Origin of the sequence: Micromonospora sp. LOL_024, assembly GCF_048060415.1 — a bacterium.
Taxonomy (GTDB): Bacteria; Actinomycetota; Actinomycetes; order Mycobacteriales; family Micromonosporaceae; genus Micromonospora.
This window is the reverse complement of the sequence record NZ_JBHMIS010000020.1, coordinates 1-56,346: the sequence shown is the minus strand read 5'-3', so window position 1 is coordinate 56,346 and position 56,346 is coordinate 1. Positions and strand designations below refer to the sequence as shown.

The following is a 56,346-nucleotide window of genomic DNA, read 5'->3' as shown; positions in this document are numbered from 1 at the left end:
CCACACATTGCGCGGGGCCGGGTACCTGCTCAAGCCGGCGGAGTGAACGCCGTACGCCGGTGGCTGGCCGGACGGTCGCTGCGGACCCGCCTGGTGATCACCCTGGTCACCCTGCTCGCCGTGGTCAGCCTCGCCATCGGTGGGATCACCACCGCCGCGCTGCGGCAGTTCCTGACCTCGCGGGTGGACGAGCAACTGCTCTTCACGCCCAGCGGTCGGCCGAGCGTCCCGTGGGAGCCGGCGCCCGGCACGAGCGCCTGGAGCGACGTACGCGTGCCGCGCGGCTTCCCGCCCGGCACGATCACCGCCCAGGTGGTCGACGGGCAGGTGACCGAGGCGTGGACGCTGGTCGGCCGCCAGGAGCAGTCCGTGCCGGTCGACGAGGTCACCGCGCTGGCCGAGGTGCCCATCGACGGCCCGCCGCGCACCTTCGACCTCGACGACCGGGGTGGCTACCGGCTGGTGGCCCGGCGGACACCTGCCGGCCCGGTACGGGTGCTGGGCGTGCCGCTGTCCGAGGTCCAGGAGACCGTCTGGTGGATGGTGGTCGCGCAGGCCGGAGTCACCGCGGTCGGGCTGCTGGTCGCCGGTGCCGCCGGTGCGCTGATCGTCCGGGCCACGCTGCGTCCGCTGCGACGGGTCGCGGCGACCGCCGGCCGGGTCAGCGAACTGCCGCTGGACCGGGGCGAGGTGGCACTTTCCGAACGGGTGCCGGCCACCGACACCGACCCGCGGACCGAGGTCGGTCAGGTCGGGTCCGCGCTCAACCGGATGCTCGGGCACGTCGCCGCCGCGCTCGCCGCCCGGCAGGCCAGCGAGGTCCGGGTACGCCAGTTCGTCGCCGACGCCAGCCACGAACTGCGTACGCCCCTGGCGGCGATCCGCGGCTACGCCGAGGTGGCGCGTCGGGGCCGCGACCGGGTCCCGCCCGATGTGGCACACGCGCTGCGCCGGGTCGAGTCGGAGAGCGCCCGGATGACCAGTCTCGTGGACGACCTGCTGCTGCTGGCCCGGCTGGATTCGGGCCGGCCGCTGGCCGTCGAACCGGTCGACCTCAGCGCGCTGGTGGTGGACGCGGTCAGTGACGCGCACGTGGCCGGCCCGGAGCACCGCTGGCAACTCGACCTGCCCGACGAGGTCGTCAGGGTGCCCGGCGACCCGGCCCGGCTACACCAGGTGCTGACGAATCTGCTGACCAACGCGCGGGTGCACACCCCGCCCGGCAGCACCGTCACCACCAGCCTGCGGTTGGCTGGCGGGGCCGCCGAGCTCGGCGTCGCCGACGACGGCCCCGGTGTGCCCCCCGACCTGCGACCCGAGGTGTTCGAACGCTTCGCCCGTGGCGACAGCTCCCGGTCCCGCGCCCACGGCAGCACCGGCCTCGGCCTGGCCATCGTCGCCGCCGTGGTGGAGGCGCACCACGGCACCGTCTCGCTCGACACCCGGCCCGGCGCGACCGTGTTCACCGTCCGGCTGCCGAGCCCCACCGTCGGCGGGTAGTCGCCGTTCGGACCTCGACGGCTGGCCGACTTCGGCCAGCACAGCCCCGGTCCGTCGGGCGCCTGCGGATCGTGGCAGGCTGGCGGTGTGTACCGGGAGCGGCCGACCGGGTTGGCCGGCGCGACGCTGTGGACCAGCACCGCGCCGGCCCGTGCCACGTCCTCCCGGGTGCTCCCGGACGGCTGCCTCGACCTGCTCTGGTCCAGTCGGGCGGGGCTGTTGGTCGCCGGGCCGGACCGTACCGCGTTTCTCAGCGCGAGCGCGCCGCGTGAACGGTGGGTGGGGCTGCGGCTGCCGCCCGGAGTCGGCCCGGCGGTGCTCGGTGTGCCGGCGGTCGAGGTGCGTGATCGGCGCGTACCGTTGGGGGACCTGTGGGGTGACCGGGCCGTCGCGGCGCTGGCCGACCGGGCTGCGGCCGATGCGGAGGCCGTGCTGGTCGAGGTGGCGGCCTGCCGGCTGCGGGCCGCCGGCGGCCCGGACCCGCTCGGTGCCCGGGTGACCGCCGCGCTGGCCGCCGGCGCCACGGTGGCGGCGACCGCCGTCGAGGTCGGGCTCGACCCGCACGCGCTGCTGCGGCGCAGCCGGCACCTGTTCGGGTACGGCCCGAAGACCCTCGCCCGGATCCTGCGGCTTCGCCGGGCCCTGGCCCTGGCCCGTGGGGGCGTCGCGCTGGCCGAGGTGGCCTCCCGCGCCGGCTACGCCGACCAGGCCCACCTCACCCGCGACACCCGCGCCCTGACCGGCCTACCCCCCACAACCCTCCTGCGCCCCTGACCCCCACTCCCGATCGGGTGATCAGAGGCGGGCGCCGTCGGAGGTTCGTGAATTTCGGCGAAGGGACCACCAGGGGTGTGACCGTGAGCAGCGGGATGACTCACGTCGGTGGGAGTGCGCGAGGTGCTCGGGCACGAGGGAGCGGAGCAGTCGGCCCGACTGGCCGCCGCCGCGCCTGACCCGTCGAGGTGGGTGCTGGTCAGCCCTGGTCGTTCGGGGTGGGGGTGGGCAGGGCAGCGAAGAGGTCGACGGGGGTGCCGTCAGGGTCGTGCAGGACGGCGTAGCGCTGGCCCCAGGGGGCGTCCCAGGGTGGCAGGTGGCCGTGGTGGCCGTCGGCCGTCAGGTCGGCGTACCAGCGGTCGACCTCGGTTGGGTTCGCGCAGAGGAAGGCCAGTGCCGCCCGGTGGCCGCCGGTCGGTGGGCTCCAGCCCGGGTCGAGGGAGCGGATCGTCGCGAGGTCGTCCCAGGCGAGCCGGAGGCCGCCGGGCAGGGCCACCTCCACGTGTGGCTCCAGCTCCGCGCCGGCCGGGATGGCGAGTCCCAGGCGGCGGTAGAAGTCCAGGGTGCGGGTCATGTCGGTGGCGACCAGGCCGACCAGGTCGAAGCGCGGAAGCAGGGTCATGGTGGCGAGGTTACGGCCGGCGGCGGCCGGGCGTCTTGAACGAAACGGACGGGGTGAAGTGGGCGTTGTGCCCGACAGGTGACCGTGAGCGGCGTACGGTGGCGTAAGTCCGGCGTGTCGTCTAATTCCGAAATGTGAGTACGGATGCTGATGCCGGTCCTATCACGGCGAGGGAAGGAGCGGTCGGTGAACCACCTGGCCTACCTGGACGCGGGATCCGGCAGCCTGATCGTGCAGGCGGTGGTCGGCGGTATCGCCGGGGTCGCGGTGGCGGCCAAGCTCTACTGGCGCAGACTCGTCAGCCGGTTCCGCCGCCAGCCCACCGACCAGAGCTGACCCGGCCGAGATGGTGATTCCGGACCTGGGCCGGTCGCCGAAGCCGGTCCGGGTCGACACCGAGCTGCGGGCGGAGCCCGGCTCGTTCCGCGACCCGGCCAACCAGGTCTTCCACGCCGGCGACGAGGTGCTTCGCGCGCTCGACGAGACCGCCGCCACGCACTGGCGGGCGCTGGCCGGCAGCACCTTCTTCCCGCCGCTGGTCGCCGCTGGCAAGATCTGCGGCACCGAGGAGCTGCCGGCCGGACCGGAGCTGCTGGCGGGTTCGGAGCTGCTGGCGGGGTCGGCGCTAGCGGGCTGGGCGGCGGTCCTGCGACACGAGCGGATCCCGTTCATCTCCCACCCGTACGAGTGGTCCTTCGCGATGCTGCGTGACGCCGCACTGCTGCACCTGGAGATCCTCCGGGCCGCCCTGTCGGCGGGCTTCACCACCAAGGACGGTTCGGCGTACAACCTGCAGTGGCGCGGCACCGAGCCGGTCTTCATCGACGTGGGGTCGTTCGTCCCGCTACGCGACGGCGAACCGTGGGCCGGGTACCGGCAGTTCTGCCAGATGTTGCTCTACCCGCTGATGCTCGGCGCCCACCTGGGGCTGGCGTTCCAGCCCTGGCTGCGGGCCCAGGTCGACGGCATCTCCCCGGAGCAGATGGGACCGCTGTTCCGGGGTGCCCGGCGGCTGCTGCCCGGCGTGCCCACCCACGTCCACCTGCACGGCAGCGTGCAGCGGCGCAGCGCCGTCACCAGCACCTCCGACGTGCGCGCGCAGCTGCGGGCCGCCGGCTACACCCGCGAGTTGGCGCAGGCCACCGTACGCGGGATGGAGAAGCTCGTCCGGCGGCTGGACCACCAGCCGCCGCCCACGCACTGGGTGGACTACCAGCGCACCTGCGGCTACTCCGGCGACGACCGCAGCGGCAAGGAGCGGTTCGTCACCGCCGCGCTGAGCGTCGTCGGCCGGCGACGACTGGTACTCGACCTGGGCGCCAACGACGGACGGTACGCGCGGCTGGCCGCCCGGCACGCCGACTACGTGGTCGCCGTCGAGCAGGACCCGGCGGTGCTGGACCGGCTGTACCGCACCCTGAAGGGCGAGGGCGAGCGGCGGGTGCTGCCGCTGGTGATGGACCTGGCCGATCCGTCGCCCGGCGGCGGCTGGCGTGCCGTGGAGCGGGCCTCGTTCGCCGCTCGGGCCAGCGCGGACACCGTGCTCGCCCTGGCGCTGGTGCACCACCTGGCGATCGGCCGCAACGTGCCGCTGTCCGAGGTGCTGTCCTGCCTCGTCGGCTTCGTCGCGCCCGGTGGCCGGCTGGTGGTGGAGTTCGTCCACCCCGACGATCCGATGGCGGCCCGGCTGCTGGCCAACAAGCCCGACGGCATCTTCCCCGACTACCGGCGCGACGCCTTCGAGGCGCTGCTCGCCGCCCGGGGCACCGTCGAGGACCGGCTGGAGTTGCCCTCGGGCACCCGCACCCTGTACCGGCTGGCCCGTTCGTGACCGACCGCCCCGCGACCGGCTCAGCCCCCAGCAGCGAATCCGGCTGGCGGACGGAGGCCGGCCGGCTGCTGGAGATCACGGCGCTGGTCGGCCTGGTGATCACCCAGCCGCTGCTGGACATCCTCGGTCGCAGCCCCGACTTCTTCCTGTTCCACCGGGCCGACCGGGGCGAGATCCTGGCGCTGGTGGCCCTGGTCGTGGTGCTGCCGACGGTGGCGGTCGGGTCGGTCGGCCTGCTGTCCGGACTGGCCGGACGGACCGCGCGGACGGCCACCCACACGCTGCTGGTGGGCCTGCTGGTCGCGGCGCTGGTGGTGCAGATAGGCCGGCTCACGACGCCGCTTCGGGGCGTACCGCTGCTGCTGGTCGCCGTAGCGGTCGGTGCTGCCGGGGCCGCCGGGTACCGGCGCTGGCGGGCCCCGGGGCGGATGCTGCGGCTGGCCGCCGTCGGGCCGCTGATCTTCGTCGGGCTGTTCCTGTTCGCCTCACCGACCGGGCCGGTGGTGTTGCCGCGCGGCGGAGGCGGCGTGGCCGGTACGGCCACCGGCAACGTGCACCCGCCGGTGGTCCTGCTGGTCCTCGACGAGCTGCCGCTGGTCTCCCTGCTCGACGGCGAGCGGCGGGTGGACGCCGCCCGGTTCCCGTACTTCGCCGAGTTGGCCGCCGCCTCGACCTGGTACCGCAACGCCACCGGAGTCAGCGGCTGGACGCCGTACGCGCTGCCGGCGATGCTCACCGGCCGCTACCCGGCGCAGCCGTTCGCCCCGCACTACTCGCACTACCCGGACAACCTCTTCACCGCACTCGGCGGGCTGTACGACATCCGCGCCGAGGAGAGCATCACCCGGCTCTGCCCGCCGAGCCGCTGCGAGCAGCAGGTCGCCCCGGAGCAGGGGGTCGGTGTGCTGGCCCGGGAGACCGGCCGGCTGCTGCGCCAGGTGACCTCACCTAACGACAGCCGGATCGACCCGGAGGACTCCTACCGTGAGCGCACCGCCGAGGAGGCCGGCATCGACGCCGCCGAGCCGGTGCCGACCGACCCGAAGTTCCGTTGGGACAGCCTCGACGTCAACCAGCCGGCCCGGTTCACCAGCTTTCTGAACGGCCTGATCCGGTCGCAGCGGCCGACGCTGCATTTCCTGCACCTGCTGATGCCGCATTCGCCGTGGGTGTTCCTGCCGTCGGGGGCTCGCTACGAGGCGCCCGAGGACTTCTCCAACGAGGGCGACGGCTGGGTGGACCTGGCCCGCGCCCGTCACCTGGCGCAGCTCGGCTACACCGACCGGCTGATCGGTGAGACGATCCGTACGCTGCGCGCGGGCGGCCTGTGGGACGAGGCGCTGGTGGTGGTCACCGCCGACCACGGGGTCAGTTTCACCAAGGGCGCGCAGGGACGCGGCGCGGACGCCATCAGGGCGGCCGCCGACGAGGTGGCCTGGGTGCCGTTGTTCGTCAAGACGCCGGGCCAGCGCGCTGGTCAGGTGGACGACCGGAACTGGGAACACGTCGACCTGCTGCCGACCATCGCCGACGAGGCGGCCATCCGGCTGCCCTGGCGGGTCGACGGCCGATCAGCGCGGCAGGCCCCCCGCACCGAACCTGGCAAGGTCTTCTACGACCGTCCGTCGGAGCCGATGCCGGTTACCGGTGGCGTGCCCGCCGCGCCGCCACCGGCCGCCCCGCACCGACTCCTCGGCACCGCCGTGGACGCCGCGCCGGCTGGCGGCAGCGCCCGCGTGGGCGGGCTCGACGCGTTCCGCGCCGTCGACCCCGACGAGGGCCTGCTGCCCGGGATGGTCTGGGGCACCGTGCCTGACCGGGTCGCCGACGGCACCGAGCTGGTGGTGGCCGTCAACGGCACTGTTGCCGCGGTGGTGCCGGTGGTCGCCCCGGACCTCGGTGGCCGTCGGTTCGCCGCGTTGCTCGCCGACGACCGGCTCTTCCACGCCGGCGCCAATCGCCTCGATCTCTATCTCCTCGATGCTGGCGGCACTCTCCGCCAACTGACGATCTCCTGACGCCCGCCACCGGGTCGGTCCAGCCGCACCCGGGGGCCCGGCGTCCAGTCGTCCTCCTGAGCCGTCGGACAGTGGCACGGGCATGCGCGTGCTCGCCCACCCGGTGTGCCGTCTCTGCCTGTCTGTGCTGGTCGTCGGGGTTTCCCGGCCGCGCGGTCGGGAAACGGGTGACGCATGCCTCACCGCCGAACCACGGCGGGCGGTGTCGTCGCAACCGCAATTACGGTAGAAGCGAAGGCAATTCAACGTAGATCTGCCGGCGAAGCGAGGAACCACATGACGGAAGTCAAGCTCGATCACCCCGGCGGGCAGCTGTCGATGCCGGTACATTCCGCGGTCGAGGGCCCCGCCGGAGTCGGTGTGGGCAAGCTGCTGAAGGAAACCGGGATGACGACGTACGACCCCGGGTTCGTCAACACCGCCGCTTGTTCGTCCGCGATCACCTACATCGACGGCGACGCGGGAATTTTGCGTTACCGTGGCTACCCCATCGAGCAACTGGCCGGGAAGAGTTCCTTCCTGGAGGTCTCCTACCTGCTGATCTACGGCGAGTTGCCGACCGGTGACCAGCTGACCGAGTTCTCCGAGCGGATTCGCCGGCACTCGCTGCTGCACGAGGAGATGCGCCGGTTCTTCGACGGTTTTCCCCGTGAGGCGCACCCGATGGCGGTGCTCTCCTCGGCGGTCAGCGCCATCTCCACCTTCTACCAGGACAGCCTGGACCCGTTCGACGCCGAGCACGTGGAGATGTCCACGGTCCGGTTGATGGCGAAGGTCCCCACCATCGCCTCGTACGCCTACAAGAAGTCCATCGGGCAGCCGCTGCTGTACCCGGAGAACTCGCTGGGCTACGTGGAGAACTTCCTGCGGATGACGTTCGGTGTGCCGGCGGAGCCGTACGAGGTCGATCCGGTGGTGGCCCGTGTGCTGGACATGCTCCTCGTCCTGCACGCCGACCACGAGCAGAACTGCTCGACCTCGACCGTCCGGCTGGTGGGTTCCAGCAACGCCAACCTGTTCGCCTCGGTGTCGGCCGGGGTCAACGCGCTGTTCGGGCCGCTGCACGGCGGCGCGAACCAGTCGGTGCTGGAGATGCTGGAGCTGATCCAGGCCGAGGGCGGCGACGTGCAGTCCTTCGTCCGCAAGGTCAAGGACAAGCAGGACGGCGTCAAGCTGATGGGTTTCGGTCACCGGGTCTACAAGAACTACGACCCGCGGGCCGCGATCGTGAAGGAGGCGGCGCAGGACGTGCTGGGCCGGATGGCCAAGGCGGACCCGCTGCTGGACATCGCGATGCAGTTGGAGGAGATCGCCCTGGGCGACGACTTCTTCGTCTCCCGGCGGCTCTACCCGAACGTGGACTTCTACACCGGCCTGATCTACAAGGCGATGGGTTTTCCGACGAAGATGTTCACGGTGCTGTTCGCGCTGGGCCGGCTGCCGGGCTGGATCGCGCAGTGGCGGGAGATGATCAACGATCCGGAGACCAAGATCGGCCGCCCGCGGCAGATCTACACCGGCGCCACCGAACGGGACTACCTCCCCTACGAGAAGCGCTGACCGCAGTGAGGAAGGGCGCCCTGTCAACGCCTGCGGTATAGGACGGGCCCCTTCTCGACGGCGACACCGCCGCAGGCCGCCGACCTCGTGATCGAGGGCGGCGGCCTGCGACCGTGTCGCGGGGTGTCCGCGGTTCAGTGCGCCGGGTGGCCGTCGTCGTCCTGACCTGCTGTGGTGGGCAGGTCGCCGAGTACCTCGTCGATGACGTGGATGCGGGCGCCGGCCGCCTGGTAGTCGGCACACACCGTCTCAGCCAGGTCGTCGACGCGGGCGACCTGGCCCCGGCCGGTGACGGCGAGGCTGCTGCCCGAGACGGTGGTCACCGTGCCGGCGGCGACCAGGTCGGCCACCGGCAGCACGCCGCTGACCAGGTGGTCGCGCAGCAGGTCACGCAGCTCGCCGGTGTCCCGCAGGAGCAACTCGTCGAGGTTGGTCCGGGAGAACTTGGTGGCGAAGGCGTCGTCGGTGGGGGCCAGGATGGTGACGTCCCCGGTGAGCTCGTCGGCCAGGCCGGTGGCCCGTACCGCCGCCTCGAAGGTGGTGAGCACGGGAATCCACTGCAGGGCCTGCGCCGCGGGCTGGTCGGCGAGTGCGGCGGGGTGTCCCGGTTCGTCGCCCGTCGGCAGCAGGTCGCAGAGCGGCCCGGTCACGGTGACGGTGGCCGGCGCGGGGGCGGCCGTGCCGGCGTCGCCGTTCCCGCCGCCCGCGACAACCACGAGCAGCAGGGCGGCCAGGGTGGCGCCGGCGATCGGGAGCAGACGCCGGGACACCGGCGTCGCGGCCCGAGACTGGCTGTCGGTCACGGTGTTCTCCGCTCTTCGATGGGGTACCGGCAGGCCGGGCGCGGGATCCGGCCCGCCGGTACGAGGGGCGGGCTCAGCGCCTCACAGAAGCGCGCACTGGTTGAACCGCGGACCGCTGACCGAGTTGGCGACCTCCATGTTGACCGGCGCGGCACTGTTGCCGGCACAGCTCAGCGGGCCGTTGACGGTGTTGCCGGCCACCAGCGGGGCGCCGCCCGCGCTGTTGACCACGTTGACCGGGCCACTGATCTTGTTGCCGACCAGTAGGACCGGGCCGCTGGCGCCGGTGACGTTCACCGGGCCGTTGACGGTGCTGGCGGTCAGCACGAACCCGGCCGCCGCGCTGGCGTCCACCGGGCCGTTGATCGAGGCGCCGTTGACGATCAGCGTCGCGCCCCGCTGCACCCTGATCGGACCCCGGACGGTGGCGCCGGCGAGGCAGGCCACGCCGGAGACCGTCAGTGGGCCGTTGTGGGTGCCGGTCAGCGTGGGCGCGATGCGCTCGCCAGCGACCAGGCCGTCGGCGGCCTGCTCGTCGAGCAGCAGCGGCACCAGGCCGCGCTCCGGCTGGGACAGTGGTACGAGGTACCCTCCGGCCACCTTGATCACCTTCCAGCCGTGGGCGGCGAGCCGTTGGGCCACGGTGGTCTGCTGGCCGCTCGGGCCGTCGGTGCGCGCCCCGTGGTACTGCTCCTCGGTGAGCTTGTAGGCGCACGGCGGCTGGTCGAGGATCTGGTCCTCGCCCGGTGCGTTCAGCGGCGGCGGGGTGTCGCCCGGGTGCGGTGCGGGATAAGCCTCGATCGGGCGGGAGCCCCGGAAGACGATTCGGCCGCTGTTCGCGGACTGGAACTTGATCGCCTCGGCGCGGGCCGCGGTGATGTCGCCGACGGTCGCACCGTGGTACGCCAGGAACTGATGGAACGTCCACAGTGCCGAGTAGGTCTTGCGCCGCCGGTTGTTGGCGGTGTTGCCCTCGTCCGGTCGGGTCGGTCCGCCGGAGCTGCGCAGTTCCAGCAGGGAGTTGACCACGTTCTTCAGCCCGAGGGTGTTGCGCAGGATCGTCTCCTCGCCCAGTCCGACGTTGGCCCCGGTGCATCCGTACGGGCAGGCCCACCAGCCGTCCTTGGCGCCCTGGGTGTACATGTGGCCCTCGATCATGTCCTGGGACTGGTCGAAGATGCCCTGTGCCACGTTCTGGTGGCGGGGTGGCAGCATCGGCAGGTCACCGGTGTTGCTGTTGCCGTACTCGTGGCCGTCGTAGCTGGCGATCGGCCGGTAGTCGCGGACCATCTCCACGAACGCCTGGGTCTCCGGCTGGCGGACCAGCGAGTAGTCCCGGTTGAGGTCCTGACCGGCGGCGTTGCCCCGGCTGTTGGCCGCCCGGCCGTCGCCGTTGATCGTCGGCACGATCAGCATGGTGGTCTTCGACAGCAGGCCGAGGGTGGTGGCGTCGTCGGTGAACGCCAGCTGTCGGGCGATGATGAGGCATGCCTCGCGGTCGCCGGGCTCGTTGCCGTGCACGTTGCAGTTGACCACCAGCGGGTTCGTGGCGGCCACCGCCGCGGCGGTGGCCGGCGGGGTGGGGTAGCCGATGACGAACATGTTGAGCGGCCGGTCCTGCAGGGTGCGGCCGATCTCCACCACGCGCACCCGGTCGCTGAGTTCGTCGATCGCCTCGGTGTAGGCGTACTCGTTGACGTCGTTGGTGTACTGCGCGCCCAGCGTGGTCTCCCACTGGGTGCGCAGGCCCTGTCCGGGGACGGCCGGGTCGCCCCAGGGTGCCGTGGTGGTGTCGCTGACCGGGGCCGAGTACGGCTGGGCGGTGCCGTCGATGCGGGCGCGGACCCGCCACTGGAAGCGGTTGCCGGGGGCGAAGCCCGCGTCGGCGAAGGTCGGCTCGGAGTTGTTGATCTGACGGTTAGGTCGCCAGACACCGGCGGTCACCGATGCGCCGGTGGCGGTGCCGTCGTCGTCGACCGGGGTCCGCTCGATCTGGTAGTCGGTGGCGGCGTCGACCGGGGTCCAGGCCAGGGTCGCGTACCCGTCGCCCTGGACGACCGTGAGGTCCCGTACCTGGTTTGGCTCCGCCAGCAACTGGGCCGCGGTGGTCGCCTGGGCGGGCTGCGCGGTCGCCGCGAGGGTGACGGCGAGTAGTGCGGAGAAGACACCGGCCGTTGTCCGTCTGTATCTCAAGGGGCTCTCCAAACAGGAGGGGTGACTCAAGTACCCACAGCACACCCGTACCCGGCCTGCCGCGGGGCCGCGAGCTGGGATTCTTGAGGATGATCTGAGGTTCGGCCGGCTGAGTGGGCACTCAGCTGGCGCGCAGCCGGTAGCCGACGCCACGAACCGTCTCCACCAGCGCGGTGTCGTCGAGCTTTGCGCGCAGCGCCGCGACGTGGACGTCGAGATTGTGCCGGGTCGCCCAGGTGGTCTGCCACACCTCCAGTTGCAGTCGGTCCCGCGGCACCACCGTGCCGGCCTGCCGGGCCAGCGCCACCAGCAGGTCGAACTCCTTGCGGGACAGGCCGACCTCCCGGTCGCCCACCCAGACCCGGCGGGCGTCCACATCGATGCGCAACAAGCCCACCTGCAATGCGGTCGCCGCCCGGGTGGTACGGGTGGTACGGCGCATCACCGCCTCGATACGCGCCTGCAACTCGACCATCGAGAACGGCTTGACCACGTAGTCGTCGGCCCCGGCGCGTAGCCCGGCCACCCGGTCGTGCTCCTCCACCCGCGCGGTGACCGCGATGATCGCGACGCCCTCGTCGTGCTGGCGGATGCGCCGGCACACCTCCAGACCGTCACGGTCGGGCAGGTTCATGTCGAGCAGGATGAGGTCGACCGGGTCGGCCCGCACCGCCTCGGCCGCGGTGACCGCCTGGACCACGTCGTGCCCCCGTCGCCGCAGCGCCGAGGCGAGGCCCGCCGAGACGCGCAGGTCGTCTTCCACCAGGAGTACCCGCACTCGCGCCTCCTCGGACTTCGCCGTCGCCGGATGCCTGCGAGTGTGTCCGATGCCAACCGCCGGTGACCAGTACGGATGCAAGATCGTAACGACAGATTGAACTGTCCGAACGGGGTCTGGTGGCGGTCTGGTGAGAACGGCGACCGCCCTGGCGATGGCCTCGGTAGCCGTCCCGCCCGGTCCGGCTGCAACAGCCGGACCGGGCGGGACTCGGCGGTAGACGCGACAGCGGAGCCGGTCAGCGCAGGCCGGCGGCGGCGAGCAGGTTGCCGTCGGCCATCGTGGGCAGTGCCCGGCCGTGTGCCATCTGCTGCGCCGCGCGCTCGGCGGTGAAGCTCGGCGCCTGGGCGATGGCCGCCGCGTACGTCGACGCGGTGCGGCTGGCGATGGCCGCCCAGCCGTACCGCTCGTTGACCATGTCCCGGGCCCGACGGGCCAGCACGCGGGCGCGTTCGGTGTCGACGAGCAGGGCGTGCACGGCGTCGGCCAGCGCGTCCGAATCGTGCGGGCGGAAGGTCTCACCGGTGACGCCCGACTCGACGATCTCGGCGAGCCCGCCGGTTTCGGCGACCGCGAGCGGCGCGCCGGCGGCGGCGCCCTCCAGGGCGACCATGCCGAACGGCTCGTAGATGCTGGGCACCGCGAAGCAGTCCGAGGCGGCCATCACCGCGGGCAGGTCGGTGCCGCCGAGAAAGCCGGGCAGGCTGACGGTGCCGGCCAGCCCGAGCCGGTGCACGTCGGCCTCCAACTCGCTGCGGTACGGGCCGTCGCCGACGATCACCGCGCGCAGCCCGGGGTGCCGCTCGCGTAGCCGGGGCAGGCCGGCGAGTAGATGCTGCACCCCCTTCTCGTACACCAGACGGCCGGCGAAGGTGACCAGCGGGCCGTCCCCGGCGTACCGGGCGCGCGCCTTCGCCACCGCGGCGGCGGAGACCCGCCAGCGGTGTGGCTCCACCCCGTTGGGCACCACGTCGACCCGTCCGGCCGGCACGCCGAACAGCCCGGTCACCTCGTCGCGCATGTAGCCGGAGCAGACGATGACGCGGGTCGACTCGCCGCCGAGCCAGTGCTCCACGCCATGGATGGTGCGGTTCATCTCCTCGGGCAGCCAGCCCTGGTGCCGGCCCGCCTCGGTGGCGTGGATGGTGCTGACCAGCGGCAGGTCGAGGTGCTCGCGCAGGGTCATCGCGGTGTGCGCGACGAGCCAGTCGTGGGCGTGGACGACGTCGTAGACGCCGGTGGCGGTGGCGCGCAGCGCGGCCCGGGTCAGGGTGTGGTTGAACGCCATCGTCCAAGCCAGCAGCGAGCCGGTGGCCAGCGGGAAGGTCACCGGATCCTCGGCGGCGCGCACGACGCGCACCCCGTCGACGTACTCCTCCAGCGGGGCGCCCTCGGCGTGCCGGGTGACGACCGTGACCTCGTGCCCGGCGGCGGCCAGAGCCACCGACAGGGCGTGCACGTGCCGGCCCAGGCCGCCCACGAGCACCGGCGGGTACTCCCACGACAGCATGAGGATGCGGCGGGTCTGCGACCCGGCGGGCGGGCCGGGTTGGGCCGGAACCTGGGGTCGCGAGGTGATCGTGGGGCGGTGGACGCGGTCCGAGGCGGTGGCGGTACGTCCGCCGACCCGCAGGGTCGTCACATCAGTCTCCGTCCGTGCAGGGAGGAACGCGCCGGCGTCGATGACGGCGAAAGGGAAACGTTGGGTTTCGGGCACGCGCGGACGCGTCCGGCGGTGCGAGGATCGTGGGCGCACTGAAAACACGCGCCCGGGAACAAGGAAACGTCATGACGGCCGATTCCGCACCTTGAGGACGGTCACAGTGACCGAGGGCACCGCAGGGTTCACCTCGGTTCGGCCGGGCGGCCACCAGCCATCCACCCGATCGGATGGATTGACGGTGGACCGTGCGGGGCACTACCGCCCCGCGCACCGCCGGAGTTTCCCGGACGAATGTGCTCGGGCGGGCGCGCCGACGACACGTGGCCGAAGGAGCGACATGCAGGTCTGGCCGGGCGAGCGGTATCCCCTCGGCGCCACCTACGACGGGATGGGCACCAACTTCGCGATCTTCTCGGAGGTGGCGCAGCGCGTCGAACTCTGCCTCTTCGACGAGTGGGACACCGGAGCGGAGCGCCGGGTCGAGCTGCGTGAACTCGACGCGTACGTGTGGCACGCGTACATCCCGGGAATCGGGCCGGGGCAGCGGTACGGCTACCGGGTGCACGGCCCGTACGACCCGGCGGGCGGGGTCCGGTGCAACCCGGCCAAGCTGCTCATCGACCCGTACGCCAAGGCCGTCGACGGCGACGTGCAGTGGGACCCGGCGGTCTACGACTACACCCACGGCGACCCGGAGCGGATCAACACGACCGACTCGGCGCCGTTCGTGCCGAAGTCGGTGGTGGTGAACCCGTACTTCGACTGGGGCAACGACGCGCCACCCCGCATCCCGTACCACCACTCGGTCATCTACGAGGCCCACGTACGCGGGCTGACCATGCGGCTTCCCGGCATCCCCGAGGAGCTGCGCGGCACGTACGCCGGCATCGCCTCGCCGCCGATGATCGACCACCTGAGCCGGCTCGGCGTCACCGCCATCGAGCTGATGCCGGTGCACCAGTTCGTCAACGACCACCGGCTGACCGACCTGGGGCTGCGCAACTACTGGGGCTACAACACCATCGGCTTCTTCGCCCCGCACCACGGCTACTCGGCGCTGGGTCGCCAGGGCCAGCAGGTGCAGGAGTTCCGGGGCATGGTCAAGGCGCTGCACGCGGCCGGTATCGAGGTGATCCTCGACGTGGTCTACAACCACACCGCCGAGGGCAACCACCTCGGCCCGACGCTGAGCTTCAAGGGCGTCGACAACGCCAGCTACTACCGGCTGTCGGAGGAAGACCGGCGGTACTACGTCGACTACACCGGCACCGGCAACAGCCTCAACGTGCGCAGCCCACACTCGCTGCAACTGATCATGGATTCGTTGCGTTACTGGGTGACCGAGATGCACGTCGACGGTTTCCGCTTCGACCTGGCCGCCACCCTGGCCCGCGAGTTCTACGACGTGGACCGGCTCTCCACCTTCTTCGAGGTGGTCCAGCAGGACCCGGTGGTCAGCCGGGTCAAGCTGATCGCCGAGCCGTGGGACGTCGGCCCCGGCGGCTACCAGGTCGGCAACTTCCCGCCGCAGTGGACCGAGTGGAACGGCAAGTACCGCGACACGGTCCGCGACTTCTGGCGCGGCGAGCCGGCCACCCTCGCCGAGTTCGCCTCCCGCCTCTCCGGCTCCGCCGACCTCTACCAGGACGACGGGCGCCGCCCCTTCCACAGCATCAACTTCGTCACCTGCCACGACGGCTTCACCCTGGCCGACCTGGTGGCCTACAACGACAAGCACAACGAGGCCAACGGCGAGTCCAACCGCGACGGCGAGAGCCACAACCGGTCCTGGAACTGTGGCGTCGAGGGCGACACCGACGACCCGGGGGTACACGCCCTGCGGGCCCGGCAGCAGCGCAACTTCCTGGCCACTCTGATGCTGTCGCAGGGGGTGCCGATGATTGGCCACGGCGACGAGTTGGGCCGCACCCAGCACGGCAACAACAACGCCTACTGCCAGGACAGCGAGCTGGCCTGGGTCGACTGGGACGACGTCGACACCGAGCTGCTGGACTTCACCCGCCGGCTGGTCGAGTTCCGCCGGAAGCACCAGGTGTTCCAGCGTCGCCGCTTCTTCACCGGCCTGCCGGTGCACGGCCGGGAGATCGACGAACCGCTGCCCGACCTGGCCTGGTACACCCCGGACGGGCGGCAGATGACCGGCGAGGACTGGGGCAACGACTTCGGCCGCTCGGTGGCGCTCTTCGTCAACGGCGAGGGCATCCGCGAACGCGGCCAGTACGGTCAGCGGCACCGCGACTCGTCCTTCTGGCTCTGCTTCAACGCGCACGACGCACCGCTGGACTTCGTCCTTCCGCCGGCCGAGTTCGGCCACCGGTGGGAATTGGTGATCAGCACCGCCGAACCCGACCAGGACAAGGGCACCACCGGGGAGGCCGGCGGCACGCTCGGCGTACCGGACCGCTCGCTGGCGGTGTTGGAGAGGGTGGCCTGAGATGCCCGCGAAGCCGCGCCCCGTCGGAGCCACCTACCGGGTGCAGGTGCGCCCCGGGTTCGACCTGGACGCCACCGCCGGCCTCGCCGGCTACCTCGCCGACCTCGGCGTCACCCACCTCCACAGCGCACCACTGCTGGCCGCCGCGCCAGGCAGCGCGCACGGCTACGACGTGGTCGACCACCGGCAGGTCAACCCGGAGCTCGGCGGCGAGGCGGGCCGGCAGCGGTTACTGCGGGCGCTACGCGACGCCGGGCTCGGCCTGGTCGTGGACATCGTGCCCAACCACGCCGGGGTGGCCGTACCGGTGGCCAATCCGGCCTGGTGGGACGTACTGCGCCAGGGGCGGGGTTCGGCGTACGCGCCCTGGTTCGACATCGACTGGGAGCGGGGGCGGCTGCTGCTGCCGGTGCTTGCCGACGGGCCGGACGCGCTGGACGACCTGAGGCTCGCCGACGGGGAACTGCGCTACCACGAGCATCGCTTTCCGATCGCCGACGGCACCGGGGACGGCAATCCCCGCGAGGTGCACGACCGACAGTACTTCGAGCTGGTCTCCTGGCGGCGCGGCGACGCCGAGCTGACGTACCGCCGGTTCTTCGCCGTCTCCAGCCTGGCCGGGCTGCGTGTGGAGGACCCGGAGGTGTTCGCCGCCACCCACGAGCTGATCGTGGCGTGGGCGGCGGCCGGTGAGGTCGACGGCATCCGGGTCGACCACCCCGACGGGCTGCGCGACCCGGCCGGCTACCTGGCCCGGCTGCGCGACGCCGCCGGTGCCGCGTGGCTGATCGTGGAGAAGATCCTGGAGTACGGAGAGGAATTGCCGTCCTGGCCGGTGGACGGCACCACCGGCTACGACGCCCTCGCCGCGGTCGGCGGGCTCTTCGTCGACGGCGACGCGGAAGCCGAGTTCACCGCCCTGGACACCCGGCTCACCGGTCGGGCCACCTTCTGGGCGGAGCTGACCCACGACACGAAGCTCGCCGCAGCGACCCGGCTGCTGTCGGCGGAGCTGACCCGGCTGGCCGCGCTCGCCCCCGACGTGGACTCCGACGCGGCCCGCGCCGCACTGGCCGAGCTGGCCGCCGCCTTCGCCGTATACCGGGGTTATCCGCCCGACGGGGCACGGCACCTGGCCAACGCCCGCGCCGAGGCGGGCCGCCGCCGCAGCGACCTGACCGGTGCACTGGACGCGATCACCCGGCGGCTGCGTGACCCGGACGACGAGTTGGCCCGGCGTTTTCCCCAGTTCACCGGCGCGGTGATGGCCAAGGGCGTCGAGGACACCGCCTACTACCGGTGGAGCCGGTTCGCGGCGCTCAACGAGGTCGGCGGCAGCCCCGTCCACTTCGGCACCCTGCCGGGCCGATTCCACCGCTTCGTCGTCGCTCGGCGCGAGCGTTGGCCGGCGAGCATGACCACCCTGTCGACCCACGACACCAAACGCGGCGAGGACGTGCGCGCCCGCCTCGCCGTCCTCGCCGAGCTGCCGCAGCGCTGGGCCGAGCAGGTCACCCGGTGGATGGCGGCGGTCCCGCTGCCCGATGGCGCGCTGGCGCACCTGCTCTGGCAGACCGCCGTCGGCGCCTGGCCGATCGAACGCGAGCGACTGCACGCCTACGCGGAGAAGGCAGCCCGGGAGGCGGCGGCCTCGACCAGTTGGACCGACCCAGACCCGGCCTTCGAACGGGCGATGCACGCGCTGGTCGACGCCATGTACGACGACCCCACGGTCAACGCGGAGCTGGCGGCGTTCGTCGCCGAGACCACCCCGCCCGGCTGGTCGAACTCGCTCGGGCAGAAGCTGGTGCAGCTGGCCATGCCCGGGGTGCCGGACACCTACCAGGGCACCGAGCTGTGGGACAACTCCCTGGTTGACCCGGACAATCGTCGCCCGGTCAACTTCGACGTACGCCGGGAACTGCTGGCCCGGCTCGACGCCGGCTGGCAGCCGGCGGTGGACGACACCGGGGCGGCCAAGCTGCTGGTGGTGTCGCGGACGCTGCGGCTGCGCCGCGACCATCCGGAGCTGTTCGGCGACTACCAGCCGGTCATGGTGCACGGGCCGGCCGCCCGGCACGCCGTCGCCTTCGACCGGAGCGGCGCGATCGCCGTGGCCACCCGGCTGCCGTTGCGCCTGGCGGCGGCCGGCGGCTGGCGGGACACGGCCCTGCAACTTCCCGTTGACGAGGTGTCGTGCCTGTTCACCGGTCGGGTCTACAGTGGCGGACGAGTCCAGGTGGCGGAGGTGTTGGCCAGCTATCCCGTCGCGTTGCTCGCCCCCACTGACAGATCCCGGGAGGCGTCATGACCGAGTTCACGGTCTGGGCACCGGAGGCGTCGCGGGTGCGGCTGAGCCTGCCGGGCACCGCCGACCACGAGATGAGAACCGGCCAGGGCGGCTGGTGGCGGGTCCAGGTGCCCGGCGCCGGCCCTGACTACTGCTTCCTGCTCGACGACGACGACCAGGCGCTGCCCGACCCGCGTTCGGGCTGGCAGCCGGCCGGTGCGCATGGGCCCAGCAGGATCTACGACCACGCCGCGTTCGGCTGGACCGACCAGGCGTGGACCGGCCGGCAGTTGCCCGGCAGCGTCCTCTACGAGCTGCACGTCGGCACCTTCACCCCGGAAGGCACCTTCGACGCGGCCGTCGGCCGCCTCGACCACCTGGTTGAGTTGGGCGTCGACCTGATCGAGTTGCTGCCGGTCAACGCCTTCAACGGCGAACACAACTGGGGGTACGACGGGGTCTGCTGGTTCGCCCCGCACGAACCCTACGGCGGGCCCGACGGCCTGAAACGCCTGGTCGACGCCGCCCACGCCAAGGGGTTGGGGGTGATCCTCGACGTCGTCTACAACCACTTCGGGCCCTCCGGGGCCTACGCGCCGATGTTCGCGCCGTACCTCGCCGAGCGGAACACCCCGTGGGGCAGCGCGGTCAACCTGGACGGGCCGCACTCCGACGGGGTCCGCCGCTTCGTCGCCGACAGCGTGCTGATGTGGCTGCGCGACTACCACGTCGACGGGCTGCGCCTGGACGCCGTGCACGCCATGCCCGACACCCGCGCCACGCACCTGCTGGAAGAGTTGGCCGTCGAGGTCGAGTCGCTGTCGGTGCACCTGGGCCGCCCGCTGACACTGATCGCCGAGTCCGACCTCAACGACCCCCGGCTGATCAGCTCCCGGGAGGCCGGCGGCTACGGCCTGCACGCCCAGTGGAACGACGACGCCCATCACGCCCTGCACGCCCTGCTCACCGGCGAGCGGCAGGGCTACTACGGCGACTTCGGCACCATGGAGTGCCTCGCCGAGGTGCTGACCGGCGGGTTCTTTCACACCGGCACCTGGTCGAGCTTCCGCAGTCGCCAACACGGCCGTCCCGTAGACCCGCGTACCCCCGGCCACCGCTTCGTGGCCTACCTGCAGAACCACGACCAGATCGGCAACCGTGCCACCGGCGACCGCCTCGCGGCTTCGTTGTCTCCTGCCCTGCTGCGGGTGGGGGCGACCTTGCTTCTCACCGCTCCCTTCACACCGATGCTGTTCATGGGGGAGGAGTGGGCCGCCGCCACACCTTGGCAGTACTTCACGTCGCATCCGGAGCCGGAGCTTGCCTCCGCCGTGGTCAACGGCCGACGCAGCGAGTTCGCCGCGCACGGCTGGCCACCCGGTGACGTGCCAGACCCGCAGGACCGGCAGACGTTCGTACGCTCCCGGTTGGACTGGGCCGAGCTGGACAAACCCGAACACCGGGCGATGTACGAGTTCTACCGGCGGCTGATCGCGCTACGGAAGTCCCGGCCGGAGCTGTCGGACCCGCACCTGTTCGCCATCGACGTGCGGCACGGCGACCGTTTTCTGGTGATGCGGCGGGGCGGCTGCCTGGTGGCGGCCAACCTGGCAGACAAGCCGCAGCGGGTCACGTTGCCGGGAGTGGCCCGGCGGGTGCTGCTGGCCACCGGGGAGGGCGTCACCGTGCAACGCGACCGCATCGAGCTGCCAGCGGAGACGGCAGCGATCGTGGCGCTCTGAGTAAGTCGACCGAGAGCAAGTGATACCCACTGCGGGACCGCTACTGTCCCCTGCGCGACAGTGGGTCGAATCGAGCGGCAATGGGCCGCCGTACTGGACGGCGAGTGGTGCCGGTCTAGCGCGACGGGCGTGCGGTGAGCCAGGCGAGCGGTTGTCCGGTGAGTGCTGCGTCGGCCAGGCGGTGGGCGGATGAGGTCTTGAGGGCGGCGCGGCAGCTGTCTATCCAGCGCTGAACGCAGAGCATGGACACCCGGGCCGGGTCGGCGCCCTCCATCGCGGCGAGCATCATGCCGATGAGCGTCCGTGCGAAACGCGGCTACCTGCAAGCCGGTGACCTGCTCGGTGCCGGCCGCATGCTGGTCGCCGCAGACGGTGTCGCGCCAGCCGAGGTCCGCTCGCGCCCGTCAGCGCGTACCCTCCTGTCCGAAATCGCCCGGAGTCGCCCGCCTGACCACCCTCGCCGGCCTCACCCGCTGACCCGCCGAGCTGGACCTTGGGGGCGACGTCGGCGGGACGATTGAACCGCAAGATCAGGGATTGGGTTAACTGAGACCGTGCCGTCCACCACGAACGCCCCGTTGGCGGCGTAGACCATGTCGGGCAGGCCGGGCTCGGGAGTCCCAGACCTTCTGCCGCAGACGGTAGAAGAGGCCGAAACGCGGCGTGTCCGGCGCAAGGTCGGTGAGGTCCAGGGCGGTGCGGAGCATGTCCAGCGTCTGTGACGTGGTCCGCGTCGTCAGCGTGTAGCCGGCCTCGATCATGGCCATCTCGTGCGGCGGGGCGTCGGACCGCGTGCTGCGAGTCAGGGACGCGACACGTCGTGATTTCTTGTTGTACGTCGCCGGTCTGCCGTTGACCGAGATCGTCTGGTCGGCCCGTGCGGCCAGCACGACGACCGGCGTGCGGCCGGTACCCAGCTCGGGGGGGCGACGATCAGCGCGGCGACCGGCTCCCGCCGCTCCAGCAGGCATACGACGGAGCAGAACTCGACGCTGTGCGGCCGGACGATTTCGGCGGTGCCGTCGATCGGGTCGATGACCCAGATCCGCTCGGGCTCCTCGTCCACGCCGGGCCGCCAGGCGCCGCTGCCCGACTCCTCCGCCAACACCCGCGCGGTGGGATCCAGCGCCTGGATACGGCTGATGATCATTGCCTCGATAGCGAGGTCGGCCTCGGTGAGCAGGGTGTGGTCGGCCTTCTCCTGCACGTCGATGTCGACCACCCGGGACCGGAACGACGCGAGCATGCCCAGCAACTCCGCCGTCAGGTCGGTCCACAGCCTGTCAAGATTCATCGTCTCGACTCTCCTCGTGACCAGCTCGGGACAGCCCTCCGATCGACCGGCTCCATCATTCCGTCCCGGGATGCAGTCAGCCCGCCGCCACCCATCGGCCACCCTCCTGGAAGCCAGGGCTCGACGGCAGAGCGATGGTCCGTTCGAGGATCCGAAGACGCCCCTCTCTTGCGCGACCTTGACCGACCCTCCGCGGGACCACGCGACGGGCCGGGCGGCTTCGCCGTAGTGGCGAGCGTTCACCGCCCAGGACTGCGACAGTTGTCCACCCGCCGGTCGAGGTTCAGGTGCTGCTCGACGGGTATTCGGGCGCCGACCCCGATCCGGCGACCACCGGGGCGGGCTCGGTGCCGACGTGAGGGGGAGCGATGACCGACATAACCGAGCGGGCGGTGCTCGCCGGTGGCTGCTTTTGGGGGATGCAGGACCTGATCAGGAAACGGCCCGGTGTGCTCGCCACCCGTGTCGGTTACACCGGCGGTGACGTGGCGAATGCGACATACCGGAATCATGGCTCCCACGCCGAGGCGATCGAGATCGTCTATGACCCCCAGCAGGTCTCGTACCGGGATTTGCTGGAGTTCTTCTTTCAGGTTCACGACCCGACGACCAGGGACCGTCAGGGCAACGACGTGGGAGTCAGCTACCGGTCCGCCATCTTCTACCAGGACGAGCAGCAGCGGCGGGTGGTTGAGGACACGATCGCCGACGTCGACGCGTCCGGCCTGTGGCCCGGCAGGGTGGTCACCGAGGTCACCCCGGCCGGCCCCTTCTGGGAGGCCGAGCCGGAGCACCAGGACTACCTGGAGCGCAACCCCGGAGGATACACCTGCCACTTCGTCCGTCCCGACTGGAAGCTGCCCCGTCGATCAGGCGGCGACGTGTAGCGCTTGGCTGAATTCGACCAGGAGGAGGCACCTGACGGTCGAGATCTGGGCGGAGCAGGCGTACCCGATTCTCCGACGAGCTTCGCGTCGCCTTCCGGTCGCTTCTGAGGTGAGACACCTCCAGGACGGGCACTCGACCTGGAGGTGCGCGGGCGTGTCGTCAGCGGCTGAGGCGGGTTTCCCTGTCGAGGCGGGCCAGCTTATGTGGGTTCACCACCGCGTAGATCCGGCTGATCCGGCCGTCCTCAACGACCAGGCTGGCCACGGCGGCCAGCTCGCCGTCGATGTCCAGCCGGAAAGCCGCACCGCCGTTGAGCCAGAGCGGCATCGCCTCGAAGGCGACGGCCAGCCTGACCAGGTTGCCCAGCAGCGGGGCCACCCGGCGGGCGCCCACGACCGGCCGGCGGGGCGCGGCGACGAAGCCGCCACCGTCGGCGATCACGACCACGTCGGGCGCGAGCACGTCCAGCAACTGTTGCAGGTCGCCGCCGCGGACGGCGGACAGGAACCGTGTCACCACGGCCTCCTGCTCGGCCCGGCTGACGGGGGTGCGGGGGCGGCACGCGGCCACGTGCTCCCGAGCGCGGTGGGCGATCTGCCGGACCGCCGCCGGGGTCTTGCCGACGGCCGCCGCGATCTCGTCGTACGGTGTGTCGAAGACCTCGCGCAGCACGAACACCGCCCGTTCGGTGTGGCCCAGGGTTTCCAGCACGGTCAGCATCGCGAACGAGACGCTCTCCGTCAACTCCACGTCCTCGGCGACGTCGGGGCTGGTCAGCAGCGGTTCGGGGAGCCACTCGCCGACGTATTCCTCGCGTCGCCGGGCCAGCGTGCGCAGCCGGTTGAGTGCCTGGCGGGTGACGATCCGCACCAGGTAGGCGCGCGGGTCGCGGACGTCGGTCCGGGCCCGGGTGTCGAGGTCCGCCCACCGCAGCCAGGTCTCCTGCACGACGTCCTCGGCGTCGGCGGCGGAGCCGAGCATCTCATACGCGGCCGTGAAGAGTAGGCCGCGGTGAGCGACGAACGGGTCGTCGGTCATGCCTGCGACGGTACGCGGCTCGGCTTCGCCTGGGACGGCATGCCGCATGCCGCCGCGAATCCCTGTGCCTTGATGCCGAGCGCGACGTTGGCCCGCGCGGCCAGGTTCGCGTACGCGATCCACGAGGTGAGTTCGATCATCGCCGGAGCGCCGAGCTGGTTGAGCAGTCGGGCGGAGAGTTCGTCGGTGACCGTCGGCGGGGTCTGCGACATCGCCTCGGCGTACGTCAGCACGTCTCGTTCCAGCGGTGTGAAGACGTCCGACTCGCGCCACCGTGGCACCTCGCGGGCCTTAGCCAGGTCGAGCCCTTCGTTGTTGGCCTGGAAGTAGCCCAGGTCGAGGCAGAACGAGCAGCCGATGATCGACACTGCCGCCATGTGGGCGTAGGACTTCAGGTCCTTGTCGCACCTGTCCCACTTCTTGGCCTTGCGGCTGAGGCTGAAGCTGGCGTTGAGCACCGGCCGGTGGTGCCACATCACCCCGAGAGGCTCGGGCACCTCGCCGAACATCTTCCTGGTGGCCCTCTTCAGCAGAGTGCCGTAGATGCCGGTGATCTCAGCTTTGGGAATCCGGGTACTGCTGGTCATGTCTTCTCCTCGCCTGAGGGGTGTCGCCCATCCAGACACCGCCCGCCGCCGACGTGTGACACCGCCCGCCGGGCGCCCCTCCCATCCCGTCGATCTAGGGGCATTCGTCGTCGTTGGAGATCAAGTAGCAACATTCATCCCTAGATCGACGCGGACGAGGGTGGGGGGGTGGGGAGGGTGGGGGGGGTGGGGAGGGGGTGGGGTGGGGTGGGGTGGTTGCATGGGTATGCGGTGTGGTGCATACTCTTTCTTGTGTCTAAGGTGCTTACCTCTCTGCCCAGTGGTGAACGTGTCGGCATCGCCTTCTCCGGCGGCCTCGACACCTCGGTCGCGGTCGCGTGGATGCGCGACAAGGGTGCCGTGCCCTGCGCCTACACGGCCGACATCGGCCAGTACGACGAGCCCGACATCGCCTCGGTGCCCGGTCGCGCGCTCAACTACGGCGCCGAGTTGGCTCGGCTGGTCGACTGCCGTGCCGCCCTGGTCGAGGAGGGGTTGGCGGCGCTGACCTGCGGCGCCTTCCACATCCGTTCGGGCGGGCGGGCGTACTTCAACACCACCCCGCTGGGTCGGGCCGTCACCGGGACCCTGCTGGTCCGGGCGATGGTCGCCGACGACGTGCAGATCTGGGGCGATGGCTCCACTTTCAAGGGCAACGACATCGAACGGTTCTACCGGTACGGCCTGCTGGCCAACCCGCAGCTGCGCATCTACAAGCCGTGGCTCGACACCGACTTCGTCACCGAGTTGGGTGGGCGCAGGGAGATGTCGGAGTGGCTGCTCGAACGGGGCCTGCCGTACCGGGACAGCACCGAGAAGGCGTACTCCACCGACGCCAACATCTGGGGCGCCACCCACGAGGCGAAGACCCTCGAACATCTGGACGCCGGCATCGAGACGGTCAACCCGATCATGGGGGTCCGGTTCTGGGACCTGTCGGTGGAGATCCCGACCGAGGACGTCGCCATCGGCTTCGACCAGGGTCGCCCGGTGACCATCAATGGCAAGGAGTTCGCCAGCGCGGTCGACCTGGTGCTGGAGGCCAACGCCATCGGCGGCCGGCACGGCCTGGGCATGTCCGACCAGATCGAGAATCGGATCATCGAGGCCAAGAGCCGGGGCATCTACGAGGCACCCGGCATGGCGTTGCTGCACGCTGCGTACGAGCGGCTGGTCAACGCCATCCACAACGAGGACACTCTGGCCAACTACCACAGCGAGGGTCGCCGCCTCGGCCGGCTCATGTACGAGGGGCGTTGGCTGGACCCGCAGGCGCTGATGTTGCGCGAATCGCTGCAACGCTGGGTCGGTACGGCCGTCACCGGCGAGGTGACGCTGCGGCTGCGCCGGGGCGAGGACTACTCGATCCTCGACACCACCGGCCCGTCGTTCAGCTACCACCCGGACAAGCTGTCGATGGAGCGTACTCAGGACTCGGCGTTCGGTCCGTCTGACCGGATCGGCCAGCTCACCATGCGTAACCTCGACATCGCCGATTCGCGGGCGAAACTGGAGCAGTACGCGAACCTCGGTATGGTCGGTGGCGGTACCCAGCGGGTGGTCGGCGCGGCGCAGGCGGCCTCGACGGGGCTGATCGGCGCGATGCCGCGGGGCGGCGCGGAGGCGATCGCTTCCCGGGGCGTCTCCTCCGCCGACGACGAGGCCCTCGACCGCGCTGCGATGGAGTTCGGCGTCGACTGACCAGGCCGAAAGGCTTGTCCGTCCGGTCTCTGTTCAGTGCTGGTTCATCTGAAACACAAAGCTGACTCATAGGCACGCTTGGTTGTATTCGCTGGTCCCTGTCGCCCAGAGATTGGCCAGCACACACCATGCCTACCTGGCTCCGCCGCCCGTCCCGCCCACCCGAGCGGTCCGGGCCGCCCGCCACCGCGGACCGCCCGGCCCCGAACCGCGACGACGACCAGTCCGGCCAGGCGTTGCGCGTGCCGAGCCGGCTGCACGCCTTCAACCGGTACGAGATCAAGTATCTGGTGCCGGCCGGCGACGTGCCGGCGTTGCGCGACGAGCTGACCGCCCGGATGGACCTCGACAGGCACTGCGGCAGCACCGGGTACGGCGTGTGGAGCGTGTACTACGACACTGACCAGCTGCGTTTCTACTGGGAGAAGATCGAGGGGCTGAGGTTCCGCCGCAAGCTGCGGGTGCGGCACTACGGCGACCGCTCCACGATCAGCGACGACACTGTCGTGCATGTCGAGATCAAGCAGCGGGTCAACCGGGTCACCCAGAAGCGGCGTGTCGCCCTGCCGTACCGCCTCGCCCGCGACCTCTGCGATCACCGGCTGATGGTGGCGCACGACCCCAGCCAGCGGGCCTTCCTCGACGAGGTTCTCGAACTGCTGTGCGGGCTGGACCTGCGGCCGGTGGCGATGACCGGCTACCAGCGGGAGGCGTTCGTCGGCCGGGACGCCGAGGTGGGCCTGCGGGTCACCCTCGACCACCGGGTACGCGGCCGGGACCGCGACTTCCACCTCGGCGCCGACGCCGAGAACCGGCTCGTCGTGCCGGCGACGCTCTCGGTGCTGGAGATCAAGGTCAACGAGCGGGTGCCGTACTGGCTCACCGACCTGGCAGCCCGCTCGAACATGTCCATTGTCCGGATGTCGAAGTACTGCCAGAGCGTGGAGGCGTTCGGACGCGTACCCCGCTCGATCTTCCATGTCGCCGACGACGCGCCTGACCTGGCGACCATCCGATCGAAGAGTGAGGTCTGAGACCCATGCCGTTCGAATTGCAGGACCTGTCCGGTACGTTCAGCGTCGGCGACGTCGCCCTGGCCCTGTCGCTGTCCTTCGTGCTCAGTGCCATGATCGGCTGGATCTACCGGTTCACCCACCGCAACATCTCGTACAGCCAGTCGTACGTGCAGACGCTCGTCATTCTCGGCATGCTGATCTCGCTGATCATGTTGGTGGTCGGCTCCAACATCGCCCGCGCGTTTGCCCTGGTCGGGGCGTTGTCGGTGGTGCGGTTCCGTAACGCCATCAAGGAGACCCGCGATGTCGGCTTCATCTTCCTGGTGATGGGCGTGGGCATGGCCTGCGGCACCCGGTTCTACACCCTGGCGGTGGTCGCCGCCGTGGCGATCAGCCTGATCATCGTGCTCATGTACCGGTTCAACTGGTTCGCCTCCAACGTGCGGCGGCAGGTGGTCAAGGTGCAGGTGCCGCCGACCGGCAACTACACCGAATTCATCCAGGATGTGCTGATCCGGTACACCAGCGAGTTCGAGCTGGTCAGCATGGAGAGCATCCGGGGCGGTGCGCTCACCGAGATCGTGTACACGGTGCGACTGAAGAAGGGCGCCGAACCGGGCCAGCTGATCAACGCGCTGGCCGAGCGTACCGGGGGGCAGCGGGTGACCGTGCTGACCGGCTACGACCAGACGGACCTGTGATGCGGCTCCGACACCGGGTTCCGGTCCGGCTCCGGCACTACTGGAAGTTCCTCGCCGGCTGCCTGACCTTCCTGCTCGTCCTCACCGTCACCCTCGGTACGGTGCGCATCCGCCCCTACGTGACCAGCGGCAGCGACACCGGCGGCGGTCAGGTGACCCAGGACATCGCTGGCACCGTGGAGCTGTTCGACGAGACGGTGGCACACCGCTTCACGCTGGTGTTCCGCGACGCCGACTACGAGCGGATGCTGGACGCCTTCTATGACGGCGGGGAGAAGGAGTACGTCGAGGCCGACCTCACCATCGACGGCACCATGATGTCCAGCGTCGGCATCCGGCTCAAGGGCAACTCGACCCTGCGCGGTTTGACCCGTGACGGCGAGACCGCCCAGCAGGGCGGCCCGGGTGGCCAGGGCGGCCCCGGCGGCGGCCAGCGGGGCGGTGCCCGGGGCGGCCTGCCCCGGGGCACGGCGGTGCCTGACGGTGCGGCGGTGCCTGACGGTGCGGCGGTGCCTGACGGTGCGGCGGTGCCTGACGGTGCGGCGGTGCCTGACGGTGGCGGTCGGGGCGCGGTCGTCGGCGGCGGACTCGGCCGGACCTCGCTGAAGGCGGAGGAACCGGAGGCGCTGCCGTGGCTGATCCGCTTCGACCAGTACGTCGACGGTCGTCGCTACCAGGGTCACCGGGAGATCGCGGTCCGGGTCGCCGGCATGGGCGGCGGGTCCACTGTGCTCAACGAGGCGGTAACCCTCGACCTACTCGCCGCGGCTGGCGAGGCGACCCAGCAGTACGCGTACACCAGCTTCACGGTCAACGACCGGCCCACTATCGCGCGGCTGGTCGTGGAGCACCCCGACGAGCACTTCGCCGAGGATCTCGACGGCGCGGGCGTGCTCTACAAGTCCCTGGCGACCAGTCAGTTCACCGACCAGGGGGACGACCCGATCGACTACGCCGACGACTTCAAGCAAATCACCATGAAGGGCAGCCAGGACCTGCAACCGGTCATCGATCTGGTCAGGTGGGTCGACGGTGTCAGCGACGCGGAGTTCGACGAGCAGCTCGCCGACCGGGTCGACGTCGAGTCCTTCGCCCGCTATGTGGCGTGGCAGAACCTGCTGCTCAACTTCGACGACATGTCCGGACCGGGCCGCAACTACTACCTCTGGTACGACCTGACGACCAGGAAGTTCAGCGTCATAGGGTGGGACTACAATCTGGCGCTCAGCGGCGACGCCACGCAGGGCCCCCACGAGCAGGGCAGCCTCGGTGGTGGCTTCCGGGGCGGCCGGGGGGACCGGGCGGGCGGGACGCAATCGGACGGCGGGCCGCCTGAGGGCTTCACGCCGCCTCAGGGCACCGCCGGGCCGGGTGGGACTGCCAGGCCGGGTGGCGGCGGGCCGGGTGGCGGCGGGCACAAGCTCAAGGAGCGGTTCCTCGCGAGCGAGAGGTTCACCCAGGTGTACGAGGATGCCTACCGCGGTATATACCAGGAGGTGTACGCCAGCGGTGCGGCGCTCACCTCGGTCGAGGCCATCACAACGGTGCTGGCCACCGTGGACGGGTTCGACGCGGCGGCGGCCGACAGTGGCGCGGAGGGCCTGCGCGCGCTGATCGACCAGCGCACCGAGAGCCTCGCCAGCGACGAGGTGATCACGCAGAGCGGATAGCATTGTCGATAGTCGATTGTCCCTATGGTCCTGGAGATACGGAGACCGCACTGATCATCGGCACCGCCAATCCACGGGGGAGATGTGCAGAACGCCGAGACAGTCCTTGACACCCGAACCGTCGCGCCGGCCGAGCGGTTCGACTACTGGCAGGAGGTCGTCAACCGTTCGATCGTGCCGCTGGAGGTGCACAGCGACCATCGTGCCGACTTCGACGCCGCGTTCCGCACGGTCGATCTCGGTTCTGCCCGGGTGGTGAGGTTCTGGTACCCGACGTCGGGCGCGCGTCGCACGACGCGGCTGATCCGGCAGTCCGACCCGGGCCTGTACCAACTCGCGCTCGTCCTGCGCGGGCAGGCCAGCGTGGCTCAGGGCCGGCGGGACACCGTGGTGCGGGCCGACGAGTTCAGCTTCCACGACCTCTCGCGCCCGTCCCGGATGTTTCACGCCGTCGGCCGTCCGTGCCGGGACCAGCCGGCCGCGATCACGCTGACCATCCCGGGCGCGTTGCTGCCGGTCACGGCCAGCAAGCTTCCCCGGCACGCCTTCGCCATGTCCGGGCAACAGGGTGTCGGCGGGCTGCTCGCCCGGCACCTCGACCAGTTGACCGGCCACTGTGAGCAGTACCGGCCAGGTGACCTGGCCCGGCTCGGCACCGTCACCCTGGATCTGCTCGGCGCCCTGCTCGCCCACCACCTCGACACGACGAGCACGCTGCCGGCGGAATCCCGCGACCGGGTGCTTCTGGCCCGCGTGCACGCCCACATTGAGCGTCACCTCGGCGACCCGGTGCTGTCGCCCCGGTCGGTCGCGGCGGCGCACCACATCTCCGTGCGCACCCTGCACCGACTGTTCGCCGCCGAACGCACGACGGTCGCCGCCTGGATCCGCGACCGTCGCCTGGAGCACTGCCGACGCGACCTGGTCAGCGCGTGGGCGGCCACCCGGCCGATCAACGTGATCGCCGCCCGGTGGGGCTTCACCAGCGCGGCGCACTTCAGCCGAAGCTTCCGCGGCGCGTACGGCCGGAGCCCGCACGAATATCGCCGACACCACGAGTCCGCGCCTCCGGTGTCGTGGCACGGATCGTCAACAAGCTGGCACCTGACGGCAAGCCACCCCTCCCTCCGACGGACATCATGAATGCGTTCCCGGCCGGCTCGACCTCGGGACGACACGACGACGGGGAGGAACGTTGAAGGTGCGAAGTGGACGAAATGCGATGAAGGTCCTGGCTCGCGGGCTTGTGGTCACGACGATGGCGGTGGCGGCCACGGTGGCTGCCACGACGCCGGCCCAGGCGGCGAACCTCGGCGGGCAGATCTTCCGGGGCACCTACATCCACAAGGGTGACTACCTGAGCCGGGCTGGCGTCCAGTTGCGCATGCAGCAGGACGGAAATCTCGTGCTGAGGAACTCCTCGGGGGTCTGCTGGGCCTCGGGTACGAACCCCAGCGGTCACCAGGCGGTGTACCAGCAGGACGGGAACTTCGTCGTCGTCAACAGCGGCGGCGGGGTCCTGTGGGCCAGCAACACTGTGGGAAACGCCGGGTTGTCGGTCTCGATCGAGACCAACGGCGACTTCTACGTGGGGCATAAGAGAATCTCGGTGTGTTAGGCGTCGGCAGGCCCCTCCAGCCCGTCCGAGCTGGACGATAGCGCGGCTGCGGTGCGGGGCAGTGGTCCTGGTGGACCACTGCCCCGCGAGGAACCTGCTCTGGTTCACCCCCGCCCGCTGGTCAGACCGTGACGATCACCTTTCCGGCCGGGCGCCCGTCGGTGAAGTGGCGGAGCGCGTCGGCCGCCTCGGCGAGCGGGTATGCCCGGTCCACCGGCGGAGTCAGCGCGCCGGATTCGATAAGTTCCCGCAGCTCGTCGAGGGCCTCGCTGCTTTCCGTCGCGGCGACCGAGCGCAGCCGTTGGCCGACGAACAGCGACAGCAGTGGCGCGCGGAACATCTGGCGGCCGTAGCCGCTGAGCAGGCCACCGCGAGTGTGGTCGCCGCCGACCAGGGCGAGCGTGCCGCGTGGGGTCAGCGCGCGCCGCAGCAGCGACAGCGGGCGGTCGCCGCCGGTGTCGATGACGACATCGTGGATCGGGCCGTCGCGGTCGATTTCCTCGCGGGTGTAGTCGATGACGTCGTCGGCACCGAGGCGGCGCACGAAGTCGGTCCTCGCGGTGGCGCAGACACCGGTGACGGTCGCACCGGACGCCTTGGCGATCTGCACGGCCTGGGAGCCGACGCCGCCGGACGCGCCGATCACCAGGACCCGGTGCCCCGCACGCACCTGGCCACTGTCGCGGACCGCGCGCAGGGCCGTCATCCCGGAGACGGGCACTGCGGCGGCCTGCGTGAACGACAGGTTGGCCGGTTTACGGGCCAGCCGTCGCTCGTCGGCGCTCGCGAACTCGGCGTACGATCCGCGCGGGCAGGTGCCGTAGACCTCGTCGCCGGGCCGGAACCGGGTCACCCGGGCGCCGACCTCGGTCACCACGCCGGCCAGGTCTCGGCCCCGCACCGGCACCCGGGGCCGGCGCAGCCCGGCCGCGAGGCGGACCAGGTAGGGCTGCCCGACCATGAAGATCCAGACTCCGGGGTCGACTGCGGCGGCGCGTACCGCGACGAGCACCTCGCGCTCGCCGATGTCCGGCCGGTCGATGTCACGTAGTTCGAGTACCTCCGGCGGGCCGTACCTGTCCTGCACGACAGCCTTCACGGTGCCGCCTCCTCCTCGGGTAGTGGAACACGTCGTCGAGCCGTACGCCGAAGGCGTGGGCGATCCGGAACGCCATCTCCAGCGAGGGTGAGTAGCGGCCCTGCTCGATGGCGATGACGGTCTGCCGGGTCACGCCGATCCGGTCGGCGAGTTCAGCCTGGGTCATCTCGTCACGCGCGAAGCGCAGCGCCCGGATGTTGTTGGTGCCACGGGTCGGTTTCACCACTGCGGTACGCGATCACCTTGGCCAGCGAGCCGACGGCTGCCGACAGCACGAAGCACAGGTAGATCATGTTGGCGATCCAGAACCATTGCCACTGCGCCACGGCCATCAGCAGCGCCGACACCCCGCCGATCACCACGAACGCCTGCCCGACGTGGTCGCCGAGCCGCCCGATCTCCCGGGCGTCGGTGACCCGGGAGGCCCGTGGGTTCAGCACGCCCACGCCGATCTCGGCCAGGATGTTCGCCGCGATGGCTGCGCCGACCGTAGACAGCAGAGCGCCCGCGTACGGTGCCGTGGCCGGCGAGCCGCCGTCTACACCGGCTCAGCAGCACGGCCGCGTAGCCGGTGTAGACGACCACGCTGACCACCAGCCTGATCCAGGCGTGCTTCTCCTCGTGCGTCATGACCGAGCTCCCGAGGTAAAAAATTCTCGAACATGCATAGAGTGAGGCGTCTTTGGCTCCGTGTCTAGAAACCGATACATCAGTCCGAGTTGGAGGCCCGCCGGAGCCCCTCGCCGACGTCAGCGGCGGGCGGACCGCAGAGCGTCGTGCAGCTCCCGCGCCACCTGCGCCAGCACCGCCTCTGCCTGCGGCTGCACGGCCGCCGGCACCGTCGACTCGCTCAGCGCCGCCACGGCGTACGCCTGCCCGTCGGCGTGCTCCACCACGCCGACCTCGTGCCGCAGGTTGAGCAGCGTGCCGGTCTTCGACGACCATCGGGAGGCGTCGGAGCTGAAGTCCGGGGCGAGCCGTTGCCGCAGCAGGTTGTCGCCCATCAGCTCCCGTACCCGGGCGGCGACCGACGCCGGAACGCGGGTCGGACGCCACAGCCCGTGCAGCAGCTCGACAAAGGCACGGGCCGAGCCGGCGTTGGCCCGGCCCACGTCGAGTTGGGGGACCGGATGGCCCTGCCCGGCGGTGGTCGCGGACGCGGCGAGCGAGTGCGCGAGGTGCACCTCGTCGCGGGCGAACCGCTCCGCCGGAGTGTCGGTGAGGTCACGGGTGCGGTGCCGGACGCTGACCCCGTCGAAACCGAAGCGTCGTAGCGCGGCGGCGACCCGCGTCGGCGGGGTGAGGGCGAACAGCGCGTCGGCGGCGCCCTCGTCGCTGATCGCCACGCTCAGGTAGAGCAGGTCGTCGATCGCCACAACGGCCGGGTGCCGGAACCGACTCAAACCGGTCGGACCCGGCGTGGTCACCCGGCCGGGCGGCACTGTGACCGTGGTGGCGCCGTCGAGCTCGCCCCGTTCGATCCGGTCCACGGTGGCCAGCGCGAGGGGCACCTTCACCAGCGACGCGACGGGCAGCACGAGATCCGGATCGAGGCCCAGTTCGTCGCCGGAGTCGAGGTCGCGGACCAGCACGCCGCCGCGCAGGCCGGCGGCCCGCAACGTCTCCCGGGCTGCGCGCAGCAGCCGACCGACGGTCACGCCGACGCCCGGCCCTCGAAAGAGCGGTCCCCTGGTGCGTCATCCGCCGCGCCGAGACACCGGCCGATCGCGACACCCAGCGCGCCGCGTAGTCGCTCGGCGTCCTCGCGTGCGTCGGCGGACACCTGGTAGCCGCGGACCAGCCGCAGATCGCCGAGCGGTCGCCAGCGCAGGCCGAGCTCCCGCGACTCGGCGGGGGAGCAGAGCACCAGGTCGGTGCCGGTGAGCGCCTCCGCGGCGGCGTCGATGATCGAAGTCGCCACCGCCACCTGGGCCGGCTGGAGCCCGACGGCGTCGCGTAGTCGGGTCAGCGGGTCGCGGACGTGCGGCACGTCGTCCTCCGGCGAGATCCAGACCCGGCGCCGCCGGTTCCGGCGGTCGGCCCGCGACACACGCAGCGTCTCCAGGCGCAGTACCTCGACACCCGGATCTGTGCCACCCGCGAGACCGAGCGGCACCCGCCACTCGGCTTCGTCCGGTGGTACGCAGAGCAGCGCGGCGCGCGTCTCCAGGTGCTGGCGCAGCCGCGCCCGCTCCGCCGGCTCGGCCCGGCGCAGCTCCAGGTTCAGCTCATGTCGGCGGGCCTCGACCATCAGCCGCGCCAGCGACCGGGGCGCGCAGACCGCCGGCACGGCCAGCCGGAATGGGCGCAGCCGGGCACGTTCGGCGTCGTGCTCCATCGCGTCGGCCAGGTCGACGATCCGTCGGGCCGAGGCCAGCATGTCCCGCCCGAACGGGGTGAGCGTGACGCTGCGCGAGGTCCGGTCGAACAGCCGCCCGGCGAGGTGCCGTTCCAGGGCGGCGACCCGGCGGCTCGCCACCGACTGGGGGATGCGGGCGACGGCCGCGCCGATGGTGAAGCTGCCGTGGGTGCCGACCGACACAAAGGCCCGACAGGCCGCCACCAGATCCACACCGGCACTCTATGCCGCAACGGCATGAATTTCGGTGTCGACGTCTTCGACAGCATGGGCGTGCGCTGCGAGCCTGGTGACCGGCCGTCCGGGAAGGCTCCCGGGTCGCCGGGCCGACCGACGGAAGGACCAGCTTTGACCAATACCACCCGCCGTATCCGGATGCGTGCTCTGGCCGCCGCCCTGGCGTTCGGCCTGCTGGCCGGATGCTCACCCGGCAAACCTGCCACGCCGGCCCCGACGCCGCCCGCCCCGACGTCGCCGTCCTCGTCGGCGACCGTCGCGCCGGTGGCCGTCGATTTCGCTCCGCTGGAGAAGGAATTCGACGCCCGGCTCGGCGTGTACGCCGTCGACACCGGCACCGGGCGCAGCGTCTCCCACCGGGCCGACGAGCGCTTCGCGTACGCCTCGACGTGCAAGGCCCTCGCGGCCGGCGCGGTGCTTGCCGCGACATCCACCGAGGAGCTGGACCGGATCGTCACCTACTCCCGCGACGACCTGGTCACCTACTCGCCGATCACCGAGCAGCACCTGGCCACCGGCATGTCGCTGCGCGCGATCGCCGACGCGGCGGTGCGCCACAGCGACAACACCGCCGGCAACCTGCTGCTCCGAGCGCTCGGTGGCCCGGACGGCCTCAAGCGGGCACTACGCGGCATCGGCGACGGAGTCACCGAGCCGGTGCGGTGGGAGACGGAGCTGAACGCGTTCGTACCCGGCGACAGTCGCGACACCAGCACACCGAAGGCGCTGGCCACGTCGTTGCGGACCTACGCGGTCGACGACACGCTGACCGAGGCCGACCGTGCCGTGCTCGTCGACTGGCTCAAACGCAACACCACCGGCGACAAGGTGATCCGGGCCGGTACGCCGGACGGCTGGGAGGTGGGCGACAAGACCGGCTCCGCCGACTACGGCACCCGCAACGACATCGCCGTGATCTGGCCGCCCGACCGCGCTCCGATCGTGCTGGCCGTGCTCTCCGACCGTGCCGCGCGAGACGCCGAACGCAACGACGTCCTGCTCGCCCGCGCCACCGAACTCACCCTCGCCGCCCTGCGCTGAGGTGCGCCGCGGTCGCCGGTGACCGGCCGATCGGGCCGGTCGCCGGCGACCGGTGCTGGACAGCCATCAGGTGGGCGGAGCCGACCCGGGACCGGTCAGGTCGAAGTCGGCGGTGACCGGGCGGTGCCGCACCCGGATCGGCCGTGCCCCGGCGATCTCCGCCGCGTTCGGGAACCAACGGCTCGGCGCGTACGCGCAGTCGCACCGCAGCACCACCCGCTGCCCGGGCAGCAGCCGCATCGTGTAGTCGGCGCCGAGCTCGCCCACGCCGACCGCGTCCCCGGTGCGCGCGTGGAAGGCGATCACCTGGGAGTAGTGCGGCAGCTGGGCGACGGTGACCGTACCGCTGACCACGGTGCCCGCGACGAGTTCCTGGTCGAAGGTGGCGGTCGCGCCGGCTCGTACCCGCGCCGGGCGTGCCTGGGTCCGATCGGCTGTCCCGCCCGACCACTGGCTGGCCAGGCCGTGGCCGGTGAAGTGCAACGGCCAGCGGTACGGGCCGAGGCCGGTCAGCGTGTAGCGGCCGTCGTCGTCGGTGATCGCGCCGTGGTCGTCGTACTTGGGGTGGGGGATCGCCGGAAGGGCCAGGACGTGTCCGCCGGAAACCGGGGTTCCACCGGCCGCGCGGGTCACCCGGCCGGTGATCGTGCCCGGCGGGTCGAGGCGGACCGGCGGTGCGGTTACCGTCCTGCCCGGACGCACCTGGAGGGCCACCCCCCGCTCCCGCTGCCCGGTGCCGCCGTGCCGACCGACCCACTGCCAGCCGTACCGCTCGCTGTCGTAGGGGCGGGCCAGCAGGTGGTACTGGCCGGGCGGCACGTCGGTGGCGACTAGGTCCCCACCGTCCACGCCGGTGCAGCCGCCGTGCCGCCCGGCCTGCTCCTCGCCGAGGCTGACGACGGTGAGCCGGTCGCGGTCGACGGGGACCAGGGACAGGCAGCCGCGCACGGCCTGACCGGTGTCGACGTCGTGCAGGGTGGTTCGTACCCTGCCGGGCGTCAAGGCGACCGTGGTGGGTGGACCGGTGGCGGCGAACTCGGGCGTGGCGTGGGTGGCAGCGGCGCGGGGCAGCGTTGGGCCGGGACTGGCCAGCGCGGGCGGCGGCTGGCCGAGGCCGGCGACGAGCGCGGCGACGGCGATCGGGACGGTGTGACGCAGCGACGGCGGCATCGGCGGGATCCTCTCGACCCAGTGAGCGAAACGTGTCCACGCTAACCGGTGTGACGGTTCCGTAACGGATAGTGTCGGAGGCTGGTCAGGGGATCGGCCACTCGTGGACCGGGCGGTTGCTGTGCATCAGCTCCACGTAGTGCCGGACCACCTCGCGCAGGGCCTCCGGTCGGTCGAGCTGGTTGGTCGACTCAAGCCGGTGCAGCGTCGCGACCTGCCAACTGGCGCCGTTGCGCCCGGTCAGACAGCGCTGTTCGATGACGCCGAGCAGCCGGTCCCGCTCGCCCGGCTCGACGCCCCAGCGGTCCAGACCGTGCTGGGCCAGCGGGAGCAGCCGGCGCAACACCAGCTCGGTCACCGGTAGGTAGCCCAGGCCGGGCCAGAAGACGTGCGCGTCGATGCCGTGTCGGGCACAGGTGTTGAAGTTCTCCTCGGCGGCGCTGAACGACATCTGCGACCATAACGGCCGGTCCGCCTCGGCGAGCGCGCGGACCAGCCCGAAATAGAACGCCCCGTTGGCGACGGTGTCCAGGACGGTCGGCCCGGCAGGTAGGACGCGGTTCTCCACCCGCAGGTGCGGGCGGCCCTTGAAGACGTCGTAGACGGGCCGGTTCCACCGGTAGATGGTGCCGTTGTGCAGCCGCAACTCCGCCAGGGCGGGTACGCCGCCGCCGCCGAGCGTCTCGGCGGGGTCCTCCGGTTCGCAGACCGGCAGCAGCGCCGGGAAGAAGCGCACGTTCTCCTCGAACAGGTCGAACACCGAGGTGATCCAGCGTTCCCCGAACCACACCCGGGGACGTACGCCCTGGGTCTTGATCTCCTCGGGGCGGGTGTCGGTGGCCTGCTGGAACAGCGGGATGCGGGTCTCGCGCCACAGCTCCCGGCCGAAGAACAGCGGCGAGTTGGCGCCGAGCGCCACCTGGATCCCGGCGATGGCCTGGGCGGCGTTCCAGTAGTCGGCGAACTGGTTCGGACCGACCTGGAGGTGGAACTGGGTGCTGGTGCAGGCCGCCTCCGGGGTGATCGTGTCGGCGGTGACCGCGAGTCGCTCCACCCCGTTGACGGCGATCCTCAGGTCCTCGCCCCGAGCGGCGAAGATCTGCTCGTTGAGCAGCGCGTAGCGGGGGTTGGCCGACAGGGTGGCGGCGGTCAGGTGCTCGGGCAGCACGGTGGGCAGGATGCCGATCATCACCAGCCGCGCGCCGACCGTCCGGGCCCGCTGGTCGGCCCCGTTCAGGCTGGCCCGTACGTGCTCCTCGAACTCGGCGATGCCGGTGCCGGCCAGCCGCCGGGGCGCGACGTTGATCTCGACGTTGAACTGGCCGAGCTCGGTCTGGAAGCTCGGGTCGGCCACCGCCGCCAGCACGTCGGCGTTTCGCATCGTCGGCATCGAAGCGTCGTCGACCAGGTTCAGCTCGATCTCCAGCCCGGTCATCGGCCGGTCGACCTCGAACCGGGACTCGCGCAGCATCTCGGCGAAGACGTCGAGGCAGCGGCGTATCTTGTCCCGGTAGCGAGCCCGGTCCTGGCGGCTGAAGGTCTGCACGCCGACTTCCTCGCCCATGGTCACCACCTTGTCACCGCTGGTACCCCAACGTCGCACGTCCATGCCGCCTGGGGAAGCCCGGACCGCCCGGTTGTCCACCATTCGGCGCGTGGCCCGTCGCGCGGTGCCACCGCTCGGGTCCGAGCCTGCGGGGCGGGCCCAGGCCGCGCCGGTAACATGTGCGACGTGCGTGAGAAGGTGACCCGGCTGTTCGTGGTGGCGGCGATCGCGGAGGCGATCTCCTGGGCCGGCCTGCTGGCCGGGATGGCGGCCAAGTACGGCCCACCCGGCAACGAGCTGGGGGTGCAGATCTTCGGCCCGATCCACGGCGCGCTCTTCGTGGCGTACGGGGTGCTGGTGCTGGCCGTGGCCCGGGTTCACCGGTGGAAACTGCTGGCCACCGCCGTGGCGCTGGCCTGCGCGGTGCCACCCTTCGCGACCCTGGCCTTCGAGCGGTGGGCCCGCCGGCGCGGCATGCTCGCCGCCACCGAGCCGGCCCGTGAGCCGGCACCGGTCGGCTGAGCTTACCCGCGACCGGACCCGCAGCGGTCCGCCGGAGCGTGGCGGCGCGCCGTCCCGGCCGTGCTCACGACGGCCCGCCGGTCAGGAACCCGCAGCGTCTCGGCGAGCTGGTCGGGTGCCTCCTTGGTCAGGTGGTGGCCCGACTCGTTCGGTACCGCCCGGACGTCGTCGGCCTGCTCAGGTCAGTGCGGCGCAGGCGGCCACCGTGGCGAGCACCAGCACACCCAGCACCGCCTGCAACAGCAGCGGCGGGCCCAGGTGCGACCACATCGTGGCGGTGCGGGGGCGCAGCGGCTGCGCGGTGGTGAGGTTGACGATCCGCTCGATCTTCGGCGCAAGGTCGGGGTCGCCCTGGTCGCGCAGGGTCAGCTGGACCTGGTCGCCCGGGTGCAGCGCGCTCTGCGGCAGGTGCCCGTGCAGTTCCACCTCGTACAGCTTGCCGTCGGCATCCCGCAGGCGAACCGGGGTGACCAGGTACTCCGGGCCCTTCTTGAGGTCCTTGAAGCTGCGCCGGCCGGTGCCGGAGCCGGCCGACAGCAGGGCCCGCACCAGCTTGGCGAGCAGCCCGGCCACGCCGGCGGCGGCGAGCACCACCACCAGCACCGGCTGCCCCACCCGTACCTCGCGGGGGTAGCCGTCCATCAGGCGCACGATCTGCGCGGTGAGGATCCGGCCGGTGGGGTGCATGCTGCGCCGGGAGTACGATGTCGCGTCCATGATCACCACCTAGAGTCCGCTTCTGGATACAGATCGTATCGATCCTCGGCGGTGGCCGACGTGAATGAAAAATGCTCACGCGGTGGCCCGCAGGTGACAAGCCGGATGGCGCGGGTAAGCGCTGGGCCGAGCTGGAAAGGGGTCGAGCATGCAGCTGTCCTTCCTGCGCCCGCTGTACCAGCGTCCAGGCCCGTGGTGCTCGGTCTACCTGGACGCCTCGATGAACACCGAGGACGCGCACCCGGCACTCGATCTGCGGTGGCGTGCCCTGCAACGGCAACTGGCCGAGCAGGGGGCCGACGAGCCGACCATGGCTGCTATCGACCGGGTGGTGCGGGGGCACGACCCGATACCCGGCGACTACGGCCTGGCGGTGTTCGGCACCGGCGGTCGGGTGGTGCTCTCCGAGTACCTCTCCGCCCCGCCGCGTCGGGACCTGGCCGGGTATGCCCCGTTGCCGCACGTGATGCCACTGCTGGCCCAGCGGGGCGAGCAGATCGCATGGGTGCGGGTGCTGGCCGACCGGACCGGCGCCGACGCGATGTCGGTCAGTGCCGGTGGCGTGCCACGTCGGGCCCACGTGGTCGGTCGGGAGGGCTACCAACTGCGTCGGGTCAAGCCCGGCGGCTGGTCGCAGTCGCGCTACCAGCGGGCCGCCACGGAGGCGTGGCACCACAACGCCGGTGACGTCACCGCGGCCACCGTGGAGCTGGCCGAGCGGGTCGGCGCCGAGGTGGTCGTGGTGGCCGGCGACCTGCGTGCCACCGGCATGATCGCGGCTCAGATGCCGGAACGCTGGCAGGACATGGTGGTACGCACCGACGCCGGCTCCCGGGCCGGCGGTGCGGACCAGGGCCTGCTGGACGATCTCACCGTCCAGACCATCGCGGAGGTGGCTGACCAACGGGTGACCACGGCCCTGAACCGCTTCGGCGTCCAGGAGGACGTCGGCGCCGGTATCAACGCCGTGGTGGCCGCCTTGCAACGCAACCAGGTCGACACGATGTTGATCGTGGACGACCCGTCCGCTGATGGTGAACTCTGGATCGGCCCGGCGGCCACCGACATCGCCACCGACCCGGGTCAGCTGGCCACGGTGACCGAACCGGAGCGGGTCCGTGCCGACGCGGCGCTGGTGCGCGCCCTGGTCGGAACCGACGCGGAACTGACCGTGCTCGGTGCCGACGAGGCCCCCGAGTTGGTGGACGGGGTGGGTGCGGTGCTGCGCTACGTCGACCCGGTCACCCCGGGACGGGGTGGTGCCTGACCGGCTCGGCCGCTGTGGCCGATAACAGCAAGATCACTCGTTTGATGCCGTTCGGTGGAGGGATGCCCGGTTTAAGCCGCATCGAGGCGGGAAGCCGGGCCTCGTGGTGAGCGAACGAGGCAAGGTCGGGCCGGTGCGCAAGGTGCGCCCGGGGCTCACGGCGGCCGGCGCAGGGATGGCAGGCGACCGGGTCGTGGCGCCCGGCAGCACCGCCCGGATCCTGCTCGCGGCCACCGCCCGCGCGCTGCGCGGCGTCGACTGCGCCGACCTGGGGCAGGCCGGGCCGGTGTCCCGCTTCGCCGGTACGCCCGATCCGGTCCGCCGGGCCGCCGCGATCCGCACCGCCGGCCGGATCGCGCTGACCGCCGGGCAGACGGCGGAGGTGGACGCGGCCCGCGTCGCCCAGTGGTTCGTCGACCAGTACCCGCGCCGCCGGTACCCGGGTGTGCTGCTCGGTTCGCCGCACGGCGGCGCCGCGCACCTCGCGGTGGCGCTCGGGATGCCGTGGCTGCCCGCCGGCTTCGAGATGACCGCACACTGGCCGCAGGGCGCGGTGGACCGCCCCCGGGCCGCCATGGACCACGGTGCCGCGATGGCCGGCCGGATCCTCGCCGGCAACCCCGACCTGCATCTGCGTCAGGTGCACTGCCCGGCCAGCCGGGGCGCGATGGCCGGCGCGACCGTGGCGCTGGCTGGCCGTTGGCGGACGATGCCGGCCGCGTACCGCAGGTTCCTGACCGAGCGGCTGGCCCCCGGTACGCCGGTGCTGGTGCTGGAGGACACGCGGACCTGGCCGGTGTTGGACGCCGCCGACGGGCACAGCTTCCAGGTGGGCTCACCGGCCAGTGGCCTGGACCCGGTGGACTTTCACCCCGACAGCCACGTACTGCGTCAGGTGCTGCGTTCGGCCGGTGGTGACAGCGCGCACTGGGTGCCACCGGAGATCTCCGCTTCGCCCGGTGCCGCCGAGCAGGGTGTGGAGTCCGCTTTCGAACGCGGAGTGCGGCAATGGGCCGCCCGACGTGGTCATCCACTGCACCGGATCCTGTTCCCCACGCCGGAGGTGCTCAGCGCGGCCACCGCCGACCTGTACCGCAGGTGGTTGCGGGCCGCCGGCAAGACCGGTGACCGGTTGGTGGTCGAATGCGGCCGGCTGCTCGATCCGTGGCAGGTGATCCGGGCTGGCCTGGTGCCGTACTGGTGCGAGAACTCCGCCCGGCGCAGCGTCGAGCAGGTGGAGTGGTGGCTGGCCGGCAGCGAGTCGTTCAGCTCGGTCGACGTGTTGCCGGAGCCGCCGGGGGTGCGCTCGCCGGCGCTTGCCGGGTTGCCCCAGTGGCTGGCGGTCGCGGGGTTCGGCCGGCGGCGTCGGGCCCTGGACCGCACCTCGGCCCGGGGCTACCCGGTCACCTCGGTACCCACCCGCCGGGCCACCGAGGTGCTCCGCGCCCAGCCGTACGACCTGCCCAGCCCGGCGCCGCTGGCGGTGGCCGACGCTCTCGCCGCGCTGCGCGAGGACGGCACCCGGCACGGCCTGCTGATCTGTTGAGACCGGGCTGACGAAACTTCCTCGCGAACCCGCGGTCCCGTGATTGAGTACCTACGGAGCGGGAACACCGCCGGCTGCGACAGGCTGATCACCTAGCGCGGTGCGGCGCCGTCGCCCGCTGGCATCCCAGTCATGTAACCCACTTACAGGCCCGTGCGTGCCTACGCGCGTGCCCGGTGTCGGCGAATCCGGGCGGGGTCCTTCCTGAGGGAGGCGCGGATGTTCGGACAGACCACCACGACCACACCACCACCCACCGATCGGGGCCTGGAGGACCTGGACGCGGCGGCCCTGGCGTACGCCGCACGGATCGCGGGCCTGCCGGTGGAACGTCGGCAGGAGGCGCGCGAGGACCTGGTTCGCTTCGCGCTCCCGTTCGCCGGCCGGCTGGCCCGCCGTTACCGGGGGCGCGGGGAGCCGTTGGAGGATCTGGAGCAGGTGGCCCGTCTGGGACTGGTGAACGCCGTCGACCGGTACGACCCGGAACGGGGCTCGTTCACCGCGTATGCGGCGATCACCATCGTGGGTGAGATCAAGCGGCACTTCCGGGACCGCACCTGGGGCGTTCACGTGCCCCGCCGGCTGCGTGACCTGATCCTTGAGGTGGGGCAGGCGACGGCGGCGCTGACAAGTGAGCTGTCCCGGGCACCGACGGTCGCCGAGTTGTCGAAGCGACTGGACACGCCGCAGGAGGAGATTCTCGCCGCGTTGGAGTCGGCCGCCGGCTACAGTCCGGCCTCGCTCAACGCGCCGGTCGGTGGGGAGAGTTCGGCGGAGTTCGGCGACCTGGTCGGCGAGTCGGACTTCGCCCTGGAGTCGGTCGACGACCGGGTGACGGTGAGCGGCCTGCTGCACCGGCTGCCCTGGAGGGAGCGGCGAATCCTGGCCATGCGGTTCTACGGCAACCAGACCCAGGCCGAGATCGCGGCCCGCTTCGGCATCTCCCAGATGCACGTGTCGCGGCTGTTGTCGCGGGCGCTGACCTGGCTGCGCCAGGCGATGCTGGCCGACGCCCCGCCGCCGTGGCAGAACGGTCCGGCCGAATCGGAGTCGACGACGAAGGAGAGCCGGACGGTGGGGTCGCCCGTGCGGTAGACGCCGGGCGACTGAGCGGGCGGCACCAGATCGGTGCCGCCCGCCGTGCGCCGCTGGTCAGTCGTCGATGGAGTCGCGGTGCCCGCGGGGGTGCCGCCACCGCTCGCCGGCCCCAGGCGGGTCCTTTCCGGGCGGGTCGTTCTCCGGCGCGTCGGTCTCCTCGAAGCTGGGTCGGCGGATCTGCTCCGGCTCCGGCACCTCCACCGGCCGGGCGCCGGACTGCGGCGCGGGGTGGTACGCCACCGCCTCCCGCGCCCCGTGCGCGCCCTCGGCGGCGGGCGACTCGGGTGGGTGCTGCTCACGGCGCAGTTCCTCGTGGAACTCCTGTGGCGCCTTGACGGTCCGTTGTGGAAGGTCGCGGCCGAGGTCGGCGACGAGTTCGCCGTACTTGGCGTCGAAGGCCGGGCGTTCGGAGCGGATCCGGGGCATCCGGTCGAAGTTGCGCAGCGGTGGCGGGCAGGTCGTGGCCCACTCCAGCGAGTTGCCGAAACCCCAGGGGTCGTCGACGGTCACCTGTGCCCCGTACCGCCAGGACTTCCAGGCGTTCCAGATGAAGAAGAGGGTGGACGCGCCGAGCACGAACGAGAAGATGCTGGAAATCATGTTCAGCGTGGTGAACCCGTCGGTGGGCAGGTAGTCGACGTACCGCCGGGGCATGCCCTCGCTGCCCAGCCAGTGGTGCACCAGGAAGGTGCCGTGGAAGCCGATGAACATGGTCCAGAAGTGCAGCTTGCCGAGCCGCTCGTCGAGCAGCCGCCCGGTCATCTTCGGCCACCAGAAGTAGAAGCCGCCGAAGAGGGCGAAGACGACGGTGCCGAAGACCACGTAGTGGAAGTGGGCCACCACGAAGTAGCTGTCGTGGGTGTGCCAGTCGGCCGGCGGGCTGGCCAGCAGCACGCCGGTGAGCCCACCGAGCAGGAAGGTGACCAGGAAGCCGACGGCGAACAGCATCGGCGTCTCGAAGGTCAGTTGCCCCTTCCACAGGGTGCCGATCCAGTTGAAGAACTTGACCCCGGTGGGTACGGCGATCAGGTAGCTGAGGATGCTGAAGAAGGGCAGCAGGACCTGGCCGGTGGCGAACATGTGGTGCGCCCAGACGGCCATCGACAGCACGGTGATCGCGATGGTGGCCAGCACCAGGCCGGTGTAGCCGAAGATCGGTTTGCGGGAGAAGACCGGGATGATCTCGGTGATGATGCCGAAGAACGGCAGCGCGATGATGTAGACCTCGGGGTGGCCGAAGAACCAGAACAGATGCTGCCAGAGCATCGGTCCGCCGGTGTCGGGGTTGAACACCTGCGCGTCGAGCAGCCGGTCGGCGCTCAGCGCCAGCAGCGCGGCGGCCAGCAGCGGGAAGACCAGGATCACCAGCACGCTGGTGAACAGCATGTTCCAGGTGAAGATGGGCATCCGGAACATGGTCAGGCCCGGGGCACGCAGGGTCAGGATCGTGGTGATCAGGTTGACCGCGCCGAGGATGGTGCCCAGACCGGAGACGACGAGGCCGATCACCCACATGTTCGCGCCGATGCCGGGGGAGTGCTCCACGGTGCTCAGCGGCGTGTACGCGGTCCAGCCGAAGTCGGCCGAGCCCTGCGGGGTGAGGAAGCCGCCGACGACCATCAGGCCGCCGAACAGGTAGAGCCAGTAGGCCAGGGCGTTCAGCCGGGGGAACGACACGTCCGGGGCGCCGATCTGGATCGGCACGATGTAGTTGGCGAAGCCGAACGCCGCCGGGGTGGCGAACAGCAGCAGCATCACCGCGCCGTGCGACGTGAACAGCTGGTTGTACTGCTCCGGTGAGACCAGTTGCAGGCCGGGCCGGGCCAGCTCGGCGCGCATCAACATCGCCTCGATCCCGCCCAGCACGAAGAAGCCGAACGAGGTCAGCAGGTAGAGCAGGCCGATCTGCTTGTGGTCGGTGGTGGCCAGGAACCTGACCAGCGAGGCGCCGGGGACCGGCTTGCGCAGCGGCCCGGGATAGCCGCCGAACCGGGCCGGGGCGAGAATCGCCGGTCCTCGGTCCTGTCCAGGGTCGGTGGTCACCCGCTTGGGCATGCGCTCTCACTTTGCTGACGACAGAAAGGACGGGCGTGGCTACCCGCACCGTCAACCATGTAACCAGGCGAGAGGGGTAATTTCGGTCAATTCGCCGGTAGTGTTGCCCAGACGGCCTTTCCGTCGCCGGCCGGCACACTGCCCCAGCGGTCGGCCAGCTCGCGTACCAGCAGCAACCCGCGGCCGCCCTCGTCCCGCTGCCCGGCCTGGCTCGGCTCCGCCGCCGCGCAGCTGCCGTCGACCACTGTCAGGTACAGCCACGGCCGCCGCAGGGTCACCGTGACCTGCATCGGGGTGCCGGCGTGCCGGACCACGTTGCCAACCAGCTCGCTGAGAACGACCGAGGCTGGTCCGACCGCCTCGGGCAGGTTCCACCGCTTGCAGGCGTCGGCGACCAGTTCGCGGGCCCGCCGGCAGGCCGTGGCCGCCGGCTCCAGGCGGATCCGCAGCCGGGGCGCGGCGGACGCGCCCGCGAACCGGGTCGCCTCCGCGCAGGTCTCGCGCACCGGCACCACCCGGCAGGCGGTCGACGCGGCCAGTTGGGCGGCGGCCTGCGGGTGCGGCGCGCAGAGCACCATCGGCACCACCGGCCAGTCGGTGGCGCGGCGTGCCGCGGCCACGAAGACCGACAGCGCCAACTCGTCCCGGACGGCCAGCGCGGCCAGGTCCACCACCAGTGAGTCGGGCTGGCGGTCCAGGCAGCGCTCCAACACGTCGTACACCTGGCGCATGGTGGTCATGTCGAGGGTGCCGGCCAGGTGCACGACGGTGACAGGCGACCCGTCGTAAACGCGGCAGGTGATCCGGCTGCCCATCGCCACCTCATCTCGCCAGCTCGCAGAGCCTGCCTGGTACCCGGCCCGGTACCCGCCGAAACGCACAGTGACGACGCCGACCCTCAGACCGCCCTCGACCTGGACGTGGTGCCGAGGTGCCGTGACTGCTCGTGCAGGGCTAGGTGGTGAACGCATCCCGCCGTAGCCCCTCGACGGTCCGGTGGCTGATCCGCACCGGCCGTCAGGCTGCGGCGACCCGGCGGCGGGGCACCCGGTCGCGCAGCTGCGCCAGTGGTGGTCGCTCCTCTATCGCAACGTCGCTGACCACGATCTCCCGATCCAGGTTCGGCAGCGCCTCGGAGCCGCCCCGCCGGAACTGGGTCAGCAGCGAGGTGGGCAGCACGTCCGGGTTCGCCCAGCCCCGCTGCTGCAACCGGGACCAGGCGGTGAGCATGATCTGGGCGGACATCCGGCCCAGCGCGGCGGTGTCCTGGTGCCGGTGCTTGCGCTCACCCAGATCCACCTGCGCCAGCGCGTCCAGCCCGACGAGTTCGAGCAGGTCGATCAGCATGGCGGTCTCCACGCCGTAGCCGGAGACGAACGGCACCCGCGCCAGCACGTCACGGCGACCGGCGTACTCACCGGCCAGCGGCTGCACGAAACCGGCCAGTTCCGGCCAGAACAGGTTCAGCATCGGCCGTGCCATCAGCTCCGTCACCCGGCCACCACCGTCGGCCTCCACGCCGCTCGCGTTGACCAACGGGCGGTGGTAGAAGCCCTTGACGAAGTCGACCGACGGGTCGGTGAGCAGCGGACCGAGCAGCCCGGTGACGAAGTGGGGCCGGAACTCCCGCAGGTCGGCGTCGACGAACGCGACCACGTCGCCCTCCGCCGCGGCCAGTCCGGCCCAGAGCGCGTCGCCCTTGCCGGTCAGCCGGGGCAGGCCACGGGTCATGGCGTCCTGGCTGACCACCTCCGCGCCGGCGGCCCGGGCCACCGCCGCGGTGCGGTCGGTGGACCGCGAGTCGACCACGATCAGCTCGTCGACCAGCGACACCCGGTCCATCAGGTGCTCGCGGATGGTCGACACGATCGCGCCGACGGTCGCCTCCTCGTCGCGTGCCGGCAGCACCACGCTGACCCGGCTGTCTCCCTTGGCGTCCAGCAACCGCCGCGTCGGCCAGTCGGCCGCCGAGGTGGTCCGGTAGGTGGCCCAGGCCTCCACCACTGGCGAGACCAGAGATTCGTCGTTGCGCACAGACACCCCCTCGTCGGCGGGAAGACCGGAAGAAGATTTCCCAGCCCCCCGCACGCTAACCGGATCCGTCCTCCCAGCTTGATCACCGCCGTGCTCCGGTCACGTTCCCGGGTGATGAAGGTTTGATTGCGGCCGAGCGGCCACCCTGCCTCCGCGATCTTGCACTGCTGGCCACCGCCAGGTGTCGACCATCACTTCTGTCCGGGCGGAAAGTCCATGTGCGCGTAGAATTGGGCACGTCGAAACGTGGCTGGGTGGGACGTTCAAGATCGGTCCGGTCGCGTACCGTTGCCGTCCATGGGTGTGTCGCAACGGATGAAGACCAGACTCCGCCGGTTCCTCCAGCGCCCGGGGACCACGGTTGACCTGGCCCCGCTGGAGAAGCTGCTACCGGCAATCGACGCGCGCGAGGAGGAGTTCTCGGCGTTCGACGACGCCGAGCTCACCGAGGCGGCGGCCGGGGCGTCGAGCTACGAGGAGATCTGCGCGCTCGGCCGCGAGGCCGCCCGCCGCGGCATCGACCAGCGGCCATACGACGTCCAGCTGCTCGGCGCGATGTCGCTGCTCTCCGGCAAGGTCGCCGAGATGGCCACCGGTGAGGGCAAGACGCTCACCGCGGTGATCGCCGCGTACGGGCACGTCCGGCTCGGCAACGGGCCGGTGCACGTGCTCACCGTCAACGACTATCTGGCGCGTCGCGACGCCCGGTGGATGGAGCCGATCTACACCCTGCTCGGGCTCACCGTAGGCTGGGTCAACGAGGCGTCCACGCCGATCGAGCGGCGTGCCGCGTACACCTGCGACGTGACCTACGTCTCGGTCAGCGAGGCCGGCTTCGACTTCCTGCGCGACCAGCTGGTCACCGACGTCGAGGACCGGGTGCAGCGCCCCCTGCGGACCGCCATCGTCGACGAGGCCGACTCGATCCTGATCGACGAGGCCCGGGTGCCGATGGTGCTCGCCGGCTCGGTGCCGGGCGAACAGGACCCGGTGCACGCCGCCGCCGCGCTGGTGCGCGGCCTGCGCAAGGGCCGGCACTACACGGTCGCCGACGACGGCCGCAGCGTGGCGTTCACCTCGGCCGGCCTGGCCGCCGTCGAGGCCAAGCTCGGCATCGACCTGTACGACGAGGAGAACGTCGAGCAGCTCTCGGCGGTGAACGTGGCGCTGCACGCGCACGCCCTGCTGCACCGGGACGTGGACTACATCGTCCGGGACGGCTCGGTCGAGCTGATCGACGAGATGCGCGGCCGGGTCGCCCAGCGCCGCCGCTGGCCCGACGGGCTGCAAGCGGCGGTCGAGGCGAAGGAGGGTCTGGACGCCACCGCCGAGGGTGAGGTGCTCGGCACCATCGCCGTGCAGGCGTACATCGGTCTCTATCCGAAGTTGTGCGGCATGACCGCCACGGCGGTGCTCGTCGGCGATCAGCTGCGTGAGTTCTTCGGCCTGGAGGTCGCGGTGATCCCGCCGAACACCCCGTGCGTGCGGGTGGACGAGCCGGACCGCATCTACGCCACCCGCGCGGAGAAGGAGGAGGCGCTGATCGACGAGATCAGGCGCTGCCACGCCGACGGGCGGCCGGTGCTGGTCGGCACGCTGGACGTCAAGGAGTCCGAGCAGCTGGCGGCCGGGCTCAACGCCGCCGGGGTGGCGTGCGTGGTGCTCAACGCCAAGAACGACGACGAGGAGGCGGCGATCATCGCCGAGGCCGGCGCCCACGGCGCGGTGACCGTCTCCACCCAGATGGCCGGCCGGGGCGTCGACATCCGCCTCGGTGGCAGCGACCAGGCCGACCGGGAGCAGGTGGCCGAGCTGGGTGGCCTTTACGTGATCGGCGGCGGTCGGCACGACAGCCGCCGCGTCGACGACCAGTTGCGCGGCCGGGCCGGCCGGCAGGGCGACCCGGGCGGGTCGGTCTTCTTCGTCAGCCTGGAGGACGACCTCGTGGTCCGGCACGCCGGCGACGCCGTGCCGCCGTCGCCCCGGATGAACGCCGACGGTCTGGTCACCGACGAGCAGGTCGACTTCGCCGTCGAGCACGCCCAGCGGGTCGCGGAGGGCGTCAACCACGAGATCCACCGCAACACCTGGCGCTACAGCGTGGTGACCGAACAGCAGCGCAAGGCGCTCGCCGAACGCCGGGAGCGGCTGCTGACCAGTGACGTGGCCGCGCTGATGCTGCTCGACAAGATGCCCGAGAAGGCCGGCGACATGGACGAGGACCTGCTGGCCCGGGCGGGCCGGTCGATCGCGCTCTACCACCTCGACCGGCTGTGGGCGTCGCACCTGGCCGAGCTGTCGGAGGTCCGTGAGGGCGTGCACCTGCGGGCGCTGGGGCGGCTCGATCCGCTCGACGAGTTCCACCGGGCCGCGGTGCCGGCGTTCACCGACCTGGTCCCGGAGATCGAGGCGCGGACCCTGGCGACCTTCACGGAGACCGAGTTCGACGAGGACTGGGAGCCGGACGAGGCCGAGCTGGTCCGGCCGAGCGCCACCTGGACGTACCTGGTGCACGACAACCCGTTCGGTTCCGAGCTGGACCGGCTGATCGCCTCTGTCGGGCGGCGCCTCAGCGGCGGCAGTTGAGCCGGGCGGCCCCCGTGCCGGCGGCACCTGTACCCTGGGAGGGGCCCAATTTGCACCGTTTCGACCGTTGCCGGGATGGGTAGTAGGCCGGGTCTGTGATGTCGGGAGTTCTGTGCTGTCGAGGGCAGCGGCCCAGCCGAGGAGGAGACAGGTGACGACGCTGGCCGGGCGTGCGTGGGTTGGAGGCCAGCGGTGAACCTGGAGACCAGCCCACCGCAGGTGGAGAGTCTAGGCGTACTGGAGACGGCGGCCCTGCTGCGTGAGTTGACCGCCGGCCTGATCGCCGTCGACGACTTCGACGAGGCGCTGGCCGCGTTGGTGCGGATCACCCGCGACGCTCTCGTCGGGGTGAGCTGGTGCGGATTCACCGCCCTGCGGGCCGGCGAGCCCGCCGGGGTGGCCGCCTCCGACCTTCGTCTCGGCGGTCTGGACGACCTGCGGTACGGCCAGGACACCCCGGCGATGGAGGCGATTCGGCGCCGGGAGATGGTGGGCGCGGAGTGCCTGGCCGGCGAGGCACGCTGGCCGGACTGGACACCCCGGGCCGGCCAGTTGGGAGTACGCGGAGTGATCTCCGCGCCGGTCGACATCGACGACCAGGTGATCGGCGCCGTGAACCTCTACGCCGGCGAATCCGACGTGCTGACCCCCGGCCACCAGTTGACCGCGATGCTGCTGGCCGAACACGCCGGCCTGCTGCTGGCGGCGGTACGCGACCGGGAGAGACGCGCCGCGCTGACCGGTGCGCAGGACGCGGCGCTGCTCGGCGACGGTGTGATCGGCCAGGCCGTCGGTGTCATCATGACCCAGCGCGGCTGTCCGCCCTCCGACGCTCTCGACGTGCTGCGCAGCGCGGCGTCGTCGCTGTCGATCCCGCTTCGCGAGGTGGCAGAACGGTTGGTCAGCACGGTCTCCCGGCCCCGGGACAACTGACGCGGCCGGCTCGTTTCGCCCGGGTGGCGCCCGGGTAGCACCCTGGACTGGTGGGCTGAACCGATCCCAGGGGGACCACGATGCAGAGCCGGCTACGGGTGCAGGGCCAAGCGATCCAACCCATGCTCGTGACGTTCCCGTTCGGACTCTTCGTCTGCGCCGTCATCTTCGACCTCGCCGACGTGGCCGGCGGCCCGGTCCTGCTGGGCGAGGTCGGCTATTGGACGGCGGTGGCCGCCCTGGTGGCGGCGGCGTTGACCGCGGTCGCCGGAATGGTCGACCTGTGGGACGTGCCGCCGGACACTACCCGCCGTACCGCGATCACCTTCAACCTCGTCAACGCCGGCATGGCCGGGCTGTTCCTGCTCTCCTGCCTGATCCGGGCCGACGCGCCGCACCGCGGCGCGACCGCTGCGCTGCTGGCCACCGAACTGCTCGCGCTGGCTGTCGGCGGGGTGGGCGTACGGCTCGGCGCGCGGCTGATCCGCCACTTCGACACGGGCCGCGTCGAGGCCACCCACCGCCCTCCACCGGCGCGCCTGACGCAAGGAGGGGCCCCCTTCTAACGCTAGGAAGGTCCCCTTCTTGACGCGCCACCTGGGCTGGCGTGGGCGGTGGGCATTCGCGTCGGGCGGGCACGGCGCGGTGGCACGGCGAAACACGTTGCCGAGGCGATGCCGACTCGGCACACTGCCCCGGTGGTACAGGACGCTATCTTCGAGGCGCTGGTCGCCGACGGTGCGGCGGCGCCGGTGACGGGCTGGCGTTCGACTGGCTCGGTGGGCGGGCCACCGAGGAGCGCCCGCCCTGGGGGTACGCCCGTCTGGTGGCGGCGCGGATGGCCACCGTCGCCGCGGCGCTGGACATCGACACCGGCGGGGGAGAGGTCCTCGGCGAGGTGCCCGACCCGCCCCGCTTGCTGGCCGCGACCGAGGCGTGGCCGCCGAACGTGCCGGTGGCCCGGAGCAACCTGCGTCCGCTCGGGGCGAGCGTGGTGGCGGTGACCGCCGACGCGCCACTGCCGTTCCGCGACGCCACCTTCGACCTGGTGGTCAGCCGGCATCCGGTGCGAACCGACTGGCCGGAGGTGGCCCGGGTGCTGCGTCCGGGCGGCACGTTCCTGTCCCAGCAGATCGGCCCGGGGACGGTACGCGAACTGAGCGAGGCGATCCTCGGTCCGTTGCCGCCGCCGGCGCTTCGGCATCCGGAGCAGGCGGTGGCCGCCGCCCGGAGGGCTGGCCTGGCCGTGGTGGAGCTGCGTGAGGCGACGCTGCGGACCGTGTTCCACGACATCGGTGCGGTGGTGTGGTTCCTGCGTAAGGTGGTGTGGACGGTGCCCGGCTTCACCGTGGCCGCGCACCGGCCGGCGCTGGCCCGCCTGCACGAGCGCATCCGGGCCGACGGCCCCTTCGTGGCGCATGCCCGGCGGTTCCTCATCGAGGCTGTGCGGTAGGCGACGTTCAGGAGGGGCGCAGCAGGGCGAGCATCTCCGGCAGGTCGAAGAACTCCGCGGTCTCGACCGCGGAGGGGCTGCCGCCGTGGGGGTCTGCGCCTGCGTCGAGCAGCGCGCGTACCGCCTCGGAGTTCTTGCGGAACACCGCCGCGGCCAGCGCGGTCTGTCCCCGGTCGTTGGCGCGCGAGTGGTCGGCCCCACGGGACAGCAGCGCGACGACGGTGTCCGGATGGGCGTGGTACGCCGCCAGGATCAGCAGGCTGTCGCCCTTCTCGTTGGTCAGGTTGACCGGCAGCCCCGCGTCGACGTACCCGGCCAGTTCCGCGCCCGCGCCGTCGCGCGCCAGGTCGAACATCCGGTGCGCGAACTCCAGGGTCTCGGGGTCGAGTTCATCGCTCACCGGTACAGGCTAGTCGCCGTCGGGCTGCCGCTCGCGGCCGGCCGGACGATCTCGTCGTCCCAGCATCCAGGACAACTGGTCAGGCCTGTGAGCCTTTCCCTCTACGGTGGCTCGTCGGGTGCCTTTCTGGTCATCTCGGGCCCCTGCCCTCGGCGGTCCGTCCGCGTGACGGCGTGGGTCGGGGAGCGTGATCAGCCGATGTCGGGCCGGGTGCGGGCACGCCCGGCGAGTAAACGCGAGACGCGACGGTGACCCCCGTATCAGGTCATCTCTCCGACTCTGCTTGAATCATCTTGCCTCGTACGCAGAGCGAGCGGTCGCCTCCGATGTGTCGGTCAATTGTCACATTCATGCAACGCGGTCGCCTCTTGACCCTCGCACGGGCGCCGGGAAGCATCGATGAGGCGGCGTCCCGCGGCCGTGGGGGAAAACCCGGACCAGCCAAGGAGGACCATGTCGGTCAGCCCCGCTTCGTCGCGCGCCGGATGGCATACGTCCCAACCCGTGGTCCCCGGCCGGCCTCCAGGCGGCCAGCGCCGCCCCACCAACACCGCCGCTGCGGTGCTCACGGTCACCCTGTCCATCCCGCTGGCCTGTGAGGAGTCGCTGACGCCGGCCGCGCGACGGTTGCTGGAGGCGGCCCGGGAGATGCTGGAGCGGGGCGAGGGCACCATCACCGCCGGCCCGGTCGTGCCGGAGCGGCGCACCGAGACCGTCCCGACTGGGCGTACGCCGTCGCGTCAGCTCACCCCGACGATCCCCGCCCTGCAGATTCTGGCCTCGTCCCGGTCGGTGCTTCGCGACAGTGAGCCGCTGCCACTGACCCGGCTGGAGTTCGACCTGCTGCTGCACCTGGTGGCGAACCCCCGGCGGGTCTTCACCCGGCTCCAACTACTCAACGCCGTCTGGGGCTACGAGCACGCCGGCGTACGTACGGTGGACGTGCACGTCCGACGGCTGCGCGGCAAGGTCGGCGTAGACGTCCCACTGGTCACCACCGTCTACGGGGTCGGCTACCGGTTGGCCGACGACGCCCGGGTGACTCTCGACCAGGTCGGCTGACCGCCTGCCGGGCGCTGCCGCCGCACGGCGATGGCCGGTCCCGAGTGATGTCCCGCGGTGACCGGGCACCATGGTCGGATGCGCGTGCGTCCCATTTCACCACAGCTCCTCGTCGCCGAGCTGACCGAGCGTCTGGCCGCCATCGGGCCGGCCGGTCGCCCGGCTGCCGGAGGGCGACGTGACGCGGCCGGCCAGGGGGCAACCGCCGGACGGCTGCGGGTCGCGGTGGACGGGGCGCCCGCCGCCCGTCCCGACCAACTGGCCGCCGCCCTGGTCGACCCGCTGCGCGCCCTCGGCCGACCGGCGCTGCACGTACGGGCCGAGGACTTCCTCCGGCCCGCCTCAGTGCGCCTGGAGCGGGGGCGCACCAACCCGGACGCGTACTACGAGGGCTGGGTCGACGAGGCCGGTCTGCGCCGCGAGGTGTTGGATCCGGCAGGGCCGGGCGGGTCCGGCCGCCTGCTGAGGTCGCTCTGGGACGTCCAGGCCGACCGGGCCAGCCGGGCCGGGTACGTCGACCTGCCACCAGTCGGGTTGGTACTGGTCAGCGGCCCGTTTCTGCTCGGCGGCGGGTTGCCGTTCGATGTCGTCGTACACCTGGAGATGTCGGCCGCCGCCCTCGGTCGGCGCACCGAACCCGACCTGGCGTGGACGCTGCCGGCGTTCGACCGGTACGCCGCCGAGGTCGTCCCGGCGGGCTTCGCCGACGTGGTGGTGCGGGTCGACGATCCGCGTCACCCGGCGCTCGTCGAAAGCCTGGACGAGGCGGTTTGACCTCCGGACGACCTGGGTACTCGCGGGGCTCACAGCGCCCCGGTGCGATCACCTGGGCGGAATGTCGCGGTGGGACACACCCCGCCCGACGACTCAGCAGCCCAGGAAAGGCAGGCAGCGATGCTCGTCCACGACACGGTCGGCACCGGCCGATCCCAGGCGGAGACCGACCAGATCAGGGTCTCCCTGCAGGCCCGGCACGAGGAGCTGACCGCGGAGTACGAGCAGGCGGTGCAGCAGAGCCAGGTGCTGAGGCTGGTGGAGGTCGGCGACACCGCCGGTGACGACCAGGCCGACAGCGGCACCAAGACCGCCGAGCGGGACACCGCGCAGTCGCTGCTGCGCACCATCCTGGACCGCCGCGCCCAGTACGAGCACGCCCTGGCCCGGCTCGCGGATGGCACGTACGGATTCTGCGAGGGCTGCACCGCACCCATCCCGGTGGAACGCCTGGAGATCTTCCCGTCGGCCACCACCTGCGTGACCTGCAAGCAGACCCGCGAACGCCGGGCAAGTTGAGCGGCAGCGGTTGCCGGCCGGTCCGGGACGCGGTGGACGTCATCCATGGGTGAGATCAGCGTGGGCACCGCCTCCCCGGGATCTGTCGACCGTGCCGGGGACCCGACACCACGGAGGTGGTTGGCGATGACGGATCGGTTGGTACCGCACTGGCGCCAGCACGCGGTGCTGCACGTCGTCGGGGTGTCCGGGGCGGCCCGGCGGGTAAGCCGTGCCGGGCAGGCCAGTCCGATCCGGTCCCGGCGCGAACCGCCGGGTCCGCCGCGACGGCACGACGACCGACGGTGGGAGACCGACGCACGGGGGTGGACACATGGCTGATCAGGTGCAGTCCGCGATTGAATCCTCGATGGACAAGACCAACCTGATCCTGAAGGACATCGAGCAGGCGTACGGGTGGCCGAAGGCGCAGCGCAACCAGTCGTACGCGGCCCTGCGTACAGTGCTGCACCTGCTGCGCGACCGGATGCCGGTTCAGGAGAGCGTGGAGTTCTCCGCCCAGCTGCCGATGGTGGTGCGGGGCATCTACTTCGAGGGCTGGCAGCCGCAGGACGTGCCCATCAAACTGAACCGCGACGACTTCCTCTACGAGGTCCGCCAGGGCTTCCCGTACGACGTGGCGGGCGGGCCGGAACGGATCGTGCGGGTGGTGCTGGACGTCCTGCGCCGGCACATCACCCAGGGCGAGTGGGACGACGTGAAGACCACCATGCCCGCCGACCTCGCCCGGATCATGCCCTGACGGCCCGCCGTGGTGCGGGCCGGGGGGAGAGAGAGTCCGCGCCCCAGGTGGCCCGGCATCCATCCGGCCATCGGCCGGGAGCGGACGCCGGTGCGGTGAACCGGTCATGCCCGGACGTCAGGGCGTTTACGGTGGAACGAGGTGTGGTTAGAGAAGTTCGAGCGCGGGGTACCACCCGCGGCACGACGCACCCCACCAACGGCGGCGGGGGCGGGTCCATCCGAGGGAGCACGATGCCACTCAACGACGACGACATGCAGACCGCCAGCGGCGGCGGTGCCGAGGGTCCGGCCGACGGTGGGGCCTCTGCGGGCCAGCAGGACGGTGGTGCCGACGGCGGTGCCGAGGGTCCGGCCGACGGCGGCGCGACCCCAGGTCAGCACGACGGTGGTGCCGACGGCGGTGCCGAGGGTCCGGCCGACGGCGGCGCGACCCCAGGTCAGC

52 protein-coding genes and 2 pseudogenes (1 of these 54 only partly in view) are annotated in these 56,346 nt (G+C 71.5%); 32 read left to right on the top strand and 22 right to left on the bottom strand.

The features are described from left to right. The 3 genes from ACFHWY_RS19630 to ACFHWY_RS19620 all read left to right on the top strand — a co-directional run. On the top strand, window positions 1-46 hold the end of the coding sequence (locus tag ACFHWY_RS19630) for a response regulator transcription factor (RefSeq protein WP_416581670.1). The gene continues 701 nt to the left of window position 1, outside the view; only the last 46 of its 747 coding nucleotides appear in the window; its start codon lies beyond the left edge, outside the window; it ends in the stop codon at window positions 44-46. A gap of 17 nt (window positions 47-63) precedes the next feature. Further along, window positions 64-1,500, top strand: coding sequence for an ATP-binding protein (locus tag ACFHWY_RS19625; protein WP_416581713.1), 1,437 nt, complete (start codon window positions 64-66; stop codon window positions 1,498-1,500). 87 nt (window positions 1,501-1,587) lie between these two features. Further along, complete coding sequence (locus ACFHWY_RS19620) at window positions 1,588-2,274, top strand: helix-turn-helix domain-containing protein (protein WP_416581669.1); 687 nt, start codon at window positions 1,588-1,590, stop codon at window positions 2,272-2,274. 199 nt (window positions 2,275-2,473) lie between these two features. Here the strand turns inward: ACFHWY_RS19620 and ACFHWY_RS19615 are convergent, their stop codons facing one another. Next, window positions 2,474-2,890 (bottom strand): VOC family protein, encoded by a 417-nt coding sequence (locus ACFHWY_RS19615; protein WP_416581712.1) that lies wholly within the window; start codon window positions 2,888-2,890, stop codon window positions 2,474-2,476. A 192-nt stretch (window positions 2,891-3,082) separates the two neighbouring features. On the opposite strand from ACFHWY_RS19615, the gene ACFHWY_RS19610 reads away from it, so the two are divergent. The 4 genes from ACFHWY_RS19610 (at window position 3,083) to ACFHWY_RS19595 (ending at window position 8,305) form a co-directional block, all read left to right on the top strand. Then, window positions 3,083-3,232, top strand: coding sequence for a hypothetical protein (locus tag ACFHWY_RS19610; RefSeq protein WP_155220336.1), 150 nt, complete (start codon window positions 3,083-3,085; stop codon window positions 3,230-3,232). Between the two features lie 10 nt (window positions 3,233-3,242). Beyond that, on the top strand, window positions 3,243-4,727 hold the full coding sequence (locus ACFHWY_RS19605) for a methyltransferase (RefSeq protein WP_416581668.1): 1,485 nt from the start codon (window positions 3,243-3,245) through the stop codon (window positions 4,725-4,727). Next, entirely contained in the window at window positions 4,724-6,745 is a 2,022-nt protein-coding gene (locus tag ACFHWY_RS19600) for a sulfatase-like hydrolase/transferase (RefSeq protein ID WP_416581667.1), read from the top strand. Before ACFHWY_RS19605 ends, ACFHWY_RS19600 begins: the two co-directional genes overlap by 4 nt. 276 nt (window positions 6,746-7,021) lie before the next feature. Beyond that, window positions 7,022-8,305, top strand: a complete 1,284-nt coding sequence (locus tag ACFHWY_RS19595) for a citrate synthase (RefSeq protein WP_416581666.1) — start codon at window positions 7,022-7,024, stop codon at window positions 8,303-8,305. A gap of 134 nt (window positions 8,306-8,439) precedes the next feature. On the opposite strand, the gene ACFHWY_RS19590 is transcribed toward ACFHWY_RS19595, so the two are convergent. From ACFHWY_RS19590 to ACFHWY_RS19575, 4 genes are all read right to left on the bottom strand, one after another. Beyond that, window positions 8,440-9,108: a fasciclin domain-containing protein gene (locus tag ACFHWY_RS19590; RefSeq protein ID WP_416581665.1), complete on the bottom strand. Its 669-nt coding sequence runs from the start codon at window positions 9,106-9,108 to the stop codon at window positions 8,440-8,442. Window positions 9,109-9,189: 81 nt separating this feature from the next. Further along, entirely contained in the window at window positions 9,190-11,301 is a 2,112-nt protein-coding gene (locus tag ACFHWY_RS19585) for a M14 family zinc carboxypeptidase (protein ID WP_416581664.1), read from the bottom strand. A 121-nt stretch (window positions 11,302-11,422) separates the two neighbouring features. Further along, window positions 11,423-12,079, bottom strand: coding sequence for a response regulator transcription factor (locus ACFHWY_RS19580; protein WP_416581663.1), 657 nt, complete (start codon window positions 12,077-12,079; stop codon window positions 11,423-11,425). A gap of 238 nt (window positions 12,080-12,317) precedes the next feature. After that, window positions 12,318-13,721 (bottom strand): glycosyltransferase family 4 protein, encoded by a 1,404-nt coding sequence (locus ACFHWY_RS19575; protein ID WP_416581662.1) that lies wholly within the window; start codon window positions 13,719-13,721, stop codon window positions 12,318-12,320. Window positions 13,722-14,079: 358 nt separating this feature from the next. Between ACFHWY_RS19575 and glgX the strand changes: the two genes are divergently transcribed. The 3 genes from glgX to treZ are packed head-to-tail and all read left to right on the top strand — an operon-like array spanning window position 14,080 to window position 20,229. After that, window positions 14,080-16,197, top strand: coding sequence for a glycogen debranching protein GlgX (glgX, locus tag ACFHWY_RS19570; RefSeq protein ID WP_416581661.1), 2,118 nt, complete (start codon window positions 14,080-14,082; stop codon window positions 16,195-16,197). A 1-nt stretch (window position 16,198) separates the two neighbouring features. After that, the gene (gene treY, locus ACFHWY_RS19565; RefSeq protein WP_416581660.1) at window positions 16,199-18,508 is read left to right on the top strand and encodes a malto-oligosyltrehalose synthase; all 2,310 of its coding nucleotides are present in this window, start codon (window positions 16,199-16,201) and stop codon (window positions 18,506-18,508) included. Then, window positions 18,505-20,229, top strand: coding sequence for a malto-oligosyltrehalose trehalohydrolase (treZ, locus tag ACFHWY_RS19560; protein WP_416581659.1), 1,725 nt, complete (start codon window positions 18,505-18,507; stop codon window positions 20,227-20,229). The genes treY and treZ overlap by 4 nt, the downstream gene beginning before the upstream one ends. Before the next feature lie 115 nt (window positions 20,230-20,344). On the opposite strand, the pseudogene ACFHWY_RS19555 reads toward treZ, so the two are convergent. From ACFHWY_RS19555 to ACFHWY_RS19545, 3 genes and pseudogenes are all read right to left on the bottom strand, one after another. Then, window positions 20,345-20,539 (bottom strand): annotated as a pseudogene (locus ACFHWY_RS19555) (hypothetical protein); the annotation flags it as partial. Window positions 20,540-20,771: 232 nt separating this feature from the next. Beyond that, entirely contained in the window at window positions 20,772-20,990 is a 219-nt protein-coding gene (locus tag ACFHWY_RS19550) for a hypothetical protein (RefSeq protein ID WP_416581717.1), read from the bottom strand. A gap of 41 nt (window positions 20,991-21,031) precedes the next feature. Further along, complete coding sequence (locus tag ACFHWY_RS19545) at window positions 21,032-21,523, bottom strand: inositol monophosphatase family protein (RefSeq protein WP_416581658.1); 492 nt, start codon at window positions 21,521-21,523, stop codon at window positions 21,032-21,034. A gap of 377 nt (window positions 21,524-21,900) precedes the next feature. Between ACFHWY_RS19545 and msrA the strand changes: the two genes are divergently transcribed. Continuing rightward, window positions 21,901-22,410 (top strand): peptide-methionine (S)-S-oxide reductase MsrA, encoded by a 510-nt coding sequence (gene msrA, locus ACFHWY_RS19540; protein ID WP_416581711.1) that lies wholly within the window; start codon window positions 21,901-21,903, stop codon window positions 22,408-22,410. 160 nt (window positions 22,411-22,570) lie between these two features. Here msrA and ACFHWY_RS19535 read toward each other — a convergent pair whose 3' ends face one another. Both ACFHWY_RS19535 and ACFHWY_RS19530 read right to left on the bottom strand, forming a co-directional pair. Next, window positions 22,571-23,449 carry an RNA polymerase sigma-70 factor gene (locus ACFHWY_RS19535; protein WP_416581657.1) on the bottom strand — a complete coding sequence of 293 codons (879 nt, stop codon included), beginning with the start codon at window positions 23,447-23,449 and terminating at the stop codon, window positions 22,571-22,573. Then, a complete protein-coding gene (locus ACFHWY_RS19530) occupies window positions 23,446-24,036 on the bottom strand; it encodes a carboxymuconolactone decarboxylase family protein (RefSeq protein ID WP_416581656.1) in 591 nt (196 codons plus the stop codon). The genes ACFHWY_RS19535 and ACFHWY_RS19530 overlap by 4 nt, the downstream gene beginning before the upstream one ends. A 252-nt stretch (window positions 24,037-24,288) precedes the next feature. Here ACFHWY_RS19530 and argG point away from each other — a divergent pair, with 252 nt between their 5' ends. The 6 genes from argG (at window position 24,289) to ACFHWY_RS19500 (ending at window position 30,742) form a co-directional block, all read left to right on the top strand. Next, window positions 24,289-25,737: an argininosuccinate synthase gene (gene argG / locus ACFHWY_RS19525; RefSeq protein ID WP_416581655.1), complete on the top strand. Its 1,449-nt coding sequence runs from the start codon at window positions 24,289-24,291 to the stop codon at window positions 25,735-25,737. A gap of 128 nt (window positions 25,738-25,865) precedes the next feature. Continuing rightward, a complete protein-coding gene (locus ACFHWY_RS19520; RefSeq protein WP_416581654.1) occupies window positions 25,866-26,771 on the top strand; it encodes a polyphosphate polymerase domain-containing protein in 906 nt (301 codons plus the stop codon). A gap of 5 nt (window positions 26,772-26,776) precedes the next feature. Beyond that, window positions 26,777-27,454: a DUF4956 domain-containing protein gene (locus ACFHWY_RS19515; protein WP_416581653.1), complete on the top strand. Its 678-nt coding sequence runs from the start codon at window positions 26,777-26,779 to the stop codon at window positions 27,452-27,454. Beyond that, window positions 27,454-29,124, top strand: coding sequence for a CotH kinase family protein (locus tag ACFHWY_RS19510; protein ID WP_416581652.1), 1,671 nt, complete (start codon window positions 27,454-27,456; stop codon window positions 29,122-29,124). The genes ACFHWY_RS19515 and ACFHWY_RS19510 overlap by 1 nt, the downstream gene beginning before the upstream one ends. An 84-nt stretch (window positions 29,125-29,208) precedes the next feature. After that, window positions 29,209-30,267, top strand: a complete 1,059-nt coding sequence (locus tag ACFHWY_RS19505; RefSeq protein ID WP_416581651.1) for a helix-turn-helix domain-containing protein — start codon at window positions 29,209-29,211, stop codon at window positions 30,265-30,267. 79 nt (window positions 30,268-30,346) lie between these two features. After that, window positions 30,347-30,742: a hypothetical protein gene (locus ACFHWY_RS19500; protein ID WP_416581650.1), complete on the top strand. Its 396-nt coding sequence runs from the start codon at window positions 30,347-30,349 to the stop codon at window positions 30,740-30,742. Window positions 30,743-30,863: 121 nt separating this feature from the next. Here the strand turns inward: ACFHWY_RS19500 and ACFHWY_RS19495 are convergent, their stop codons facing one another. The 5 genes from ACFHWY_RS19495 to ACFHWY_RS19475 all read right to left on the bottom strand — a co-directional run bounded on the left by ACFHWY_RS19495 (window position 30,864) and on the right by ACFHWY_RS19475 (window position 34,413). After that, the gene (locus tag ACFHWY_RS19495; RefSeq protein ID WP_416581649.1) at window positions 30,864-31,841 is read right to left on the bottom strand and encodes an NAD(P)-dependent alcohol dehydrogenase; all 978 of its coding nucleotides are present in this window, start codon (window positions 31,839-31,841) and stop codon (window positions 30,864-30,866) included. Continuing rightward, window positions 31,786-32,064, bottom strand: coding sequence for a helix-turn-helix transcriptional regulator (locus tag ACFHWY_RS19490; protein WP_416581648.1), 279 nt, complete (start codon window positions 32,062-32,064; stop codon window positions 31,786-31,788). Before ACFHWY_RS19490 ends, ACFHWY_RS19495 begins: the two co-directional genes overlap by 56 nt. Continuing rightward, a complete protein-coding gene (locus ACFHWY_RS19485) occupies window positions 32,012-32,281 on the bottom strand; it encodes a hypothetical protein (protein ID WP_416581647.1) in 270 nt (89 codons plus the stop codon). The genes ACFHWY_RS19490 and ACFHWY_RS19485 overlap by 53 nt, the downstream gene beginning before the upstream one ends. A gap of 309 nt (window positions 32,282-32,590) precedes the next feature. Further along, a complete protein-coding gene (locus ACFHWY_RS19480; protein WP_416581646.1) occupies window positions 32,591-33,499 on the bottom strand; it encodes a serine hydrolase in 909 nt (302 codons plus the stop codon). Continuing rightward, window positions 33,496-34,413, bottom strand: coding sequence for a LysR family transcriptional regulator (locus tag ACFHWY_RS19475; RefSeq protein WP_416581645.1), 918 nt, complete (start codon window positions 34,411-34,413; stop codon window positions 33,496-33,498). The genes ACFHWY_RS19480 and ACFHWY_RS19475 overlap by 4 nt, the downstream gene beginning before the upstream one ends. Before the next feature lie 135 nt (window positions 34,414-34,548). Here ACFHWY_RS19475 and bla point away from each other — a divergent pair, with 135 nt between their 5' ends. Further along, window positions 34,549-35,478 carry a class A beta-lactamase gene (bla, locus tag ACFHWY_RS19470; protein ID WP_416581644.1) on the top strand — a complete coding sequence of 310 codons (930 nt, stop codon included), beginning with the start codon at window positions 34,549-34,551 and terminating at the stop codon, window positions 35,476-35,478. A 66-nt stretch (window positions 35,479-35,544) separates the two neighbouring features. Here the strand turns inward: bla and ACFHWY_RS19465 are convergent, their stop codons facing one another. Both ACFHWY_RS19465 and ACFHWY_RS19460 read right to left on the bottom strand, forming a co-directional pair. Continuing rightward, a complete protein-coding gene (locus ACFHWY_RS19465) occupies window positions 35,545-36,648 on the bottom strand; it encodes a carboxypeptidase-like regulatory domain-containing protein (RefSeq protein WP_416581643.1) in 1,104 nt (367 codons plus the stop codon). An 85-nt stretch (window positions 36,649-36,733) separates the two neighbouring features. After that, window positions 36,734-38,212, bottom strand: coding sequence for a glutamate--cysteine ligase (locus ACFHWY_RS19460; RefSeq protein WP_416581642.1), 1,479 nt, complete (start codon window positions 38,210-38,212; stop codon window positions 36,734-36,736). Between the two features lie 159 nt (window positions 38,213-38,371). On the opposite strand from ACFHWY_RS19460, the gene ACFHWY_RS19455 reads away from it, so the two are divergent. Continuing rightward, window positions 38,372-38,716, top strand: a complete 345-nt coding sequence (locus ACFHWY_RS19455; RefSeq protein ID WP_416581641.1) for a DUF3817 domain-containing protein — start codon at window positions 38,372-38,374, stop codon at window positions 38,714-38,716. Window positions 38,717-38,893: 177 nt separating this feature from the next. Here the strand turns inward: ACFHWY_RS19455 and ACFHWY_RS19450 are convergent, their stop codons facing one another. Further along, the gene (locus tag ACFHWY_RS19450; protein ID WP_416581640.1) at window positions 38,894-39,433 is read right to left on the bottom strand and encodes a hypothetical protein; all 540 of its coding nucleotides are present in this window, start codon (window positions 39,431-39,433) and stop codon (window positions 38,894-38,896) included. 148 nt (window positions 39,434-39,581) lie between these two features. On the opposite strand from ACFHWY_RS19450, the gene ACFHWY_RS19445 reads away from it, so the two are divergent. The 3 genes from ACFHWY_RS19445 (at window position 39,582) to ACFHWY_RS19435 (ending at window position 43,341) form a co-directional block, all read left to right on the top strand. After that, the gene (locus ACFHWY_RS19445; RefSeq protein WP_416581639.1) at window positions 39,582-40,700 is read left to right on the top strand and encodes a Vms1/Ankzf1 family peptidyl-tRNA hydrolase; all 1,119 of its coding nucleotides are present in this window, start codon (window positions 39,582-39,584) and stop codon (window positions 40,698-40,700) included. Window positions 40,701-40,875: 175 nt separating this feature from the next. Further along, window positions 40,876-42,246 carry a hypothetical protein gene (locus ACFHWY_RS19440; RefSeq protein WP_416581710.1) on the top strand — a complete coding sequence of 457 codons (1,371 nt, stop codon included), beginning with the start codon at window positions 40,876-40,878 and terminating at the stop codon, window positions 42,244-42,246. A 219-nt stretch (window positions 42,247-42,465) separates the two neighbouring features. Next, window positions 42,466-43,341 (top strand): SigB/SigF/SigG family RNA polymerase sigma factor, encoded by an 876-nt coding sequence (locus ACFHWY_RS19435; protein WP_416581638.1) that lies wholly within the window; start codon window positions 42,466-42,468, stop codon window positions 43,339-43,341. A gap of 57 nt (window positions 43,342-43,398) precedes the next feature. Here ACFHWY_RS19435 and ctaD read toward each other — a convergent pair whose 3' ends face one another. The 3 genes from ctaD to ACFHWY_RS19420 form a co-directional block, all read right to left on the bottom strand. Next, window positions 43,399-45,399 (bottom strand): cytochrome c oxidase subunit I, encoded by a 2,001-nt coding sequence (gene ctaD, locus ACFHWY_RS19430; RefSeq protein WP_416581637.1) that lies wholly within the window; start codon window positions 45,397-45,399, stop codon window positions 43,399-43,401. An 86-nt stretch (window positions 45,400-45,485) separates the two neighbouring features. Further along, a complete protein-coding gene (locus ACFHWY_RS19425; protein WP_416581636.1) occupies window positions 45,486-46,214 on the bottom strand; it encodes an ATP-binding protein in 729 nt (242 codons plus the stop codon). 202 nt (window positions 46,215-46,416) lie between these two features. Next, window positions 46,417-47,400 carry a glucosyl-3-phosphoglycerate synthase gene (locus tag ACFHWY_RS19420; RefSeq protein ID WP_416581709.1) on the bottom strand — a complete coding sequence of 328 codons (984 nt, stop codon included), beginning with the start codon at window positions 47,398-47,400 and terminating at the stop codon, window positions 46,417-46,419. 330 nt (window positions 47,401-47,730) lie between these two features. Between ACFHWY_RS19420 and secA2 the strand changes: the two genes are divergently transcribed. The 4 genes and pseudogenes from secA2 (at window position 47,731) to ACFHWY_RS19400 (ending at window position 52,405) form a co-directional block, all read left to right on the top strand. Next, the gene (gene secA2, locus ACFHWY_RS19415) at window positions 47,731-50,019 is read left to right on the top strand and encodes an accessory Sec system translocase SecA2 (protein WP_416581635.1); all 2,289 of its coding nucleotides are present in this window, start codon (window positions 47,731-47,733) and stop codon (window positions 50,017-50,019) included. Between the two features lie 192 nt (window positions 50,020-50,211). Next, complete coding sequence (locus ACFHWY_RS19410; RefSeq protein WP_416581634.1) at window positions 50,212-50,952, top strand: GAF and ANTAR domain-containing protein; 741 nt, start codon at window positions 50,212-50,214, stop codon at window positions 50,950-50,952. A gap of 80 nt (window positions 50,953-51,032) precedes the next feature. Next, a complete protein-coding gene (locus tag ACFHWY_RS19405; RefSeq protein WP_416581633.1) occupies window positions 51,033-51,518 on the top strand; it encodes a DUF2231 domain-containing protein in 486 nt (161 codons plus the stop codon). A 108-nt stretch (window positions 51,519-51,626) separates the two neighbouring features. Beyond that, window positions 51,627-52,405, top strand: a pseudogene (locus ACFHWY_RS19400) (class I SAM-dependent methyltransferase). 7 nt (window positions 52,406-52,412) lie between these two features. Here ACFHWY_RS19400 and ACFHWY_RS19395 read toward each other — a convergent pair. Next, complete coding sequence (locus ACFHWY_RS19395) at window positions 52,413-52,805, bottom strand: ankyrin repeat domain-containing protein (protein ID WP_416581632.1); 393 nt, start codon at window positions 52,803-52,805, stop codon at window positions 52,413-52,415. 453 nt (window positions 52,806-53,258) lie between these two features. On the opposite strand from ACFHWY_RS19395, the gene ACFHWY_RS19390 reads away from it, so the two are divergent. The 6 genes from ACFHWY_RS19390 to ACFHWY_RS19365 all read left to right on the top strand — a co-directional run. Further along, window positions 53,259-53,867 (top strand): winged helix-turn-helix domain-containing protein, encoded by a 609-nt coding sequence (locus tag ACFHWY_RS19390; RefSeq protein WP_416581631.1) that lies wholly within the window; start codon window positions 53,259-53,261, stop codon window positions 53,865-53,867. 78 nt (window positions 53,868-53,945) lie between these two features. After that, window positions 53,946-54,641 carry a uridine kinase gene (locus tag ACFHWY_RS19385; RefSeq protein WP_416581630.1) on the top strand — a complete coding sequence of 232 codons (696 nt, stop codon included), beginning with the start codon at window positions 53,946-53,948 and terminating at the stop codon, window positions 54,639-54,641. A 120-nt stretch (window positions 54,642-54,761) separates the two neighbouring features. Further along, window positions 54,762-55,160, top strand: coding sequence for a TraR/DksA family transcriptional regulator (locus ACFHWY_RS19380; protein ID WP_416581629.1), 399 nt, complete (start codon window positions 54,762-54,764; stop codon window positions 55,158-55,160). A 126-nt stretch (window positions 55,161-55,286) separates the two neighbouring features. Continuing rightward, window positions 55,287-55,481, top strand: a complete 195-nt coding sequence (locus ACFHWY_RS19375) for a hypothetical protein (protein WP_416581628.1) — start codon at window positions 55,287-55,289, stop codon at window positions 55,479-55,481. Continuing rightward, on the top strand, window positions 55,474-55,902 hold the full coding sequence (locus ACFHWY_RS19370; protein ID WP_416581627.1) for a DUF2267 domain-containing protein: 429 nt from the start codon (window positions 55,474-55,476) through the stop codon (window positions 55,900-55,902). Before ACFHWY_RS19375 ends, ACFHWY_RS19370 begins: the two co-directional genes overlap by 8 nt. 233 nt (window positions 55,903-56,135) lie before the next feature. Beyond that, window positions 56,136-56,346: hypothetical protein (locus tag ACFHWY_RS19365; protein ID WP_416581626.1), on the top strand; the 211-nt coding region annotated here is incomplete at its 3' end.

What these genes read in the sequence shown, in the direction of transcription:
- ACFHWY_RS19605 (WP_416581668.1), top strand. Translation starts at nt 3,243, where the DNA reads ATGGTGATTCCGGACCTGGGCCGGTCGCCGAAGCCGGTCCGGGTCGAC.
- ACFHWY_RS19595 (WP_416581666.1), top strand. Translation starts at nt 7,022, where the DNA reads ATGACGGAAGTCAAGCTCGATCACCCCGGCGGGCAGCTGTCGATGCCG.
- glgX (WP_416581661.1), top strand. Translation starts at nt 14,080, where the DNA reads ATGCAGGTCTGGCCGGGCGAGCGGTATCCCCTCGGCGCCACCTACGAC.
- treY (WP_416581660.1), top strand. Translation starts at nt 16,199, where the DNA reads ATGCCCGCGAAGCCGCGCCCCGTCGGAGCCACCTACCGGGTGCAGGTG.
- treZ (WP_416581659.1), top strand. Translation starts at nt 18,505, where the DNA reads ATGACCGAGTTCACGGTCTGGGCACCGGAGGCGTCGCGGGTGCGGCTG.
- ACFHWY_RS19550 (WP_416581717.1), bottom strand. Translation starts at nt 20,990, where the DNA reads ATGATCGAGGCCGGCTACACGCTGACGACGCGGACCACGTCACAGACG.
- ACFHWY_RS19545 (WP_416581658.1), bottom strand. Translation starts at nt 21,523, where the DNA reads ATGAATCTTGACAGGCTGTGGACCGACCTGACGGCGGAGTTGCTGGGC.
- ACFHWY_RS19535 (WP_416581657.1), bottom strand. Translation starts at nt 23,449, where the DNA reads ATGACCGACGACCCGTTCGTCGCTCACCGCGGCCTACTCTTCACGGCC.
- ACFHWY_RS19530 (WP_416581656.1), bottom strand. Translation starts at nt 24,036, where the DNA reads ATGACCAGCAGTACCCGGATTCCCAAAGCTGAGATCACCGGCATCTAC.
- ACFHWY_RS19520 (WP_416581654.1), top strand. Translation starts at nt 25,866, where the DNA reads ATGCCTACCTGGCTCCGCCGCCCGTCCCGCCCACCCGAGCGGTCCGGG.
- ACFHWY_RS19515 (WP_416581653.1), top strand. Translation starts at nt 26,777, where the DNA reads ATGCCGTTCGAATTGCAGGACCTGTCCGGTACGTTCAGCGTCGGCGAC.
- ACFHWY_RS19510 (WP_416581652.1), top strand. Translation starts at nt 27,454, where the DNA reads ATGCGGCTCCGACACCGGGTTCCGGTCCGGCTCCGGCACTACTGGAAG.
- ACFHWY_RS19500 (WP_416581650.1), top strand. Translation starts at nt 30,347, where the DNA reads ATGAAGGTCCTGGCTCGCGGGCTTGTGGTCACGACGATGGCGGTGGCG.
- ACFHWY_RS19465 (WP_416581643.1), bottom strand. Translation starts at nt 36,648, where the DNA reads ATGCCGCCGTCGCTGCGTCACACCGTCCCGATCGCCGTCGCCGCGCTC.
- ACFHWY_RS19460 (WP_416581642.1), bottom strand. Translation starts at nt 38,212, where the DNA reads ATGGGCGAGGAAGTCGGCGTGCAGACCTTCAGCCGCCAGGACCGGGCT.
- ACFHWY_RS19455 (WP_416581641.1), top strand. Translation starts at nt 38,372, where the DNA reads ATGTGCGACGTGCGTGAGAAGGTGACCCGGCTGTTCGTGGTGGCGGCG.
- ACFHWY_RS19450 (WP_416581640.1), bottom strand. Translation starts at nt 39,433, where the DNA reads ATGGACGCGACATCGTACTCCCGGCGCAGCATGCACCCCACCGGCCGG.
- ACFHWY_RS19445 (WP_416581639.1), top strand. Translation starts at nt 39,582, where the DNA reads ATGCAGCTGTCCTTCCTGCGCCCGCTGTACCAGCGTCCAGGCCCGTGG.
- ACFHWY_RS19440 (WP_416581710.1), top strand. Translation starts at nt 40,876, where the DNA reads ATGGCAGGCGACCGGGTCGTGGCGCCCGGCAGCACCGCCCGGATCCTG.
- ACFHWY_RS19435 (WP_416581638.1), top strand. Translation starts at nt 42,466, where the DNA reads ATGTTCGGACAGACCACCACGACCACACCACCACCCACCGATCGGGGC.
- ctaD (WP_416581637.1), bottom strand. Translation starts at nt 45,399, where the DNA reads ATGCCCAAGCGGGTGACCACCGACCCTGGACAGGACCGAGGACCGGCG.
- ACFHWY_RS19425 (WP_416581636.1), bottom strand. Translation starts at nt 46,214, where the DNA reads ATGGGCAGCCGGATCACCTGCCGCGTTTACGACGGGTCGCCTGTCACC.
- secA2 (WP_416581635.1), top strand. Translation starts at nt 47,731, where the DNA reads ATGGGTGTGTCGCAACGGATGAAGACCAGACTCCGCCGGTTCCTCCAG.
- ACFHWY_RS19405 (WP_416581633.1), top strand. Translation starts at nt 51,033, where the DNA reads ATGCAGAGCCGGCTACGGGTGCAGGGCCAAGCGATCCAACCCATGCTC.
- ACFHWY_RS19390 (WP_416581631.1), top strand. Translation starts at nt 53,259, where the DNA reads ATGTCGGTCAGCCCCGCTTCGTCGCGCGCCGGATGGCATACGTCCCAA.
- ACFHWY_RS19385 (WP_416581630.1), top strand. Translation starts at nt 53,946, where the DNA reads ATGCGCGTGCGTCCCATTTCACCACAGCTCCTCGTCGCCGAGCTGACC.
- ACFHWY_RS19380 (WP_416581629.1), top strand. Translation starts at nt 54,762, where the DNA reads ATGCTCGTCCACGACACGGTCGGCACCGGCCGATCCCAGGCGGAGACC.
- ACFHWY_RS19375 (WP_416581628.1), top strand. Translation starts at nt 55,287, where the DNA reads ATGACGGATCGGTTGGTACCGCACTGGCGCCAGCACGCGGTGCTGCAC.
- ACFHWY_RS19370 (WP_416581627.1), top strand. Translation starts at nt 55,474, where the DNA reads ATGGCTGATCAGGTGCAGTCCGCGATTGAATCCTCGATGGACAAGACC.